This is a genomic window from Pseudomonas sp. S3E12, assembly GCF_001702295.1.
In the GTDB taxonomy this organism is placed as follows: domain Bacteria; phylum Pseudomonadota; class Gammaproteobacteria; order Pseudomonadales; family Pseudomonadaceae; genus Aquipseudomonas; species Aquipseudomonas marginalis.
In genome coordinates, this window is sequence record NZ_MBDT01000037.1 from 56,789 (window position 1) to 97,371 (window position 40,583).

The following is a 40,583-nucleotide window of genomic DNA, read 5'->3' on the forward strand; positions in this document are numbered from 1 at the left end:
GGGCAGAGACAGGTAAAGGATCCAGGGTACGCTCAGCAGTGGGATGACCGCTCGCTTGGCCCGGTGATAGACAAAGCTGCTTTCGCGCCCGGCTCCAAATTTTCGCAAGTCGCGGCGCATCAGGCCGTCGATAAAACCAGTGAACATGGCCAGCAGAAACAGGGGAGTCGCCAAGGCCAAAATGGTCAGGCGCACCACAAAGGTGAGGCTGACATACACCGCTGCCAGCACAAAGTCCTCAATACTCACATACAGTTGATTGATCCAGCCCCAGAAACCCTTGCCTTGGCTCGACACCTGCGCCTGCTGGGCAAAATCCGTAAAACCGGTCTTGACCAGTAACCACTGCTTGAGGAAATCCAGCCACCGGACAATCGTCTGCCCAGGCTGCTGGAGGATCAGTGAGGATTTGAAGTGCTCACTGAGCCAGCCCAGTTCGTGGCTCAACATCGCCTGACTGTGTCGCCAGCCTTGATCACCCCATAACAGCAGCAGACCGGCGAACTCGATTAGGATCGAGAACAGCAATGAGGCGATCAGTAAACCGATAATGCGCAGGACAAGGCCAATCGCCGAAACGATCAGTCCAGGGCGCTGGATCGGTTGCGGTGGACGGGGCTGAGCTGAAGTCATCCTCCTTGACTCCACGAGATGCACTGTAGGGCCGAGAGCGTCATGGGGCCTCCTGAGTAGGAACACTTGCATCCACCGCTGAAGAAGTGCGTGGAGGCGTAACCCGATCTGGATCGAAGCCCAGCGTCGGACCGCCGCCACTTGCACTCCACCAGTGCCCCGCCTGTTCGTTGTAGCTGACGCGCATCCGCTGAGTGAGCTCTTGCAGATCCTTGGGCATGGCATCGTCAGGCGAAGGTTTGGGCAGCGGCATGCGAACTTTCCAGAGCTGCCCACCGGCTTGGAAGGAGAACATTTGCCCCTTGGGCAAACTGACGATGTGGGCCGGTTCGATCAGCGGCACACTGGTGCTGCTGACCCGGTCCTGTGAGGACGAGGTAAAGTCGGTATTGGCCTCAGGATCAGATGTGTCGGTGGCACCCGACACCAGGGTCTTGGTCAGCACATTAACTTTGGGCAACTGTTGGGTGAGTAGTTCAGCCGTAGCGGTTTCACGCACGCGGAGCATCTGCAGGGTGTTGAAATTGCCGATCACTTGGCCGGCCTTGGCCCGGTTACCGATTCGCGCTTCGATGTCGCTGAGGGTCTGGGTGTAGGCCGTCACCTGAATGCCGGCACCGCCACCCTTGTTGATCAGCGGGATGAACTCATCGCCCATCAACTCGTTGAACTCATCAGCGTGGAGATTGATCGGCAGCTTGTCACCGCTGCTGCCGGACTGGGGCAGGCCATGGTCGATGCCGTGTTTATAAATATGTCCTGCTACGGAGACCAGATCGGCAAACATGGAGTTGCCCACAGCGGCAGCGACCTCTGCGTCGGTCAGCGCATCGAGGCCGACATACACGATGCCGCGTTTTCGGATGACTTGCATCCAGTCAAAGATCGGCCGCGGATCGTCCAGATCGGTGTATTTGGGGGCCAGTAATTGGGCGGTCTTACCGGTGGTAAGTTTCTCCAGCAGCGGCAGTAGCGAGGCAACGATTTTGTCGAAGTAAGTACGGTCGTATCGTACCGCAGAACGCAGCCCGTCCATTACTGGATCAAACACCCGCTTCACCGCCAGGTACTGCTCGATGGCCACCACACGCTTCTCGCGTCCGATCATATGCCGGGGAATGTTCTTCTCGGTGAGCTTGCCTTCAAATTGGACGATCATTTCCCATGCTTGCGGATCGGTTCTGGCGAAAAACTGCTGGGCGTATTCGACGAACAGCGCGTCGATGTTGACCACATGTCGCTGGATCTGCAGATAGTCCGGACGTCGGCCCAACTCGATCAGGGCGCGGGCGATGATGTTGACGAAACGCCAGGCGAACTCGCGAAACGCCGCCGAGTTACCTTCGCCACTGAGCTGCCCAGCGATGCGCGACGCCACTTCCGAGATGCGCCCGAAACGTCCCACGGCGTTGTAGCGGGCGGAGATCTCCGGCCAGCCTAGATGAAACACATAAAACTCCTTTTCCCGACCAGCGCGTTTGGCTTCGACGTACATGCGTTTGAGCAAATCGGCATCGCCCTTCGGATCGAAGACAATGACGACCTCATGTTCGATACGATGAATGTCCTGGGTGATGTACACCTCCGCGAGCCGGGTTTTGCCGACACGGGTAGTACCAAGCACCAGCGTGTGACCCACCCGTTCGCCCAGCGGCAGGCTGACCTCTGTTTCATCTGGCTCGACCCCATGCAACAGCGGTGAGCCACCGACTGGGGGTAAAGGGCGCAACGGATTAAAGGCGCTGTCCCAGGCCGTGACACGGGCCAGTGTCGAGAGCGGAAACGGTGCATGTTCTAGGCGACTTTCGAGTCCACGTGCCAGGCGGTAACGGGTCGGTTGGTCGACGTAGTGAGCGACGGCCGGATCCTGGGCCTCGACCAAGCGCTGGGTGTGCAGGCGGGTCCAGCGAAAGCCGCGGCCCATGAACAGACGTTTGCGGCTCACCGGAATCTGCCGGCTGGTCAGCTCGTAGCGGGGCAGCCGGCGGATATTGCGCCGATAGCGCAACACCTCCCAGGCTTGTCGGAGGCGGATCAAACCGAACAGAGCATAGGCCAGGGCCGCAATCAGACCGATCTCGGGTGATAGGGCCACGGCCCAGGGCGAATACACGCATAACACCGCCGCGGCGACGCAGATCGCCACGGTATACAGCTCGACTGCGGGCCGGAGTTTGGACTCCATCGCATGCTCGGCCATGACTCAGACTCATTGTTCCAGTGAGGTGGCTGTGATTAAGACAGGGTAGTGCTCAATTTTCAGGCGAGAGGCGATGTCGTTGCCGTTGACCGGCAGGATGGTGATGCCCGGCGCGGCTGCTCGAATTCGGCCCAGGGCTTCAGTATCGGTCACTTCGACGGCGAGGCCGAACGCCCCCATTTCTTGCAGTTCAGTCGCACGCTGATGCAGCCAAACCAACGATTGGGGATCCTCCCCGACAAGGAAAAACGGCTGCAAGCCCGGCATGTTCAGGGTGCGAGATGTGATCGGGCCAGGGCTCAAGTGAGAGCTGCGCACGGGCAGTATCCAGGTCTCATCGGCAAAAGCAGATAGGTCCGCATGTATGGCCAGAGCAGGCTGAATATTGTTGTTTATTGGCGGCCTGGAAGCTTCAAACTGGGGGCGGGTGAAATCGCCAGGCTGAACTTCTGCAAACGACAGTCCCGGCTGGGCGAGCGCAGCCAAGAGCACGGCGAGGTAATACGCACTGGGAAGTCGCTTCATGGTGGTATGCCCTGTTTGAAGGAAAGCCTGTCGAGTTGGCGGGTAAAGCCGGCGCGGTAACGTGCGGCTGGCGTTCCTCCTGCCGGGCGGTGATACCGGCCAGCAGCTGACACCCAATCACCGGTGACGGCGTGATGCTCTTGCAGCAGCGCGGCAGTTACGGCCAGATTGCGGTAGGGTTCAAGGGCTTCGCAGGGACTGGAGAAATGCTGTCTGTGATAACCCAGGTTGATTTGCCCAAGCCCGGCATCGACCCGCTTGGCGTCATACCGAGCAAGTGCCTGAAGCAAGGCGTGACAGGCGATCTGACGATTGGCGAAACGGTAAGGGGTACCGGCAATATTCAGCGTCCAAGGCCAGGGCAGCAGTCGACCACGGAGGCGGGCGCCACTCTCCTGCAGGGCAATCGCGAACAACACCGTGGAAGGGACGTTGGCGTCATGCGCTGCCAGTTGATAAGCCGGAGGCGGGAGTTCGTCTGCCCGGACGGCGTGCACCGTCAGCAGGAGCGCAATAGCAATCAATCGAGACGTTGCCATTGTCCATTCACCTGCTGAAATATGACGGGTAATGGTCTCGGGGCACCCAGGCTGAACCAGCGACCACGATCATGGTTCAGGGTGATTTGCCGGCGTTGGACCTTGGCCGGATCGATGTCCGCTTGCCGAGCCCAGCGACGGACGCGTTCATCCTCGCCTTGGCTGCCCACCAGATAAATATCAAGCGCCGTATCACTGCTTTGTAGACGCTGCGCTTCGGCGGTGCACGCAGGGCAATGGTCTTCGACAAACAGCGCTCGGCGCGGCTCTACCGATGAGCTGGCAGGGGGCGGGGATGCCATACCCTGAATCGGCAACAGTCTAGGAAACAGCTTGGCCCAAGCTGCGGTGTAGGCGTTTTGGTAAGCCAACTCGCGCTCGGCGCGTTTGGCTTCCAGCGCTACCTGCAATTCGGCATAGCGCTGACGCTCTTGGTCGGTCTCTGCCTCGACGCCGAGTGCAGTCAGCGGATCGAGGTTAGGGCTCCAAAAACCACGCGGGCCGCCTTGGATCTGTTCGAAGCGTATCCATTCCTGCTCCGTCAGACCCCAGCTCGTCGCCTGTTCAGCGTGCGAACGCCCCAGCGGAGCGGACTGTGTGTCCTGGACCCGTGACGGTGTCGTGACGGGGCTGCCCAGCGCAGCGCCCGTGCTCAGCAATGAAACGAAACAGACGACGGGGCTCAGCAGCGCTCTGTTCATGATCGCTTCTCAAGGAAGGTGCACGGTCTGGTCTGGGTGAGCGGTCACCGTGAAGATAGCCGCGTTCGGCTCCAGCACCTTCAGTTGCCATGTGCCGAACTGCTCGCCGTTGTGCAGCAACTGGATATCATTGAGCGAGCGACTGTCAGGAGGTGCGACCGCCAGAAAGCGCTCGCTACCGCGGGACTCGACGCTCAACACTGAAAATGGCGGCAGGAGCGGGGCAGGCTTGGGCTGAGCGGTTTTTTTCGGCTTGGCCGAGGAAGGCGTCGGTGGTGGGAGTGGTGGCTGGCTTTTGAGGTCCAGGAGTTGCTGCTCGACGTGCTCAAGTCTCGCGCGTAGCGCGATCATGTCGGCGTCGGTGGCACGGTCCGCCAGACCGTCGCGTAGCTCCTGAATCTCTTGCGCCCATTGATCCAACATCGGATCGAGGGTATTAGCCTGTTGCTCACCGGTATCGACCATCTGCTTCAGGTCTTTCAGTGCGTACTGCAGCTTCTCCTGTGCATCCAAGAGGGTGCTTGAATCACGTTGCAGGGTATCCAGGGTCTGTAGGCGTTGGGCGTTCGCATTTTCCAGCTCGGTCACGCGTTGATACTGGTTATATAAACCACCACTCAGCCCGGAGACCGCCAGGCAAAGTGAGCCGACAATGAGGGTTTGAAACGTCGTGGCTTTCATGGGCGTGCCTCCGGCTGATGGGCCGCGCTGGGTGCGAGCCGCACGACGGCAGCATCATTTTTTAGCCGTTCGAAGCAGACCGAACGGCTAACCTCATCGATCGTGAGTTGCCAGGCGGGGCCAGCCAGCACTTGTAGCGCGTTGCGTAGTGAGATCGGGCCGAGCCGGTAATTGGCGGCGGGCAGAGGCCGGGTAAACATTATTTTTACTGGTTCGGCAGCAGGGCAGAGCGAATAACCTGAGCGCTGCAGCACGTAGTGCATCGCTTCCTGTACCGAAGGATTCAGGTTGGTCGGAATGCTCACGTCAATGATTTGAGCGAGAAGATCACGTTGCTCTGCCGTGGGCTCGGTGCTGACCAGCGTATAGCGGCCATAGCGGAGCTCTGTCGGGTGACTCCCTTCGGCTGTACTCCTCGAAAGCTGGGCCCGATTGGAACTACCGGCATTCTCTGGACTAGTCGGCAATGGGGTCGGGATCTGCGCCGTGCAGGCGCTCAATAAACCCAGCAGGCAGACAGGCGTGAAAAAACGCTCCATGGAAAAAACCTCATGTCAGATTCAGTGCAGAACCTGACATGAGGTGAAGGAGCGATTCAGTGAGTAAGTTGATTCAAGGCGGGTCGTGTTAACGCTGAACGCGTTGCTATTCAAAAATCGCGAGCCCATCCAAGACGTCGGCGTCGGGGTCGAAGATCAACAATCGCACATCGGCCAGTGCAGCCAGATACAGCAGGTTGACCAGGGCTTCCGGTGTGCCAGCGTCGAGCTGCTCCTGCCTCAGCGATGCGTAAGGACGGCCCTCGATCTTCACCAGGTTCTCGTCGGTCCAGGGCGTGCCGATCAGCTTACACCCGACGCCATTGCAGTCCTTCAGGGCAAAGGGTTCGAACAGCAGTCCGGTTGGGCTAGAGTCGAAATAGCCCGCCCGGTGTTCCAAGTAGCGCAATGCTTCTTCAGTGAGGTGTGCGGTACTGATCTCCCAGGCTCGACTGTAGTGTCCTGTGTCGAAGCTCAAACGATGGACCATGGCTTGGGCTTCTTCCAGGGAGTAAAGGTCACCGACATGATGTCGTTCGTTGAGCATTTCGCCCGTCACGGCATAGATCACTTGCCGCACCAGCCCGGTGGACTGGAAGTGTTCATCCAATTCATCCGGAATGGCCTGACCCTCGCTGGTCAGAGCGAAGTCGTCGTTGAACAGGCATGCGAACAGTTCCAGCGCATCGTCGAGTAGATGAGCTTGTGAGCGGTGTATGGAGCGAAAGCAGGGCGGGCAGTCGTTTGCGTAGGTGATCAGTAGCAGTCGTTCGATAGATAGATTGTCATAGCCGCGGACGAATGGGTTTGAGGTCCCCAGCATGTCTGGGGTTTGGGTAGTGGAGTTCATGAGTATTCTCCAGGATGAAAATGAACAAGGCGCCCGAAGGCGCCTGTAACGGTTAAAGCCAACCGTATTCGGCAAGAGAAAGTGGGCGACCTTCACCCACGATGAAGTGATCCAGTACGTGAACCTCGATCAAGGCCAAGGCCTCCTTCAACCGTGCGGTCAAGACGCGGTCTGCCTGGCTGGGTTCCGTGCAACCCGAGGGGTGGTTGTGGACAAAAATGGCGGCTGCTGCGTTATGTGCGAGGGAGCGCTTGACGACCTGGCGGGGATAAACACTGGCGCCATCGATGCTGCCGTGAAAGAGGATCTCGAACGCCAGAACGCGATGGCGGGCATCGAGAAAAACCACACCGAAGATTTCATGCTCTTGGGGGGCAACATGCAGTTTTAGATATGAAGCCACGGAGTCAGGTGACGTCAGGCCGGGGCCGCGGGTGAACAGCCGACGATCCAGAATATGCAGCGCTTCGTCGATCAGCTGGTTTTCCTGGGCGATACGATCAGCCTCGACATCCGACGTTTCAATCAGGGTGAGTGGGGTGCTCATGGGGTACCTCCGAAGGGAACAATCCGGGGGTACACCCCCGAGGGGAGTGGCGTCCCCGAGGTGGATATAGAGTCACGGGCATTGCCCGATGACGCGCTGTTTACAGCCGAGTGAATCGGTGGCGTTGTCCGTGCAGGTGTGAATCACAACCGTCGCAGGGCAATGGGGAGAAGGTTCTTATTCCGCGACCAGTTTCGAGATCGAAGTCGGCACTGATGGGCATTAGCCGAGCCAGCCCAAGATGGAGGCCAGCAATGCGTTTCGCGATCTCATCTGTCGTGTAGTAGAGCGATAACGTGCTGTAGTCCTCGTAAGCCGCAGCGAACAGGCAATCGTCGCAAAGCCAGAAGGATTCCATATGGGTTCTCCTGTGCTGATTGAAGAAAAGGCGCTCGATTGAGCGCCTTGATGTAAACATCGTGGATTGTTCAGGCGGACTGAACAGTACGTGTAGTGACACGGCGGGCCGTGCGGGGAGTGGGTGCAGATTCAGGCTCAATCCTGGACTTTGTTGGGTTGTCGGTATCCTCAGCTTCGATATCAGCCGACGTTGGGGATGGCTGACTGTTTGGCGCTTGCTCAGCAGGTGCTGTTGCCTCCTGCCTGGCAGGCGCTTTGTACTCGAACGTGCCGTTGACCTTGATCCAGTCGATGTACAGCAGACGACCTTTCAGGCTGGCGCCCGGTTGGCCTTGTTTATCGCCTTTCTCATAGAGAAATGGGTCAATCCACAGGTCGCCGATACGGAACGACAGCAAGACCTTTTTCTCGGCTTTGACGGCGTCCATATAGAGGCGAATCAAACGTTCAGCTTCGCCCCCTGCGACTTTGCAGTCGAAACGGGTGTATTCCACTGCATCGGTGGCACCGTGCAGAGCCGCGATATCGCAGGCCATGAACGGCTGGCCGCGGCGGACTTGTACTTCGCGGACACGGTTGAGGTAGCCGATACCGACGGTGTGTAGGTTGAAGTAAGTGGTCGCTTCTTGGGATTGGTTGGCGTGGGCCATGGTGATTCTCCTGTTTCAAGGGGAAACGGCGACGCACCTTCCCTGACGGGGAAGTGAGTCCCCGTCAGGGTGGGTAAGGTGAAGGGGAGCGATGAACGACACGCCACCGGCAAGCCGAGGACGATCAGAACGGTGCGCCTGGGGAATAGCGATGCAGCAGAAGAGGATCCGCAGTAGTGGTCTGCGGATCTGGGGTAGTGGGCATTCATCACCGCTGAAGCGGTAATCGTGCGAGCCTCCGAATGCTGATCGCACTTGGGTAAACCACCACGAGCGTGGCGTAGCCTTGAAGGTTCAAGCTACCTGGGCTGGGCTGTCAACGACAGCAAACCACGCCCTTTGTATAAGCCTGTCACAGGGGAGGGTCAAGACGCTGCATACGGATTTTTTAAGACCGGAACGCAGTAGCTGTTACTGGTCTGAAAAAAAACGGGCGGCAAGCACAGTCTATCTGGCTAGCGGGCGCCGACTTGGAGTTAGCGGTCAAAGCCATCACTGTTTCGAGGGTGATCTACATCGAGCAAGTCTGCAACTGCGCCGTGCGGGTGGTCGAACAGGCATTGGCGGGCACACACTCCACTTCAACGCGCGGACACTGGGCCGTCGCCAGATACGGAGTTCCGCAAGGCATCCCCCCCGTGGCTCGACATCAACTAACAGGGTCTCCATTCCTAGTCCGCTGTTCATCTCTTTCTCAGGAATTCTTTCAACGCCCGGGTGACGTCGAGCGCGAGTTGATCGGTGATACGCCCGGGAACCTGGTCGAACATGTGCGGCGCCCCGGTGTAGACATGAAGTTCCATGGCTACACCTGCCCGAGACAACCTTATTGCGAAATCGACATCTTCTTCAAGGAACAGGTCCTGTGAACCGACCGAGATGAAGGTAGGGGGCAGGTTGCGCAGGTCGGGTTGCAGGGCGGGTGAAAACAGACCGACACTATCATCGTCCAGGGTGTAGCCACCGCGAAGGCAATCCCAGCAGAACTGATTGGGCGCCGGCAACCAGCTGAACGTGTCAGTGCCCCGGCTCGGGTAGGGCGATTGTCCCGAGCCTGTGCGGTGGTCGAGCATGGGGTAGATCAGCACTTGGCCGGCGAGTGAATATTGGCCCCTGTCGCGGGCCATGATGGACAATGCTGCGGCAAGCCCGCCGCCGGCGCTGTGGCCCATGATCACGACACGCTGGGGGTCGAGGCTCAGGTCGCGATGGTTTGCAAGCAGCCAGGCGAGGGCGGTGTAGCAATCGTCGAGGGGCGCTGGGAAAGGATGTTCGGGCGCCAGTCGATAATCCACCGCAACGATGATCGCACCCGACGCCTCGGCCAACCCGGCCAGGCAGTCGTCTGCCATCTCGGGTTTCCCCAATACGAAACCTCCGCCATGCATGTACAGGATCGCTGGCAAGATCGCGTTTCGCGGGTGTTCTTTCGGTCGGTAGAGACACAGGCGCAGGCGTTCGGCATCGGTGCCTGTGATCCAGCAGACCTCGCACCGCGCGCTGTGCTCGGGTTTGAAGGTTGAATGGACTCGGGCGCGGATGGCCGGCAGCGAGCTCAGCGACCATTGCTCCTCACCCGATGCCACGAGACCCTGGAATGCTGGATCGAGCAGTTCATCTGGCTTCAAAATAGCGCTCCCTTTGCGTCTAGCCGCAGGGCACTTTTGCCAGTGCCCTGGGCTTTGCCATTACAGCCAGGCTTTGATTTGTGCGCAAACGGCCTGGGTCGAAATGCCGTAGCGGTCATGGAGCGTCGGCAATGCGCCCGCGTCAAGGAAGGCATCCGGCAAGGCGATCTGCCTGAATGTCGGCGTCACCCCATTGCGCAGCAGCACCCCGGCAACCGCTTCGCCCAGCCCGCCGATGATGGAGCTGTTTTCTGCGGTCACCACCAGACGTCCGGGCTTTCTGGCTTCGGCGAGCAGGGTGTGTTGATCCAGCGGCTTGATGGTCGGCATATGCAGCACCGCGACATCCACGCCGTCTGCCTGCAGTTGTTTGGCAGCTTCCAATGCACGCATCGTCATTAAGCCGGTGGAAACGATCAGCACGTCATTGCCGGTGCGCAGGGTCTTGGCCTTGCCGATCTCGAAGGTGTAGCCGTACTCGTCCAACACCAAGGGTACGTTGCCGCGCAACAAACGCATGTAGACCGGGCCTTGATGCGCGGCAATAGCCGGCACTGCCTGTTCGATTTCCAGCGCGTCGCAGGGGTCGACGATCATCAGGTTGGGCATGGCGCGGAAGATCGCCAGGTCGTCCGTGGCCTGGTGGCTTGGGCCGTAACCGGTGGTGAGCCCCGGCAAACCGCAGACGATCTTGACGTTGAGGTTTTCCTCGGCAATCGCCATGCAAATGAAGTCATAGGCACGACGGGAGGCGAACACCGCGTAGGTCGTCGCGAACGGCAGGAAGCCTTCCCGGGCCATGCCCGCCGCCGCGCTCATCAGCAATTGCTCGGCCATGCCCATCTGGTAGAAACGCTCCGGATGGGCTTTGGCGAAGATGTGCAAGTCAGTGTACTTGGACAGGTCGGCGGACAGCCCGATTATGTCCGGGCGCTGATCCGCCAATGCGGCCAGTGCATGCCCGAATGGCGCGGATTTCGTGGGCTGGCCTTCAGCGGCAATCGAGGCGATCATCGCTGACGTGGTCAGGCGCTTTTTCGCCGGTTCGCCCATTGAAGTTGGTGTGTTGGCGGCGTTGCTCATGGGTGTTTTCCTTCTTCGAGGTTGTTCAGCGCCAGGTCCCACTCGTGTTCTTCGACGCGGATGAAATGGGTTTTTTCCCGGTTTTCCAGAAACGGTACACCCTTGCCCATGCGGGTATCGCAGATGATCACCCGAGGCTGGCTGGCGGGGTGGTTACGCGCGGCATCGAATGCCGCGACCAGTGCATCCAGATCGTTGCCATCGACGCGCTGGGTAAACCAGCCAAACGCTTGCCAGCGGTCAACGATCGGCTCGAACGAGAGGATTTCGCAGGAATAACCATCGGCCTGCTGATTGTTGACGTCGACGATGGCGATCAGATTGTCGAGTTTCCATTGCGACGCCGACATCACCGCTTCCCAGGTCGAACCTTCGTTCAGTTCACCGTCGGACAGCAGGTTATAGACGAAAGCCGGCGAGCCTTTGCGTTTAAGGCCCAGGCAGGCGCCGACGGCGATGCCCAAACCCTGGCCGAGGGAACCGCCGGTTATTTCCATGCCCGGCGTGTAGGCGGCCATGCCGGACATCGGTAGCCGGCTGTCGTCGGCGCCGTAGGTTTCCAGCTCGTCGAGCGGGATGATTGCGGCTTCGATCAGGGCCGCATACAACGCAATCGCGTAGTGACCGATGGAGAGGTAGAAACGGTCGCGTTCCTCCCACTCAGGATCTTCGGGCCGATAGTTCATGGCGTGGAAATACGCGACGGCGAGCAGATCGGCGGCGCCGAGGGCCTGGCCGACATAGCCTTGGCCCTGGACTTGTCCCATGCGCAGTGCGTGGCGGCGGATGTTATGGGCGCGCTCGGTCAGCGGCGTGGATGAGACGTAGGGAACAGGGGCTGTCATGGTAGAACTCCGATTACTCAACGATTGACCAACGCGGCGGGAATGCGCAATACCAGCAAGGCACCCCCCAGCAACACGCCGGTGATCAGGTACATGCCGATGGCGCTGGAGCCGGTCTGCGTGGTGATCCAGCCGATCAGGTAGGGTGAGCAGAAGCCGGCGAGATTGGCGAAACTGTTGACGGCGGCGATCCCGGCGGCAGCCGACACACCACCGAGCAAGGTGGTGGGCAGCATCCAGAACATTGAGGACGCGGACAGGATGCCGGACGCCGCCAGGCACATGCTCAGGATCGACAGCAAGATGTTGCCACCCAGCAGCGCCGCGAGTGTCAGTCCGATGGCACCGGCGATCATCGGTCCGATCAAGTGCCAGCGCCGCTCGCGATGTTTGTCGCCGCTGCGACCGATCAGCAGCATGGCGGCAATTGCGCAAAGGTAGGGCAGGCTGGTCAGGAAACCGATGTGCAGGGGATCGGAAACCCCAGCGTTGCGCACCAGCGTCGGCAGCCAGAAGGTGATGGCGTACTGGCCCATGACCACGCAGAAATAAATGCCTGCCAGCAGCCACAGACGGCGGTCACGGATGAACTCGCCTACCGAGGCATGGGTGACTTTCTGTTGGTCGTCTTCGGCCAGTTCACGGCTGATCAGCGCTTTCTCATCGTCGTCCAGCCACGTGGCCTGGTGGACGCCATCCTTGAGATAACTCAATACCAGCAACCCGACAATGACGGTGGGAATGGCTTCGAGCACGAACATCCACTGCCAGCCGGCCCAGCCATGCACACCAGCGAAGTGGTTCATGATCCAGCCGGAGAGAGGCCCGCCCACCATGCCCGACAGCGGGATGGCGATGAACCAGAGCACCGTCATGCGGGCACGCCGATAAGACGGGAACCAGTAGGTGAGATACAAAAGCAGCCCGGGCGCGAGGCCCGCTTCGGCGACGCCGAGCAGAAAGCGCAGGGCATAGAACTGCCAGGCGGTTTCGACGAAAGCGAACAGCGCCGAAATAATGCCCCAGGTGATCATGATCCGCGCGATCCACACGCGAGCACCGACCTTATGCAGGATGATGTTGCTGGGCACCTCGCAGAGGAAGTAGCCGATGAAGAACATGCCGGCGCCCAGCCCGTAGACGGTTTCACTGAGTGCCAGATCGTTCATCATCTGCAGCTTGGCGAAACCGACATTGACCCGATCCAGGTAGGCGCACAGATAGCACAGCATCAGGAAAGGCATCAGCCGCCAGGCTGTTTTCCGGTAGGCATTGGAGCGCACGGTCGAAACCGCTTCGAGCGACAAAGTTGTCATGATGGTCTGATCTCTTGTTTTTATTGACCGCCAGGCCCGTAGGCCCGGCTGGCGTCGTCGATCCAGAACCGCACGGGCCGCGCTGGCCCGCCCAGGTGCGTCAGTGAATCAGCATTCCGCCGTTCACATCCAAGGTGGTGCCCGTCAGGTAAGAGGATAAATCGCTGGCCAGGAACAGGGCGGCGTTAGCGACGTCCTGGGCTTCACCGAGGCGGCCTAGCGGAATGCCGTCGATGATCGCGTGCCGTCGCTCATCCTGCATGAGGCCACCGGTGATATCGGTGTGGATCAAGCCTGGAGCAATGGAGTTGACCCGGACCTTGTCCGGGCCCAACTCCCGGGCCATCGCCTTGGCCAGGCCCAGTACGCCGGCCTTGGCGGCGCTGTAATGCGGCCCGCCAAAGATGCCGCCACCCCGTTGGGCGGAGACCGAGGACATGCAAACAATGCTGCCACCCTGCTGCTCGCGCATCAGCGGGATCACCGCCTGCGACATGAGCAGGGTGCCGCGCAGGCTGACGTCCAAGACCTTGTCGTAATCGGAAGGACGGATATCGAGGGTCTTGAGCGGTTGGGTAATGCCGGCGTTGTTGATGAGAATGTCGATTCGGCCGAAATACTCGATGACTTTAGCAACGGCCCGTCGGACCTGGGCTTCATCCGCGACGTTGGCCGCAAGACTCACGTGGCCTTCGCCCAGGGCGTTGGCGGCGTCCCGTGCGGCGGATTCGTCCAGGTCGAGAATCACCACGCGAGCACCGTGCTGCGCGAACGTGGTAGCGGTGGCGCGGCCAATGCCACGGGCGGATGCGGCGCCGGTAATGATGGCGACTTTGCCTTGAAGAAGCATGGAGGATTACCTCGAATTATTTTTATGAGTCGATTAGGAAAAAACCGATGACTCAGCTTCTTCTTTGCTCCTTGGCTGAGCAATGGCCTAAAAATCATTCAGCGCTGAAAAAAATTCAGCACTGGGTCGTTCACGGCTGGCAGCTTTTACGAAAAAGCTCAACAATCATGGGACTTGTTGCGGAGCGAACTGCCATGCGTACTGATGTCGATGCCCCTTTGATCCTCCCACCGCTGAAAGCGATTCAGGCGTTTGAACAAACGGCCAGATTCAATAACGTCGCCCGGGCTGCGGAAGTGCTGGACCTGACGCCTTCTGCGGTCAGTCATCAACTGGCGAAACTTGAAGCCATGATTGGCCGGCAATTATTTGTCCGTGCCGCCCGGGGCGTCACGCTTACGCCGGTGGGGGAGCAGTACCTCAAGGAAGTCTCCAGGGTGCTCCACAGCCTGGCCGTTGCCACCGAGCGCGCAGCCAGCGACGTGAGCCTGGACTGCCTGCGGCTGCATTCGGCACCGAGCTTCGGATTGTTGTGGCTGATGCCAAGGCTGGAAGCTTTTCGCACGTGCAACCCTGATATCCAGATCAATCTGTCGTGTTCCTACGAGTCGCTGCATTTCAGCCGGGACAAGATTGACGTGGACATTCGTCACGGCACCGCAAACTGGCCGAGTTACGAAGTCCGCACCGTCCAGAACGAAACCTTCGCCGTACTCGCATCGCCGAAATTGCTCGCGCAATGCCCGATCCGCCGTGCGTCCGATCTGCTGGATTGCGACCTGGTGCTTTCCGAAGCCACGCTGCTCAAATGGCCGCAATGGTTCGCCCAGCATGGCCTGGCGCGTCCGGAGAAGCCTTACGCATTGAGTTTCGACCGCTCGTACATGTCGCTGGAAGCGGCCAGCCATGGGTTGGGGTTTGCCTTGGAAAGTACCTTGCTCGCCAAGAAGTATCTGGCTTCCGGCAGCTTGATCGAAGTGGCCCCAGAAGCACTTAGCGCGCCAGTGGCTGCGCACCATCTGGTGTTTCCGAAAGCGCACTCCAGCTTCCCGCGGGTGCGGCGTTTCCTGGAGTGGATGGAGAGTGAATTGGGCCAGGGTTTTGCGTATTGAGCGGGAGGAGGCAAGCTTTACAACCTTGTTTTTATATTTATGGACCGCTTTAGTTCCTTTGAAGGGTCCGAAAAGGATCTAGCACCGGAACTGGAAAGAAGAGTAAGCCTGGCGGAGCGCCAGGCAAAGAATAGAAGATGCCACTTTTGGCGGCAGACGCAGTCGACAAGCTCCTCGCAAAACTTGGTTTGACTGCGCCATGATTCACCAACCGACCCTTGTCGTGGCCTGGGTCGGAACATGCTGGCACGCATCCGCGCACAAACGGTGCCCAGTGTTTCCCCGGTGGGCTCCGGGACTGAATGCGATCGCCGTAGCGGATGACCGCTGCTGCCTGGCAGAGGCAACAGTGGTCATCCGCCACATTGATACGGTCAAGCACAAAACGGGAATGAAATTCCGCAGAAGAGAAGGCTCCGAACTCAGGGAGTCCGACCGAGCTACCCGGAGCGAATCGGTCTTGGGTCGCCGTAAGCGATGATCCTGAGGCACTACAGCAGAGCGGGTGTGACGAAGTCAAGCCAGTGGACGAAGCGGTTATTTGCTACTGAGATGAGCGGCCAGCTGTTTGACGGTCGTCAGGATAAAGGCACGGTCGCTTTCTTGCAGGCCGCTCAGCAGGCCCGCGATCATCTGGCCCTGGTCGTTGGGGCGATTGCTCGACTCCGTCAGCAGTTCATCCATTCGGCAGTCGAAAATATCTGCTAACTGCATCAGCTTGACCACGGAGAGCTCCACCACACCCCGCTCAAGGCGCGAAATGGCTTCGCTGCCGATTCCCAGGCGTTCTGCCACCTCTTCCTGGGTCAGATTACGCTGGGTGCGGTGTTTCGCGATCATGCGTCCGATTTGGGCTTGGGTTGGATGTTTATGTGCCAAGTGATGAGTTCTCCAATTCAACCCGAATGGTTGAGCAAAGACCCATTGACATGAACATCCTTAACGGTTGAGTATCGACTTTTAGGGTTGTTATATTGACTGAAATACCTGTTTGTCGCGACGTGACATGTGTTCCTCCAGGAATCAGATCCCGTAGTGACCAGTGAGACTGAGCGGTCTGATAGGACCAAATGGAGGCAAGGTTGAGCATGGATGAGCAGCGAGAGCACGACATGGACCTGATCTGGGATCGAACACTGGAGCTGTTCATCAAGGTCCATGACTGCCCTGATAACCCTGAACACCGCGACAGCCTTGTTCATTGGCTTAACGAAGATCCTGCTCACCTGAAAGCGTTCAACGAGCTGGGGCAGATATGGATAGCGACAGGCATCGCCTTGGCCCGTGAAATCGGACGACCGCTAAGCGACTTGGAGAAGGAGCAGGCGCCGTTGATGATGCACTGACCCGCATATCACCCCCAAATCTCATATGAACGCCAATGGCGCCTCATGGACGACGCGTATCTTTGCTGATCGGCACAGTACCTTTGCAGTCCGGGTACTGGGAGCATGACCAGAACGGCCCTGTTTTTCCCTTACGCCTGAGCATTGAGGCATTGCAATTAGGGCAAGCCGGCCCGGCTTCGACCGGTACCGATAAAGTGAGCGCTCCGCAGTTTGCGATCAGATGCGTAACCCAGTGCGCCTGATTGGCAACGAATGCATCCAAGGTCAGACGTCCCGCTTCGATTTCATCCAGAGCTTGCTCCCAGATCGCTGTCATACCCGGATCGGCGACTGCAGCGGGTACTGCTTCGATCAGGGTATGGGCCGCTGCGGAGGCCGTTAAGGCACGTTTTTTCTTCAACAAATAACCGCGATCAATCAACCCCTTGATGATGCCGGCTCGCGTGGCTTCGGTGCCGATACCGGTGGTGTCCCGAAGTTTCTGTTTCAGACGCGGGTCGTTGACCAGCTTGGCCACATTTTTCATCGCCCTGATCAGATCACCCTCGGTGAGCGGTTTGGGAGCGGCGGTGCGCATGGACTTTAGCTCGACGTCGTCCACTGTGCACTGGCTACCCTGTTGTAGGGCGGGCAACACCTGGGTCTTTTGACCGGGTTCATCGTCTTCGGGGTTGTCGGAGAGTAAGCCTTTCCAGCCCAAAACCAGGATCTGTTTGCCAACAGCGGTTAACCGTTCTTCGCCACACTCCAGTTCGACCTGGGTTCGATCAAACTCGTGATGCGGCAGAAATTGCGCGAGGTAGTGGCTACGAATCAGCTCGTAGACTTGGCGCTCTTGTTCGGACATCCGCGTGAGATTCGCCGGCTCGGTGGTGGGGATAATGGCGTGGTGCGCAGTGACCTTGCCATCGTTCCATGCTCGTGAGCGCAATGATCGATCGACGCTTCCGAGCGCTGGGCGCAATGCGGGATCCATTCTGAGCAGGGCATCGAATACCGCGGCGACCTCGTTGAACATGCTCTCTGGTAAATAGCGGCAATCGCTGCGCGGATAGCTGGTGGCTTTGTGGGTTTCATACAAGGCTTGAGCGATGTTCAGCGTTTCCTGAGCGCCGAGTCCCAACTTGCGTGAACAGACTTCTTGCAGTGTGCTCAGGTCGAAGGGCAGGGGCGGCGGTTCTCGGAAATGCTCAGTATGTAACGAGATTACCGTGGCGGACTTCTCGTCGGTGATTGTTTGGACCGCTTGATGGGCAAGCACTTGTTGTAGGCAACGCCCCGGCTCGTCCTGTCCTGAGCATGGCGGTAACCACGACGCGATGAGTCGCTGGCCCATCGACGATAGCTGAACTTCAACGTTCCAGTAAGGCATCGGGACGAAGCCGGCAATCGCACGATCCCGATCGACCACCAGACGTAAGGTGGGTGTCTGGACGCGTCCCACTGACAAAACGCCGTCGTAGCCTGCCCGCCGACCAAGAAGGGTAAACAAACGACTGAGGTTCATGCCGATCAGCCAGTCGGCACGGCTACGGGCGAGGGCCGAGTGATAGAGCGGGACGGTCTCTTGACCAGACTTCAGCAAGGTCAGTGCCCTGAGAATCGATGCTTCGTTGAGTGCGGACAGCCAGAGGCGCTGAACAGTGCCTTGGTACCGGCAGAGCTCCAATAATTCGCGGGCAATCATCTCACCTTCGCGGTCGGCGTCGGTTGCGATGACAACGGTGGTGGCTTCGCTGAGCAGGCGTTTGATGATTTTGAACTGCGCGGCGGTCTTGGGTTTGACCTCCACTTGCCACTGCGCCGGAATGATCGGTAGATGATCCAACGACCAGTTCTTGTATTGAGTGCCGTAGGCTTCAGGCGGGGCCGTCTCCAGTAGGTGGCCGATACACCATGTGACAGTTGTCTCGGGGCCGATCAGGCAACCATCGCCACGCTGAGTGGCTCCGAGAACCTTGGCGATGTCACGACCCTGGGAAGGTTTTTCGCAGAGGAAGAGGCGCATATAACTACTCCGGATTGAGTTCGGAGCAGCGTTGTTCGAAGTAGCAGGGGCGAGATATGAGAAACCCGAATGGCAGGTTCCTCATATTAGTCGGTGAGGGCGGCTTTGAGTGGGCTGAAACTGCTACCTTTGGAGCGTTTGTAAATTGGTGGGGGACTTCATGAGCAGCGAGCAATGACAGGCCTGGAACTTCGCGCAAAGGCGCAATTTTCATGCCTGAAGTCGTTCAGGCCTTAGGTGATTGCCCTCTGTGTTTCTTGGGTTTCGACGTCGGCGAGCTGGCCTGCTCAGTATTTTGAGCGGCCGTCGGTTCACTGGAGCGTTCCCGCATCACCACGCTGTGCACCCGGTGAGGCAGGATGCCGACTCGACGGGCCTCGATCTTGAAGGTCACCCGCGCATTGTCTTCGCTGTCCTCCCACTCATCGCGCACCGTACGACCTTCGACCAGTACGCGCATGCCTTTCTGGTACAGCGTGCTCCAGTGTTCAGCCTCACGGTGCCAGAGCTCAACCGGCGCCCAATAGCCGCCCCGATCTTCATAGCTGCCCTCGCGTGGGATGGGGTTGTCGAAGTACACATTCAGCCGTAGCAAACGCCGTGGCTCGTCATTGCCTGAGGCGAACTCCTGGAACTCTGGCGCACTGCCGATATTGCCTTCGCCGACGAAAAAAGTACTCATCGTGTTTTCTCCACTGCGGGTGTGAACTGGCGCAGCAACTGTTCGGCACTGGCCATTTTGATCGCGCAGGTCGTAGCCTGGCGGTAGAGCGAATGCACCACACTCATCTGAAGGTTTAGTGCGATACGCGCGCATTCGAAACGGTGCAATTCCTTTCGTACGATCTGCGGCAATGCTTTGTTGGAGACCTGACGTTCCCAAACCGCCACACCCATGCGAGAAAAATCACGGGTACGCCAACGCAAAAAGGTGCTGCCCGCACTGGTCTTCTGCAGCACCAATCGTATCTTCAATAGCGAGTACGGCGGCTCCCCGGCTTGCTGCACGACAGCCTCCATCAGGCGACATAACTGCGCCTCGATTTTCCTCGCCACCTGCGCCAGGTGCTCCAACTCCCCCTTACCCTTAAAAGGTTTTAAAAGGCCTTTTAGGGAGGCAGCGTGTTCGAGCTGCCGATAGGCATCCGGTGTCAACGCTTCGAAGGGCATTGGTTGAATCGGTATCATGGGATTCACGCGTCAGCCTCTGGCTCATTCACGGTCACAGACGGACCATCCACGTCCTCTGCCAACGCGTCAGCGTCATCCACTGCTACAGTACCGCGGCGAATGATCGGCGGCGCAAACTGAGAACGGCGATGACCCTCAAGGATGTCCATCGGGGGTAATCCATACTTCTCCACGGCCGCCAGGGCGCGAGCATTATTTGCGGCCATATCATCGCGTGTAACGCCAGCATGTCGATAACGTTGCGCCTGGCCGAACAGGCTGCGTAACAGGTGGGCGCCGTCGTCGATCCACGCTTCCATGTCTCTTCGGCCGATTAAGGCGGTGTGATGGGCCAATAGGGTATGGCGTACCAGCGTGTCGTAATCGGTCAGCAGGTAGACGGCTAGAAAACCCAGCTGACTACCGATGTACAATGGCAAAGTAACGGGGTGGATGTTGAGGTTGTCCCCCATGTCGATCTGTGTCGGCAGGTCCTGTCTTATTCGGTCTAACTGTTGAGTCAGTTCCAGCATCCCAGCCTTTGCCTGCATCAATTTTTCTTCGAGCTGCACGATGGCCCAATCTGCATAGGGATCGTCCTGAGCCGCAGTTTGTTTGATCAGGTTGGTGACACTGATGTAACCGGCCATACCCATGATCGAGTGGACGCCTTCGCGTGCGGCTCGACCTTGCCAGATACGGGCTGCATGGTGGGTATGCAGGGTCAGGGTGATGCTGCTGCGCAATGAACCTAGATTGAGTTGATAGTGATCGGCCATGGTGTTGTCCTCGCATTGGCTTGGACGGGACGTTGCGTCAGATGAGGGTCAAGGACAGCCAAAAAGCTGAACGCGGTCTATTCGGTTTGGTGAGAGAGGGCAAATGCCTGACGTCTATGTTTATTGGAACTACGCCCAGGCGTTTCCCTAAACGCTCCATGGTTCGGTCCGATATTTTCGTAGATTGGAACTCTATGGATTTGATGCCACTGGCATCAAATCTACTGACGTCCACTGCCTCCACGCAGTTGGCGCAGCTCATTTAGGCACGCTTGGGCGAGGGCTGATGCAGGTTCGCCCTTTTTTCGAGATGGCCGCGAGGGGGCGGTTGGGGGCGGTTCTGTGATGGGTGATGGTTCGGCCTGACTTGCCCAAGGACGAAAGTCGCCCTTCAGCGCACGTTGGGCCAAGCCCATCAGATAGGCAACTGGCTTGCGTATACCACCGGCCGCACAGCGTGCCCCCGCTTCGTTAAGCACCGCCTGCTGATCCGCTGGGTTGAGCTTGTTCAGCGCCACGGCGATGGCCTGACGTTCGCTAGGGTTCAGACGCAGCGAAGTGGGCCAGTGCAGGTTATCCACAGTAGAGGTCGCGCGCGGTACTGTACATTTACTTTCTTTTAATACAGTACAGGCAGCGTTCGGATTCCGAACGGTGCTGGAAACGTTAGGGTTCGAGCCTGATTCGGAATCCGAACAAGGGCATGCACGATTCCGAACGCGGTGATCTTCCATCTGTTCGGAATCGTGGAATGCATCACCGGGTGGCTGACCCAAGCCTTGCTGCGTCCACTGTTCGCCCCAGCTGTCGAGCCGCGTCGGTAAACGACCCTGATCGATATTTATATCCTGTCGGACCTCCTCCACAATGTGCTGAGCGACAATCCGCACCGCCTTCGTCGCATGACCGAGAGCATGTTCGACCAGTTCTAGATAATCCTGATCCAGCTCCATGGCTTCGGCGGGGGTTAACGGCTCATCGTGTAGAACGTACAAAGAACCTTGTAGCTGCCCGCTGATTTGATCGCGACCGCGGCTAACCAAACTGAGCCAACGAGTGAGCCTGAGCATCGTCAATACGCGTGCAATGGTTTCACGCGAGGCTGACGCACCGTAGGGCACGCTCGAGAGGTAAGGCTGCAAATCCTCATAGCGTGGCGTGACCACGCCCTGGCCTTGCAGCATGAGCCGAAATACCTGCCAAGCATTTCGCTCCAATGGCGTCAGCCGATTATCCAACAGCAGCCGACGTGGCACGACTTCGTGTGATTGGCCACTAAACAGAAAACCAGCCTTTAGAGCCTGGTTGGTGGGCTGTTCAGTGGTAGGGCGTGCGGGCCAGCGCTCATGCAGTTGCTGGGTACATTGTTGCAGGACACGTTGCCAGCGACTGGAAGGAATAGCATTCATGTTTTCTTGCTGTACTGGTCGATCTGCTGCCATACGATGTTCAAGCTGATCTGCTGCTCTTCAGCAAGCATCATCATGGCGTCGAGTCTATCCTCGGTCCCATCTTCTGTTCGTATTTGACACCAACGCTGCCACAACGAATGTTCCTGCGCTTCGCTCAAATGCTGAGGACGACCTTTACGGGCTTCTAACTTGAGCAGACGCCGACGCATGGCTGTTTCCGAATGCGCCAAGCCAAAACACTGGTACATAATGGTGCTGCTGGCGCCGAGTTTGAGCGCTCGGTTGATCAACCGTTCGTTCTGTTCGTCGCGTTCAGCTTGTTCAATCAAACGATGCAGCACTGGCGAGTCAATCTTGACCTCAAGCCAAGGGACTGTGGCATGGGCCAGGCGCGATAACGTGGTCGGTGGTAAGGATTGCAGCACGAAGATGTCATCCTCACTCAGTCCAAGTGCCTTGCAGCGTTGCAGGTTGCCCAGGCGCAGTTCGTGCAGTACCTGGGTTAGCATGGCTTGATTGAGCATATTGAAGGACAAGTTCATCTCAGCTCCTCCGGTGAGTTTTTGTCTTCAGAGATGAGGGTTAAGTCGATTAGACGCCGGGCCAGGCGGATCAGGCGAAACAGTTTGATTAACAGACTGTCAGGCAGTCGCTCCAGACCCACGTCCGTGACTGGTCGATCTGGCAGATAGAGTTGATAGACCCCTAACAACAGTTGTCCGAACAGTGCGGAAGGTATTTGCTTGCGGTCCTCCCAGTTCACCTCGTCTTGAGCCCTTAACAGGGCCAGGAGCATTAGGTGAACGCCGGTCGAGCGAGGCGCTGAAAGATCAAGTCGCTCAATGTCTAGGGTGAAGCCCAAGCCAAGCTTTTGATCAATGATGCTCTCGGCATCTCCGGCATAGGCCGCCATTTCCCGAGCCAGTCCGGCAATGGTTAAACGCAGTTGTTCGGGCGTATCCAGCGTTGGTGCGATGGTCCAGAGGTCGTCGATTGGGCAGGTTTCGACTGGGGACGTCGTTTCGGTGGCTATCTCGCGATCGATTTGCTCACGAATCTGTTGAACGCGTGATCGAGGACTGGCCGCTGGTAAAGTATTTGTTTCGGGTGCGCTGAGCTGTTCTTCTGAAATTGGCTCTATCTTGCTCTTGGCATCAGTTGATTCGGGGGGAGTGTCGGAGGAGGGCAACTCTGCCGCAGTTTCATGCACGCTTGGCCGATGGCTGCTTTCTGAGGGCGTGGTGGTGACAGCCGCAGGCGTGGAGACGACCCTTTGGGTATCGCTCAGCTCCAGGGCCAGCATACGGTAGGACTGTCCGAGCAAGTGGCTCATGCGTTCGAGCAATTCGTCCTGGATCTGCTCAAGATCAAAGGATTCAGGATCGCCATCGAAGTAGCCCATGGTCTCCAGCCAGAACTCTGCAAATGCGACTGTGGCGGTTGGATAACGGTTCCAGGTTCGCTCAGCCTGACTACGTAGACCGATCAGACGTTCTATCTGTGGCTTACCCAAGCCGGCATACAGAGTTTGTGGAATGGCAGGTAATAAGTGTTCGAGGGTGTCCAGCATGCGGCTGATATGCGATTGCGAAATCGGATAGCCTCCAGCAGCAAGACGTCGAGCCAGCTCCCGTTGTGAGAGCTGTGGGCCATCAGACTCCAGCATGGTTTTGAGTTTGGCTACCGCCAGAGCCCGTTCGATAAACGTGAGCTGGCCGTGCAGATCGCTTTCCGCCAGATGGCCGAGTAGGGCGTTGGTTTCATTGCTCCAAGGTCGGAACAGGCAGTGAATCCGAAAGAAACGCTCGTCGCGAGTTTCCTGCCACAGCTCGCCGAGAATCGCCAGGCGCGTATTACCGCCGTTGCGGATGATGAAAGAGGTTTCACCCGGGCGGCGGGTAATCGGTGGCGGTTGATCCAGCCCGCGTTCACGGATCGAGGCTTTGATATCTTCATACAGCGGATTACGGATGAAGCGGGGATTGTGTTCGTAGGGGCGTAACTCTTCCAGAGTGACCAGCATGGGAGTGTCGATGACTGGATCGGACAGTCGCTCCAGTCCAGGACCTTGAGTGAAGTGGTCCTGGTGCAGCTTGTCGATGATTTCCTCCTGACTGAGCTTCTTCATCGCAACCGCCTCGGTTAACGTCGGCTACGTAAATGGTCACCGACCTCGAATTTCACGATTTCGGCAGTCCCTGAACCTTCGAAATGTTGGGAGAGTTCTGCGAGGAACCACACCATGGCCGAGCGCCCCCCTTGCAAACGAAAAACCACCGTGCAGTACTCTTCGCAAGCCGCGTCGCGTGGTCGAATGGAAGGCTGAACAACGATAGGAAACTGATCCAACATTAGAAAACTCCTTACCAAGCCCTGTTGGCTTCAAGGTCGATCAAACAAAAAAATCGGTGAAATGCTGATTAGGCGATTTGTTTTATCAAGGCTCCGCACACCTCATTACCGAAGAGATCGCTTCACGCCATTCAGGGAATAATTCGATGGCCAGCGCCTGCATGATTTCTAGCGCAGATTGCGAGCGTCGGCGTTTACTCGACGGGCGTGTATCTATTCGGTGGACCGGTAAGCCGAGGGATGCGGCATTGATATATGCCACCCGGTCCGGGATCACGGTGTCTAGCACCGAGATATTGGTAGCCTCTGCGAAAGTCTCGCGCAGGCTTCGGATGATCATCCGGGTGTCCACTCGATTGACGTTCACCTGGTTCAGTAAGAGCCGTAAGGGCGGCGGGTCGATGCCTAGGTGGCGAAACGGTTCGAGCTCACTCAGTAGCTTCAAGGTGCCACGGCGCATTTCTCGGGCAGCGAGCATTTCTGGCGTGATGGGAGAGAGGGCGAGATCGGAGGCCAGGATGGCCATTTCCAGCAGTACACTGCGTGCTCCCTGAGTATCAATCAAAAGCAGGTCATAATTGAGATGCAAATCGTTGAGTAAATTGTGCAGGCGTAGCCGCCCATCAGGTGCATGCAGCAACAAGGTGCTCAGTCGACCTTGATCGTCGTTGGAGAAAATCAGGTCGAGACCGACGACTGCAGTCCTAGAAATTATTCGCTCAGGTATTGTTAGATTGAGTGCAATGAGCTCGTACGCACCTGCCTGCGCTTTCTGGCTCAATGAATAATAACTGGAGAGGGTGGGTTGGCTATCCAGATCCAAGAGCAGAACACGCAGACCAGCATCGGCCAACAGGCCACCGAGGTTCGCCGCTACTGTAGTTTTGCCTACGCCACCCTTGGTGGACACCACCGAGACCACGTGCATCACCTCACTCCTGTCGCGAAAGGCGTTCTGCAATCCAGTGCTCGATTTCCAGTGAGTCCCAGCCAACTGCGCGCAGTCCGATACGCTTCGCCCGCGGAAACTTGCCTTCCTTCATCAGGTTGTAAATGTGCGCACGTTTGAAGCCGGTTTTTTGCTCCACCTCATCACGTCGCATGATGTGGCGTTGGGGTTGAAGTGCTTCGACTGCGGGTACCGATGGGTTGGACATGCTAGTCACTCCTGGCGCCAGTTGGCGCGTGGTGGGAAGTGACATGGATTGAATCGCACCACGGCGGATGAGTCATTGCATTGCAATCAGGCCTGTTGCACTGCAGTTGGCCGGATCAGCTATTTTTTTTGAGGCTACGATTGGCCACGGCAAACTTTTCATCCAGCGTGCGCTTGCTGAGGCCGGGCACATCTTTGTGACGAGCGACAATGGCATCAACGATGGCTGCTTGATTCTTGAATACCGAAAGAGGTTTTCCGGCGGGCGAATGGTCCAAGAGAAGACTGACCAATGCCCCAATGATGTTGTGATAGGTCAGTTCGCTGCGCTCGCTGAGTTGGCCATTCGTTTTGGCCAAGGCTTTGAGATCATCTCTCTCAAGTCCAATCGACTGGAGCTCTTCCAAGATTTCTTGAATGCGCTGCTGTTGCGCTTTGAACGCTCTCGATAACTCATCTCGATCTGCTTTCAACGAGAGAAAGGTTCCGAGGCTCACCTTTGCAGGTGCATCCTCACCGGACTCGAATAAAAAACTGGGCTTATGGTCGGGGTAATGAATTTCCATCCAGCGGCGTAAGTCTGAGTGGCGGATGGTCAGCTGATAGGGCTCTACATAGCTTCCCAAAGGAACAGAAATCCCGAGGCAGCCGTACGGCAGTTCACCATTGCGTATGGCGTCTAAAATCCTTTCGAAAGCGATGTGAAGATTGGGCCATTGGGGGAATAGGACTGCAAGGTTCTCGGGACGAGACCAATCCTGCTGGACAATTTGGGCTTCGTAGCGAGTGAGATTGCACCAGCGTAACGCTGCGTCGATAGGGCGATAGAAGCTTTTGCTATGCGGATTGAAAATAAAAATGCTCATCTACGGCAGGCCTCCGTTCCTTACAGGTAGGTTGCTCACCGATTATCTACAAAACAAAACTAGTTATTTTCCGGTTGACCAACTCGGTGAGGTTATTCCATTTCTTGGACTACTCGAAAGCGATCCCAACGCGGCAATCGCTTTAGGAAGTCTTTAATGTTCTTATGAGGAAGAGTCAATGCCGAATTAAATTCGGGTTGGACAATTCCCTTCTGGCACCTCGTCCCAGAATACTCAGCTGTAATGCTCAAATTGATCTAGCCTCCTCGGTTGGCGCATTCATTAAGGTGCTTTCTAGTGGATCAGTTGAATGAGGTCTTTGTCAACTACTGTAAGGTGAAAATATGCCAAGTGCGTTATAGATAAATGTTATTGAATCTAATTTTTTCTTTTAAGTGAGAGGGTGTGGTTTGTAAAGAATGCTGTAAAAATCCAGGGGTTGCCGTCTTTTTTCCAATATAAAAAATTTCGCTAATAGCATTTTTGATTCACAAGAAGAACTATAAAGTTTCAAATGAGGCAAGTAGGGGGCTTTTATGATATGAGTTTTTGGATATAAAGCTTTAAATTAATCAGCTGAAAAAGCTTGTTTTAAGATGTGCTTGTATACTGCAATAAACTATTGTTACTAAAAGCTTTTTGGAGTTATTTGGGGTTAAGTTACAAACTGTCGGAGTCCCCAAAAACATTTTGACTGGGCTCTAGATCGGTAGTTTCAGTTTCAAAAATCTTAATATGCCCCCAATTTTGCCCAACTCAGACGCCGCACATGAGCGATCACGAATGGTGGTTCCTGACGCGGACTTCGGTGGCCGTGGCTGGTATTCAGTGTGCTCTCGCGTACCGAATGACCAGCCGGAACCTGGCAAACTCGTGATCGTTCGGAAGCGGATATGAGCAATGAGTCGATATCCTTAAGCGGAGTTGTTGTGTCTGGCTATCAGCACCTATCCCGAAATTGACTGGCGAGATGCTCGTGCTCTGTGTGATGTTGTTAGGGCACTGGTTGGTAGGCATCGATCCGCGTGTGCGTCATCGGCAACTGGGGCGTGATGTCAGGTAAGAAGCAGTTGTTCAGAATTGAAAGTGGTACGCAACGTTGAGCATCGTGTTTCTGTTCGTGGGTCTCGATAGTCCGGTTGGAACCAGAGCCTCGCGCTTCAATTGGCCGTCGAGTCGGCCCGCAACGGAGGAGGCTCAGGTCGCGATGTAGAGGGGTGCCTTACCGTCGCTGTCCCGTCGGCCCCGGTCGCTGATCAGTCGTTCGGCAAGTGCAAATGTACTTCCATGGCGTCATGAAGGAGTCGGACGACCTCGATCAGGTCGTCGTTTACCACACGATAGAACACAATATGGCGCGGGCTTTTGACCGTTCCATGGGGCTGTTTGGCCTTCTGGCGAGAAAAAATGAGATGATAGCTGCGAAGGCCCGGTGCAAGCTCCTCACGGTCTTGGCTGCCAATCCGATAAGGCGTGCTGGCAAGCGCTTGCAGCGCCGCGAGGACCAGCGCCTGGTAGCGCTGGCGTGCTTGATCGCCGAACTGCGTCTGGGAGAACCTGAGGATGTCAACAATGTCGACGCGCGCCGCATTGGAAATCCGATACTGAGGCATGCTTAGTGTTTATCTCTCGCGGGGAGGGTCGCCTCCAGGCTTAAACCCTCGAGGTAGTGCTCCAGATTCCCTTCGTTCACCTGAGTAAAGTGCCCGTGCTTAAGATCCATGATGCCGATCGAGGTCGCCTGACGCAGTGCCTCAATTTTGGCGTTGTCTTCGGCGACGCGCTGTTCCAATAAACGCAAACCTTCCCGCATGACTTCGCTGGCATTCTGATAGCGGCCAGACTGAAGAAGGTCATGGATAACCTGTTCTTGATGAGGGGTGAGCACAACGTTTCGCGTGGCCATAATGAGCTCCAGCTTTCGGTAAGAGATTTCTTCCGCTCAGTGGCATATTATGCCATTTTGCTTGCGAACACATGGTTCGAGGTTTGGATCTGACGAAATTCGTCGTACGGGGTCGTTCTTTGCTCCATGCGCACAACGTCAAAAAAAGACTGGCGCAGGGGGGTAGTAGACATCTTGATTAGTGCGGACTTGGGCGTTCAGTTTGGCCAAGCCTTGCTTGATGGGGCGGGCAGGCTCCCCGAACATTTGCAGTTGCAGTGCCGCGGGGGAGGGCGGACGTCCCAAGGCTCGCGCGATGTAAGTGTACGAACTGGCTTTGTGTGGGGGACAGCGACCAGAAGCAAACCTTAGTAAAAGTATAGAAAATCAGAGGCGATTCATGCGTTGTCGCAGCGACGAAGCTCTGTTGATGATGACAGCTTGTGAGGTCGCCTGGCTGTCCCCATCTTGAGTGCAACACAATCACAGGCGTGGAATCTAGCGTTGAAGCTCAACGATGTAATTAAAGTGATCATCCGGGTGTCGATCCTAATGGCGTTCACCTGGTTCAGTAGCAGCCGCAAGGATGGTGGTGGAATTCCCAGGTGGCGGAACGGTTCGAGTTCGCTGAGCAGCTTCAAGGTGCCACGGCGTAGTTCGCGTGCGGCGAGCATTTGCGGTGTAATCGGAGAGAGGGCGAGATCGGATGGCCAGGATGGCCATTTCCAGCAGCACGCTACGTGCTTGGGTGTTGATCAACAACAGATAGTAACGGGGGCGGAAATGGTTGAGCAAGGCGCGTAGCCGCAGTCGCCCATCAGGGGCGTGCAGCAACAAGGTGCTCAGTCGACCTTGATTGTCGTTGGAGATGATCAGATTGAGACCGGCGACCTCCGTGGTGGAAATTATCTGGGCAGGATCTGTTTGGTTGAGCGCGATGAATTCATACGCACCGGCGATGGCCTTGTGGCTCAAGGCGTAACAGTTGGAGAGAGTGGGTTGGCTATCCAGATCGAGCAGTAGAACTCGTAAGCCCGCATCCGCCAGTAGACCGCCGAGATTGCTCGCCAGGGCAAGGTCTAACCTATGTCGGGTAGATTGATTATCAGGAATGCGTTAAGTGCCTGAAGCTTGCCTGCTGCGTTTGCGGGCAAGGACCAGCGCGTGTGCAGGATATTGGGGCAGGCAATTAGGCTTACTGTGAGTTCCTGTACCAGAAGCAGATCTGCATGTCGATGCTCGCTTGCTTGCGGATGGGCTCGTTGCAACTCCGCTGGGCGAGTGAGGTAAGGGACAATTAGGCGGTCTGTTGGTGTCCGCGCAGTTCGCCCAAGTTAAGTGGGGACGGCTGAACCTTCCGACTAGTGTTATCGCCTAAACGCAGGCGCGATCTCGACAAGGCCTAGCCCGTAACTGCTGAATCTATCGAAACGTTTTCTGTAGCAGCGAGACGATCAGCGCTAGAGCACCCAAGACCATGATTACCGAGAAATACTCCATGCTCGCCACCAATGTTGCCTGCTGAAGCAGCCTTTGTGCAAGCGTGGAAACTGCAAGCATCCCTGCATGACTTTCCCCAACCTGCGACGTAACTAGTTGACTTAGGTACCGGATCTGTTCGCGGTACAGCGGATCGTCTGAGCTAAAGTGTCCGTTGAGATTGTTGTACTGAGTCGTCGTGCGCCATTGCAGGAACAACGTCGCAATAGTAGTACCAATGGCCATCGCTATCTGTCCCATCATACTTTTGATCTGGTACGCATGTGCAAACAGCGTATCATTGTCATTAATGTCGCGGAAGGTATGCATAGCGGCGGTCGCTAGTATAAGCATTACGAAGCAGCCGTTGAGTAGCAGGGCGGGCAGGATGTTGGACCAGATGCTGGCCTCGGGAGTAAGCGATGAAAACAACCAGCTAAATCCTACAAGAGCCATAAAGCCTGCCAGAAAGAATTTCTTCGGTGCCGGCGACTTGGGAATTACGATCGACATCACGGCCCAGGTCGCCAACGCCCCAGCCAGCCCATAGGACTGGATTACGCCGATGCTGTCCCACGAGTAGCCCAATGCGGTCTGCAGAAAATACGGAAGGATATAGTTGTTACTGCCCAAAACCAAATAAGTGAAGCAGAACAAAGCGATTCCTACCAAGTAGCGAGAGTGCATCAACTCCCGGACTTTCAGAAAGGGTTCTTTCTTGCGGTGCTCGGTATGAAAGAAGGTATAGACGCCCAGTGCGGCCAGCAAAGCGAACGCACAAAGAATAAACGTCTCATTGTAAAAATCATAATACGAGCGCTGCAGGATGTATAGCAGGAAGAAACTGCTGACCGCTAAAAGCAGCACATTTCCCGGACTTGATGGCGTTCGCTCGTTCTCAGGCGCAACAGCGTTAGAAAGGAAACGAGTACATAGAAGTGCGGCGACTACAGCGCCGAGGATGAGTAGCCAGAAGATTGCGTGCCAGGTATCTGCGACCACCACAAGCGAAGAGATGAACGGCGCAGACGCCGTCCCTCCGGCCAGTCCGGTAGCGAATACCTTGATGCCCGTAAAACGCTCTCGCCCGGGCGGCAGCATATTGACCATCAAACGGGCCGAAGTCATGAAAGAAGCTCCTCCCAGGGCCATGATCACCCGCCCGGCGGTGAAGCTTGTCAGATCATTGCCGACACCGCAGACGAACGCGCCCAAAATATAAATGCTGATGGAACCGAGCATGAAGTTGCGCCAGCCTAGCCGCTCAACTAGCCACCGCTGTTTGGAAATCACAATGACGGCAATGCAGGCATACAGCGCCGCCACGAGGGTGAACTCCTCGGGGCTCGCGTCGATTTCTCCGCGGATAGGGGCAGAGGTAAAGGCAATCATGCCTGCCTGCAGGTACTCTAAAGCGCAGAGCAACCCGACCGCCATCAGCAGGGCAGCGTGTTTTCGGTACATGGTCGTCCCCGTCAGAAATTCAGGTGTTTGGCGTCGAGTTCACCGTCTGAGTTGGCTCCAATGACCTGTTTGACAACATCATTAGCGTCCATCAACTCGTGGTTGAAGATGTCCGTGCTATAGGCTGAACTCACTGGGGGCAAGGTATTGTTGAGGGCCGGACCTTTGGTATCAGTGGTGTCCACCGAGACGCGCATGGATAAGCCCAGTTGCAAGGGGCTACGGGCCACCTCATCTGGTGTAAGGGCAATTCTCACAGGTACCCGCTGGGTGACCTTGATCCAGTTACCTGTGGCGTTTTGCGCTGGTATCAGTGAGAACGCGCTGCCAGTGCCGGCGTCGATTCCGACGATCGTTCCGTGGAAAACCACACCGCGGCTGTAGGCATCCGCGCTTAACAGAACGGGCTGGCCGATGCGCAGGTCCTCTAGCTGCGATTCTTTGAAATTAGCATTAACCCAGATCTGATCCATGGGTATAACCGACATCAGGGCGACGCCTGGGCTGATTCGCTGGCCCACCTGCACGCTGCGTTTGGTCACCAGCCCTGAAATGGGCGAGTAGATCTGCGTGCGGTGCAGTGCGATATAGGCGTCTCTCAGATTGTTCGCAGCGATCAGAACATCCGGATGGGTTCGCAGTGTTGTGTTGTCTACCATCGCCAGACGCTCAGCCAAAGCGTGGCGAGTGCCGTCCAGTGCGGCAGCCGCGTTTTTGAGCACCTCCTCGGCGTGGCTGATCTCCTCACGCGACACTGCACCGCTGGATGCAAGCTGATTACGCCGCCGAACATCATCCTGGGCCTTACGCACGTCGTTCTGACGTTGGCTGACTTCAGATCGCAGTTGTTGTACCTGATAATACTGTGTACGTGCCAGCCGAACCGCTCGGGCCAGGTTCGACTTGGCGCGTTCGTATTCGATCTCGGCATCCACTGGATTGAGCGTTACCAGTGCTGAATTGGTCTCCACGTGATCGGTGTTGTCGGCACCAATCACGGTGACGGTTCCGCTGACCTGGGATGTCACTTGCACAATATTGCCGTCAACATAAGCATCGTCGGTGGTTTCGGTGCCAGGTTTCATCAGATACAAGATACCCATTGCGGCCAGCATTAAAGCGATAGTCAGTAACAGAAGCATCCGTCGCCACGGTGATGGTGTGTGAGCAGTGCCATTGGTTGCAGAGGAGGTCTTGGAAATCATGATTTATCTGCTGGGGAGGTTTGGGAAGCGGTGGTTGGCAATTCGGGCAGGTAGCCACCACCGAGCGCTCGGCTCAGGTTGGCCTGCAAGGAAAACGCTCGGGATTGCAGATCCACCTGCTGACGCCTCTGTTCAAGTGTCGAGTTTTGTGTGCTCAACACCTGGAGGTACGTCGCAAGCCCGGCGGCGTAGCGTCTATTGACCAAGTCGGCAGCCGCCTGCGCTGTCGCCACGGCCTCGCTCTGTTGCGCAAGACGCTCCTTCAGCCAGCGCAGAGAGGAAAGCTGGTCGGCGATGTCCCGCAGTGCATCCACTACCGTCCGGTTGTACTGCTCCACGGCAAGATCATAGGCCGCATCTTGAGCATCAAGGTTACCCCGCAGTTGACCACCCTCAAAGATTGGGAGGCTAAAAGCAGGGGTAGCGCCAAGAATGCGACTGCTGTGATCATCGAAAGTATCAAATGCCAGGCTTTGCATACCGATGAACGCTGTTAAATTCACGTTCGGATAGAAGCGTGCTTTGGCTACATTCATCTCATGGCCCGAGGCTTCCACTCTCCAGCGCTGCGCCACGACGTCAGGCCTATGGCCGATCAGTTCAGCAGGAATGAGGGTCGGGATCATCACCTCGTCGCTTAACAGCATATGTGGTCGGCTGATATTGCGGCCCCTGTCCGGCCCTTTGCCTAATAGTGAGGCCAGCTTGTTCTTATCGAGGTCTATTTGTTCCTTGAGAGCCGCGATATTCGCTCTGCTCGTCGGAAGTGAAGCCTGCGATTGTTTGATATCGATTTCCGTCCCCAACTCGGCGGCAAAGCGTTTTCGGGTCAGCTCTTCAATTTGCTCCTGCTGATTAAGCAGCGTCTGCGCCAGATCGATCTGATCGTATGTGTTCTGTAAGGAGATGTAGGCCTGAACAATTGAAGAGGAGAGGATTAGCGCAGCGGCCTGCTCGTCCAGCTCCAGTGCTCGCCGGCGCCCGATGGCTGCCTCAACCGCAGAACGGTTTTTGCCCCAGAAGTCTAGCTCGTAACCGACGTTAAATGTGCTCTGATGTACATTTTGCCAAGTGCCTTTGACGGGCGCGGGGGTTGTGCCGTTGGAGCTGAATCGTTCACGCGTGACGCTCGTGTCAGTAGTTATGTTTGGCAGCAATTGAGCGCCTTCTATCGCCTCCAACGCACTGGCTTGGTGGACCCTGGCGGCAGCGGAGCGGAGTGTGGGACTGTCCGCGATCGCCTCTTTGACTAATGAATCAAGCTGCGGATCCTGATAACGCTGCCACCAGTCTTGGGTAGGCCAAGCGGCAGGCGAAATCTTCATCTGAGCGCTGCTAAGCGCTGCGCTGATCCCGCTTATCTTCATGGGCTCGGATTCGGGCTTAAGATCGCTGAAAGAGCAACCGGACAGAATCAGCACCAACATTAGCGGCAAACCTCGCTCTAGCGTTGAGCGCGAAGTGACATGCAATGCAAGCGACGTAGGTTTGCTTCTCATGAAAGGCATTCTCGATATCAAGAGGCAAAAAAGCACGAGAGTACGACTGTAGTAATTTGAAAACAGATAAGTGCCGTTGTTGACCCGGTTACAAAATTGCTCGGTGGTCTCGTTTAGCTTCTTATCTTGGTTTGGGACCATAGCGTTCTCAATCTTATCGGGGTTTCTAAGGATCACTTTTTAATGGTGCAGCCATTGGCGTGTTTAGACTGCTCCTACCCTCATGTTGCTTGAGGATATTAGTAACTGCAATATGCTTCTCGGTCAACGCATCTGACGCAGCCGTGGTGACGTTTTCTAACGGATCATAATAGGAGGTTTATTTGCCAAGACCCTCCTTCTGATCCCGGCTTGCTTGGTTCTGCCATGCGTAATAGCGCAACGATGGGCACTCTCTGAGATGGTTATTCTGAGTATGAATAGGCACTATCGTTATACGTTATGAGGGGTTCCAGGCGTTGCTGGTAGTGTTCCTGCTCGAGTTGGAAGATGTCTAAGCGCTTCGCTCGGTGCTGAAAACCCTCAGCAAACTGGATCGCTACCGCTCGTTGTTTCAAAATATTAACCAAATATGCGTTGCGTGGAGGTATTGAATGATAGGGTAAATCTTCGGTCCATACAAAGTTATAGAAAAGTTTTATAAGGTTACTGGGGTGGATAGTTCCGGCGGCTGCCAAGTACGGGTTAACAAACCTTGATTTCCGGGTTCTTGATGTTCTGGCTCGAAGTGTAGTGTTCACTGCGTCAGGGTATCAGGGTGTGCCGCTGTTTGCATATTATTCCTTTGAGGATATCCACTATCCTCGACAGGCTTTAGGAAGTTGGCTGCGTAATACGTCGACGTGATATGTGTGACTGACGATTGGTCGTAATGAAGCTTTCGGAACAAGGGTTAGAAATACCTGTGCTTGTCCAAAAAACTTTGTCGAACACTGGGAAGCAGGCCTAAGCAAGATGGATATCGAGTTCAAAAATATCGTCGAACTGCTCGCTCGATAACTGGCGATTTAGTCCAAGTGAATTAAACCATGTTCGTCAGTGGGTAGTTGTAGCTGCCCGATAATGGAGCCATGAATCCATGAGGGCCGCAGTATTACGCTCATTCAGCGCGCACTCGTGCGCCACGTCAGTATTATGATACTATATTGATCGGTCTCGGATCTGTAGAGTTAAGCTCTGACAACGCGCATACAGCTAATGAAGTCGCTAGTGTGTTGTCTCTGAAATAAATTTCTAGCTTGAGCTATGCTTCTGTAGTCTATCAGTGCTCGGAGTGATCACACGAACTTTCAGGATATCGCGCTTAGTGAAGACGAACAAATTGAACTGAGTCGGTGAATAAGATCAGCCACGATCAGTCAGAGCGACGGTCGTGGGGCTCGGGTGATTTTGCGAGCCGTTCGTGGTCGTTCTCGTAACGAGATTGCCCAGTTGACCGGTCTCTTCTTTTTTTCAGTCACCCGCTAGTGCAAGCGTTTTGAAGAGCTGCGCCTACACGACCCGGACGAGGTCGCAAGCCATCCCTGCCGGCCGAAGCGTTGAAACGGACCCTTGAGCAAGTTACTCAGCCGCGTATCGGTCAGCCTCGCTGGAGCTGTCGAAGCATGGCGCGAGTCGCCGGCATCTCTCCGGCCAGCGTCCAGCGTATATGGGCCGCCAACGACATAAAACCGCACCTGACACGCACCTTCAACTGTCCAACTATCCGAACTTCGAAGAGAAATTTTGGGACGTCATTGAGCTGTAGCTGGATCCGCCGGATAAGGCACTGGTGCTCTGTTGCGATGAAAAAGGCAGGTTCAGGCCCTTGAGCGCACCCAGCCTGGACTTCCTTTGGAAATTGGGCATATCCGCACGCAATCGTACGATTATGTCCGCCATGGCACCGTTACCTTGTTCGCCACGCTGGATTATCTTCAGAGGCATTTGATCAGCAGCATTGAGCGCCAATATCGGCTCAGGAGTGGCATGAGTTTCCCAAGAAGATCAATCGAGAAACGCCCAAGCATCTTCAACTGCATTTGATCGTCGACAACTATGCCACGCACAAACATCCAAAAGTCAGGGCTTAGCTTGAGAAGCACAAACGCTTCCAGATGCATTTCACCCCGACCTTCAGTTTGTGGATGAACATGGTTGAACGCTTCTTTTGCGATATCACGGTGTACCTGCGTGACGGCAGTTTCAGTTCGGTTCGCGAACTGGAAAGCTCAATAACCACGTTCTTGGCACTGCGAAATGCGCAGCCGACTCGCTACGTCTGTAACGCTAAGGGGGAAGATATTTTGAACAAGGTACAGCGAGCCCGTGAGGCAATGGTCTCACAGGCATGAGGAACGTTATTTGTGAGACGGCACACTAGTTCTGAATTATCTTGGCAGTTAGCTGCGATACCCTGCGATTTCTAGTCCACTGAATCAGAAGAATTGGTGGTGTCGGCGCTGGCGATTGTTGTACTTCCACTTCAGCGGCTTCGGGGCCTTGTTGTGCTGACAGATGTAGCGCATGAGCTTCTTGTCCAGGTCCTTGAGCGAGGTGAAAATGCCGCGGCTGATGACGTCGCGCTTGATGCGCGAGAACCAGTTCTCGACCTGGTTGAGCCACGACGAGTAGGTGGGCGTGTAGTGAATCCGCACGTTCGCGTGTTTGGCCAAGAAGGCCTAGACCAGCTCGGTCTTGTGGCTGCTGACGTTATCGCAGATGACGTGGATCTCGCGGCCCTGCGGCTGAGTGCCGACAACGTCGCCGATGAAGCTGACGAACTGCTCGCTGGTGTGGCGCGTAGCGGTCATGCCCAGGACTTCGCCGGTGGCGGTGTTCAGGGCGGCGAACAGGCTGAGGTGCCGTTGCGCTTGTACTCAAACCCGTGGCTCTCGGCACGGCCCGGCGCCAGCGGCAGCATGCGGTCCTTGCCATCGAGCGCCTGGATCACTGTCTTCTCGTCCACGCATAATACCGCGGCTTGCGACGGCGGGTTCAGGTACAGGCCGATCACGTCCGCGGCCTTGGTCTCGAAGTCGGGGTCGTTGGAGACGAGATGGCGTTCCCGCCGATGCGGCTGCAGTCCGTGCTTGCGCCAGATGCGCTGCACGGCAGAGAACGACACGTCTCGGCAGCTAGCTTGCCGCTGCTCCAATGCGTGGAGCCATCTTTCGGCTTGTGTTTGAGCTTCTTTTTGAGCACCCGGGCTTCCAGCTTGGCGACTGGCCGAGCTGGAAGCGCGTCCCGGGTGCAGCGACACCAGTCCGGCCAGACCTTGATGTTCAAACGCCTTGGTCCATCGCGTGACGAAGGCGTCGTTGCAGGCCAGCTTGGCGCGGATGTCCACCCGACGTTAGGCGTCTGCCCACAGCAGCACGCAACGCGCACGCCGCTGCAACGCCACTACGCCACTGCGTTTGCGAATCACCGCTTCCAGTTCGCCGCGCTCGTCGGCCGTCAACTTCTTCCTGTGCATGCTTTCCAAGATAGAGCATACACAGCCGATTTCAATGATTCGGTGGACTAGATAAGGCAGCGTTACCACTTTTGATTGTACCAGGCGTTGCGCATGAGACACGGTATCAGGTGCTCGATGACGGACAGTTATGATTGCTACCAAAACGCCTTGGCAGATCGGGTCAATGGATATCGAAGACAGGGCTTTTGCTCCAGCGACCGCAGGATTTAACGCAGGCGAGAAGATGCTGAGTGAGTCGGTATCGACCTACCAAGGCGAGCACCCGCCCCTGTCTTTGAAATACAAAACACCCGATGCGATGCAGGGCTTTGGGGTGAAACAGGGGTAAACCTATTTTAGGACTAGACTTGGGGCGAAATCCCCAACCTATTGCATCATCAGGCTACCAGGCTTAGCGGTGGCCGTGATCCATGCGATGCGCCTCTAGAGTCTGAAATTCAATCACTGAAAAGATCAAACATCAGTTGCCGGAACCATTTGCTGGTCGGATCGCGGTGGTATTTCGTATGCCAAAACATATTGATCGCGATTTCCGGGAGCGGTACCGGCAACGGCAAGGTGGTCAAACTGAACGGTCCGGTGCAACTGCGGGCGAATCGCTCCGGCACGGTCGCGATAAGGTCAGTGGCTTGCAAGATATGCCCTACTGCAACAAAATGCGGAACCTCCAAGCTTATCTGACGCTGCAAGCCAGCCCGTTGCATGTGCAGGTCTATCTCACCATGCCCGGTACTGGCCGCAACGATTCTCACATGCCCATATTCACAGAAACTTTCCTCCGTCATGGGCTTCTGTGTCAGTGGATGACCCTGGCGGCACAAGCATACGTACCGATGTTGGAATAGACGCCTTTGATAAAAGCCTGCCTGTAAATCCGGTAGCAATCCGACAGCCAGATCCACCTCTCCGTTAGCAAGCGCTTCGGCGAGTCCAGCATTGCTTCGCAAAGTACTGACCGAAATCCCAGGCGCCTGCTTGAGCAGTGCATCAATGAGTCGCGGAATAAAATAAATCTCGCCAATGTCTGTCATCGCCAAGACAAATCGTTTTTGGCTGGTTGTAGGATCGAACTCATCCTGGAGGTTGATGGCGTCGTGCAGAATGTTGATCGCCTGAGACACAGGTTCTGCCATCTGCAACGCATAAGGCGTGGGTTGCATCCCCTGAGATGTCCGCACAAACAGTTCGTCATTAAATGAGGTACGCAGACGCTTGAGTGCATTACTCACGGCGGGTTGAGTCAGCCCTAACGTTTCAGCTGCGCCGGAAACACTATGGTCGATCAAAAGCTGATGAAAGATCACCAGCAAGTTCAAGTCGAGTTCGCGTAGGTGCATTACAGGCATCTCGGCAAGAGTGACGAATGCAACAAGTATACCCATATTCAGTCCGGTGATAGATTTTATGGGGCTCGCGCTATTTCTGTATACCCACCTTAGGGCTATTCCAAAAAAAGCGTGAGGTTTCCCATTAATCGCCCTAAATCGGTTTTGCAAGTCGCTATTGTTGGCGGTGGTATCGCAGGTGTGGCCCTCGCATTGGAGCTGTGTCGCCATCAACATCTGGACGTTACATTATTTGAGGCGGTACAAGCGTTTGGTGAAGTCGGCTCGGGTGTTTCGTTTGGTGCGAATGCTGTAAGAGGGATAAAAGCGCTGGGCATCGGCGAACCCTACGAGCAAATCGCCACCGGACGGCGCAACCCTGGCAGAGCATTTGTTTTGAATGGCGTCGGGGTGTCGACGGCAGCTACCGAGGCGCCAATTTTGCTGAGGGTGTGGGTCAGTCTTCGGTACACCGTGCAGATTGTTGCCGCTGACCGAAAACTGACCCAGTGGGGATGCAGACAAAAACTTGGACTGGTTATGCCGCTAAGCCCAGGCTTTCACGATACTCAATGGGACTGAGCGCGCCGAGGGAAATCTTTATACGTTTTTCGTTGTACCAGCGAATGTATGAATCCAAGGCCTGAATGAACTGCTCGATGCTCGTTGACTGCCAGTTGCGAGGATAGAACAGTTACGTTTTCAGTCGGCCGAAGAAACCTTCACAAGCCGCGTTGTCTGGTGAGCAGCCTTTGCGCGACATCGAACGAATCAGCTTCGCATCAGCGATGCGCGATAACCAGCCGGGCCAGCGGTAGTGAGCGCCACGATCGGAGTGAACAACAGGCCGTTTATCGTTACTGGCCACCGTTTCGATAGCTGCATCCAGCATCGTGTTCACAAGCTCGGCGTCGGGACGCGTGCCGATCGACCAACTGATTACCTTCCCATCGAAGCAGTCGATCATGGGGGACAGGTACACCTTGCCTGCCGGGATCTGGAACTCCGAGATGTCGGTCAGCCATTTCTCATTCGGAGCTAGGGCCGTGAAGTCGCGGTTGAGGAGGTTTTCCGGCGCCGGACTGATCTCCCCGAGGTAGGAACCGTATCGACGCCGTTTCGGCTTGGCGACGACTAGGCACTCCTGCTTCATCAAGCGCTGCACCACCTTCTCTGAAAGGCGCACACGCTGCCTGCTCAACGAAGCTCGCATCCGACGGAAGCCATAGCAACGATGATTGCGCTCGAATATGTCCGCCATGGCACGACGCACTTCGGTGTACTTTTCCGCGATCTGCATTCGGGCTCGATGATAGAAATAGGAGCTTCGGGCCAAGCCCAACGCGTCAAGCAGCTCTAGCAAGGAGTACCTATGCCTAAGGTCATCAGCCAGCAATGTCTTCTCCCGATTGGTCAGGACTTGCCGGTTGATGCCCGTCTCTTTTTTTATGAGTTCATTCGCCCTCATCAACAGGTCATGTTCAAGCTGCAAACGGCGAACATCGAGCTGGAGAGATTCGAGTTGCCGCTGCAACTCCTCTCGTTCCGGTGACGATGAGGGTTCAAGTCGACACTTCATGGATGGGGATACCTCTGGGCCGAGTAGCTGGTTTTTCCAGTTGTACAAGGTCGGCCTGCACACGCCCAGCTTTTGAGCCAGGGCTTTCGCACTTTCTTTTCGCGTGCACAGCGCGATGACCGCTGCCTGCTTCACCGCTGGCGGCCGGGCTAACCCGTCTGATCGACTGACAACACGCTTATGCAACTCGGGGTGCATTTCGTAAATCCAGGCACGCAAAGAATCCCGCGCGGGGTAGCCCAACGCCTTGATGGTAGCGGCGATGTTGCGACCGTATTCGAGATAGTGCTCGACAGCCTTTTCCCTTTGGGCAGGTGAGTACTTCGACTTCGAGTTCTCGTAGCCACGCGGCAGGTCGAGGCATCGCATACTCTGCGTGCCAGCTCTTCAAAGAGTTCTTCGTCGGGTAGCCCAACTGACGAATAGTTGCCCCGGTTCGCTTGCCCAGTTTGATGTAGAGCTTGACCGCTCGGATACGGTCTTCGTATGAATACATGAACTACCTCCAGGTAGTCCAAGATTTCCGCCGCATCCCC

Annotated in this window: 38 protein-coding genes and 6 pseudogenes (1 of these 44 cut by a window edge); 5 read left to right on the top strand and 39 right to left on the bottom strand. The window is 56.3% G+C overall.

All coding sequences use genetic code 11. From position 1 onward, the window contains the following. From BB029_RS31010 to BB029_RS31085, 16 genes are all read right to left on the bottom strand, one after another. Window positions 1-633, bottom strand: the 5' portion of a protein-coding gene (locus BB029_RS31010) for a TIGR03747 family integrating conjugative element membrane protein (RefSeq protein WP_065942191.1). Its footprint begins 96 nt before the window's first position; only the first 633 of its 729 coding nucleotides appear in the window; the start codon lies at window positions 631-633; its stop codon lies beyond the left edge, outside the window. Window positions 634-673: 40 nt separating this feature from the next. Next, window positions 674-2,833 carry a type IV conjugative transfer system coupling protein TraD gene (gene traD, locus BB029_RS31015; protein ID WP_065942192.1) on the bottom strand — a complete coding sequence of 720 codons (2,160 nt, stop codon included), beginning with the start codon at window positions 2,831-2,833 and terminating at the stop codon, window positions 674-676. A 9-nt stretch (window positions 2,834-2,842) separates the two neighbouring features. Continuing rightward, a complete protein-coding gene (locus tag BB029_RS31020; protein ID WP_065942193.1) occupies window positions 2,843-3,358 on the bottom strand; it encodes an integrating conjugative element protein in 516 nt (171 codons plus the stop codon). Next, on the bottom strand, window positions 3,355-3,897 hold the full coding sequence (locus BB029_RS31025; protein ID WP_065942194.1) for a lytic transglycosylase: 543 nt from the start codon (window positions 3,895-3,897) through the stop codon (window positions 3,355-3,357). Before BB029_RS31025 ends, BB029_RS31020 begins: the two co-directional genes overlap by 4 nt. Continuing rightward, window positions 3,879-4,598 (bottom strand): TIGR03759 family integrating conjugative element protein, encoded by a 720-nt coding sequence (locus BB029_RS31030; protein WP_065942195.1) that lies wholly within the window; start codon window positions 4,596-4,598, stop codon window positions 3,879-3,881. Before BB029_RS31030 ends, BB029_RS31025 begins: the two co-directional genes overlap by 19 nt. Window positions 4,599-4,607: 9 nt before the next feature. Beyond that, the gene (locus tag BB029_RS31035; protein ID WP_065942196.1) at window positions 4,608-5,279 is read right to left on the bottom strand and encodes a chemotaxis protein; all 672 of its coding nucleotides are present in this window, start codon (window positions 5,277-5,279) and stop codon (window positions 4,608-4,610) included. Next, window positions 5,276-5,818, bottom strand: coding sequence for a PilL N-terminal domain-containing protein (locus BB029_RS31040; protein ID WP_065942197.1), 543 nt, complete (start codon window positions 5,816-5,818; stop codon window positions 5,276-5,278). The genes BB029_RS31035 and BB029_RS31040 overlap by 4 nt, the downstream gene beginning before the upstream one ends. Before the next feature lie 106 nt (window positions 5,819-5,924). Next, window positions 5,925-6,668 (bottom strand): ABC transporter substrate-binding protein, encoded by a 744-nt coding sequence (locus BB029_RS31045; RefSeq protein ID WP_065942198.1) that lies wholly within the window; start codon window positions 6,666-6,668, stop codon window positions 5,925-5,927. A 52-nt stretch (window positions 6,669-6,720) separates the two neighbouring features. Beyond that, a complete protein-coding gene (locus tag BB029_RS31050; protein ID WP_065942199.1) occupies window positions 6,721-7,215 on the bottom strand; it encodes a JAB domain-containing protein in 495 nt (164 codons plus the stop codon). A gap of 100 nt (window positions 7,216-7,315) precedes the next feature. After that, entirely contained in the window at window positions 7,316-7,573 is a 258-nt protein-coding gene (locus BB029_RS34000) for a hypothetical protein (RefSeq protein WP_065942200.1), read from the bottom strand. Between the two features lie 70 nt (window positions 7,574-7,643). Continuing rightward, window positions 7,644-8,225, bottom strand: coding sequence for an STY4534 family ICE replication protein (locus BB029_RS31060; RefSeq protein WP_065942201.1), 582 nt, complete (start codon window positions 8,223-8,225; stop codon window positions 7,644-7,646). A gap of 683 nt (window positions 8,226-8,908) precedes the next feature. Beyond that, window positions 8,909-9,853: an alpha/beta hydrolase gene (locus BB029_RS31065; RefSeq protein WP_065942202.1), complete on the bottom strand. Its 945-nt coding sequence runs from the start codon at window positions 9,851-9,853 to the stop codon at window positions 8,909-8,911. A 60-nt stretch (window positions 9,854-9,913) separates the two neighbouring features. Next, window positions 9,914-10,936, bottom strand: coding sequence for a transketolase family protein (locus tag BB029_RS31070; RefSeq protein ID WP_065942203.1), 1,023 nt, complete (start codon window positions 10,934-10,936; stop codon window positions 9,914-9,916). Then, window positions 10,933-11,781: a transketolase gene (locus BB029_RS31075; protein ID WP_065942204.1), complete on the bottom strand. Its 849-nt coding sequence runs from the start codon at window positions 11,779-11,781 to the stop codon at window positions 10,933-10,935. The genes BB029_RS31070 and BB029_RS31075 overlap by 4 nt, the downstream gene beginning before the upstream one ends. A 17-nt stretch (window positions 11,782-11,798) precedes the next feature. After that, entirely contained in the window at window positions 11,799-13,097 is a 1,299-nt protein-coding gene (locus BB029_RS31080) for an MFS transporter (RefSeq protein ID WP_065942205.1), read from the bottom strand. 100 nt (window positions 13,098-13,197) lie between these two features. Continuing rightward, a complete protein-coding gene (locus tag BB029_RS31085) occupies window positions 13,198-13,947 on the bottom strand; it encodes an SDR family NAD(P)-dependent oxidoreductase (protein ID WP_065942206.1) in 750 nt (249 codons plus the stop codon). A gap of 194 nt (window positions 13,948-14,141) precedes the next feature. On the opposite strand from BB029_RS31085, the gene BB029_RS31090 reads away from it, so the two are divergent. Further along, window positions 14,142-15,059 (top strand): LysR substrate-binding domain-containing protein, encoded by a 918-nt coding sequence (locus tag BB029_RS31090; protein WP_065942207.1) that lies wholly within the window; start codon window positions 14,142-14,144, stop codon window positions 15,057-15,059. A 537-nt stretch (window positions 15,060-15,596) separates the two neighbouring features. On the opposite strand, the gene BB029_RS31095 is transcribed toward BB029_RS31090, so the two are convergent. Then, window positions 15,597-15,938 (bottom strand): helix-turn-helix domain-containing protein, encoded by a 342-nt coding sequence (locus BB029_RS31095; protein ID WP_065942208.1) that lies wholly within the window; start codon window positions 15,936-15,938, stop codon window positions 15,597-15,599. Window positions 15,939-16,147: 209 nt separating this feature from the next. On the opposite strand from BB029_RS31095, the gene BB029_RS31100 reads away from it, so the two are divergent. Then, on the top strand, window positions 16,148-16,405 hold the full coding sequence (locus BB029_RS31100; RefSeq protein ID WP_065942209.1) for a hypothetical protein: 258 nt from the start codon (window positions 16,148-16,150) through the stop codon (window positions 16,403-16,405). 43 nt (window positions 16,406-16,448) lie between these two features. On the opposite strand, the gene BB029_RS31105 is transcribed toward BB029_RS31100, so the two are convergent. The 17 genes and pseudogenes from BB029_RS31105 to BB029_RS31185 all read right to left on the bottom strand — a co-directional run bounded on the left by BB029_RS31105 (window position 16,449) and on the right by BB029_RS31185 (window position 33,611). Then, window positions 16,449-18,416 (bottom strand): DNA topoisomerase III, encoded by a 1,968-nt coding sequence (locus BB029_RS31105; RefSeq protein ID WP_065942210.1) that lies wholly within the window; start codon window positions 18,414-18,416, stop codon window positions 16,449-16,451. Window positions 18,417-18,642: 226 nt separating this feature from the next. Beyond that, window positions 18,643-19,098, bottom strand: a complete 456-nt coding sequence (locus BB029_RS31110; protein WP_065942211.1) for a single-stranded DNA-binding protein — start codon at window positions 19,096-19,098, stop codon at window positions 18,643-18,645. After that, window positions 19,095-19,613: a DUF3158 family protein gene (locus BB029_RS31115; protein ID WP_065942212.1), complete on the bottom strand. Its 519-nt coding sequence runs from the start codon at window positions 19,611-19,613 to the stop codon at window positions 19,095-19,097. The genes BB029_RS31110 and BB029_RS31115 overlap by 4 nt, the downstream gene beginning before the upstream one ends. Further along, window positions 19,610-20,365, bottom strand: a complete 756-nt coding sequence (locus BB029_RS31120; protein WP_065942213.1) for a PFL_4669 family integrating conjugative element protein — start codon at window positions 20,363-20,365, stop codon at window positions 19,610-19,612. Before BB029_RS31120 ends, BB029_RS31115 begins: the two co-directional genes overlap by 4 nt. 221 nt (window positions 20,366-20,586) lie before the next feature. Beyond that, complete coding sequence (locus BB029_RS32660; RefSeq protein WP_083236525.1) at window positions 20,587-21,774, bottom strand: STY4528 family pathogenicity island replication protein; 1,188 nt, start codon at window positions 21,772-21,774, stop codon at window positions 20,587-20,589. After that, window positions 21,771-22,319: a DUF2857 domain-containing protein gene (locus BB029_RS31125; RefSeq protein ID WP_065942214.1), complete on the bottom strand. Its 549-nt coding sequence runs from the start codon at window positions 22,317-22,319 to the stop codon at window positions 21,771-21,773. Before BB029_RS31125 ends, BB029_RS32660 begins: the two co-directional genes overlap by 4 nt. After that, window positions 22,316-23,905, bottom strand: coding sequence for a ParB family protein (locus BB029_RS31130; protein ID WP_065942215.1), 1,590 nt, complete (start codon window positions 23,903-23,905; stop codon window positions 22,316-22,318). Before BB029_RS31130 ends, BB029_RS31125 begins: the two co-directional genes overlap by 4 nt. Before the next feature lie 14 nt (window positions 23,906-23,919). Next, window positions 23,920-24,129, bottom strand: coding sequence for a hypothetical protein (locus BB029_RS34440; RefSeq protein WP_065942216.1), 210 nt, complete (start codon window positions 24,127-24,129; stop codon window positions 23,920-23,922). 85 nt (window positions 24,130-24,214) lie between these two features. Next, entirely contained in the window at window positions 24,215-25,057 is an 843-nt protein-coding gene (locus BB029_RS31140) for a ParA family protein (protein ID WP_065942217.1), read from the bottom strand. 4 nt (window positions 25,058-25,061) lie between these two features. Continuing rightward, window positions 25,062-25,286 (bottom strand): AlpA family transcriptional regulator, encoded by a 225-nt coding sequence (locus BB029_RS31145; protein ID WP_065942218.1) that lies wholly within the window; start codon window positions 25,284-25,286, stop codon window positions 25,062-25,064. A 115-nt stretch (window positions 25,287-25,401) separates the two neighbouring features. Further along, window positions 25,402-26,151: a hypothetical protein gene (locus BB029_RS31150; RefSeq protein WP_065942219.1), complete on the bottom strand. Its 750-nt coding sequence runs from the start codon at window positions 26,149-26,151 to the stop codon at window positions 25,402-25,404. A 1,256-nt stretch (window positions 26,152-27,407) separates the two neighbouring features. Continuing rightward, entirely contained in the window at window positions 27,408-27,764 is a 357-nt protein-coding gene (locus BB029_RS31155) for a type II toxin-antitoxin system RelE/ParE family toxin (protein WP_065942220.1), read from the bottom strand. A gap of 2 nt (window positions 27,765-27,766) precedes the next feature. Beyond that, window positions 27,767-28,057 carry a type II toxin-antitoxin system ParD family antitoxin gene (locus BB029_RS31160; protein WP_065942221.1) on the bottom strand — a complete coding sequence of 97 codons (291 nt, stop codon included), beginning with the start codon at window positions 28,055-28,057 and terminating at the stop codon, window positions 27,767-27,769. Between the two features lie 509 nt (window positions 28,058-28,566). After that, window positions 28,567-29,149, bottom strand: a pseudogene (locus tag BB029_RS32665) (ParA family protein); the annotation flags it as partial. A 309-nt stretch (window positions 29,150-29,458) separates the two neighbouring features. Continuing rightward, window positions 29,459-30,979 carry an MFS transporter gene (locus BB029_RS31175; RefSeq protein WP_065942224.1) on the bottom strand — a complete coding sequence of 507 codons (1,521 nt, stop codon included), beginning with the start codon at window positions 30,977-30,979 and terminating at the stop codon, window positions 29,459-29,461. An 11-nt stretch (window positions 30,980-30,990) separates the two neighbouring features. Further along, window positions 30,991-32,184, bottom strand: coding sequence for an efflux RND transporter periplasmic adaptor subunit (locus BB029_RS31180; RefSeq protein WP_065942225.1), 1,194 nt, complete (start codon window positions 32,182-32,184; stop codon window positions 30,991-30,993). Further along, window positions 32,181-33,611 (bottom strand): efflux transporter outer membrane subunit, encoded by a 1,431-nt coding sequence (locus tag BB029_RS31185; RefSeq protein ID WP_083236526.1) that lies wholly within the window; start codon window positions 33,609-33,611, stop codon window positions 32,181-32,183. Before BB029_RS31185 ends, BB029_RS31180 begins: the two co-directional genes overlap by 4 nt. A 1,410-nt stretch (window positions 33,612-35,021) precedes the next feature. Between BB029_RS31185 and BB029_RS31190 the strand changes: the two are divergent. After that, window positions 35,022-36,016: pseudogene (locus BB029_RS31190) on the top strand (IS630 family transposase). A gap of 84 nt (window positions 36,017-36,100) precedes the next feature. On the opposite strand, the pseudogene BB029_RS34005 reads toward BB029_RS31190, so the two are convergent. From BB029_RS34005 to BB029_RS34010, 3 genes and pseudogenes are all read right to left on the bottom strand, one after another. Then, window positions 36,101-36,475: pseudogene (locus BB029_RS34005) on the bottom strand (transposase). A 26-nt stretch (window positions 36,476-36,501) separates the two neighbouring features. After that, window positions 36,502-37,011 (bottom strand): hypothetical protein, encoded by a 510-nt coding sequence (locus BB029_RS33595; RefSeq protein ID WP_218188818.1) that lies wholly within the window; start codon window positions 37,009-37,011, stop codon window positions 36,502-36,504. A 6-nt stretch (window positions 37,012-37,017) separates the two neighbouring features. Then, window positions 37,018-37,140 (bottom strand): hypothetical protein, encoded by a 123-nt coding sequence (locus BB029_RS34010; RefSeq protein WP_256558476.1) that lies wholly within the window; start codon window positions 37,138-37,140, stop codon window positions 37,018-37,020. Between the two features lie 75 nt (window positions 37,141-37,215). Here BB029_RS34010 and BB029_RS33525 point away from each other — a divergent pair. Then, window positions 37,216-37,471, top strand: a pseudogene (locus tag BB029_RS33525) (integrase core domain-containing protein); the annotation flags it as partial. A gap of 109 nt (window positions 37,472-37,580) precedes the next feature. Here BB029_RS33525 and BB029_RS31205 read toward each other — a convergent pair. Beyond that, the gene (locus BB029_RS31205; RefSeq protein WP_065942233.1) at window positions 37,581-38,480 is read right to left on the bottom strand and encodes a LysR family transcriptional regulator; all 900 of its coding nucleotides are present in this window, start codon (window positions 38,478-38,480) and stop codon (window positions 37,581-37,583) included. A 132-nt stretch (window positions 38,481-38,612) separates the two neighbouring features. Here BB029_RS31205 and BB029_RS32670 point away from each other — a divergent pair. Beyond that, window positions 38,613-38,950, top strand: a pseudogene (locus BB029_RS32670) (FAD-dependent oxidoreductase); the annotation flags it as partial. 56 nt (window positions 38,951-39,006) lie between these two features. Here the strand turns inward: BB029_RS32670 and BB029_RS31210 are convergent. Continuing rightward, window positions 39,007-40,543 (bottom strand): annotated as a pseudogene (locus BB029_RS31210) (IS3 family transposase). Window positions 40,544-40,583: the final 40 nt, after the last annotated feature.

Excerpts from the sequence above, each read along its gene's own strand:
- traD (WP_065942192.1), bottom strand. The coding sequence starts at position 2,833 with ATGGCCGAGCATGCGATGGAGTCCAAACTCCGGCCCGCAGTCGAGCTG.
- BB029_RS31020 (WP_065942193.1), bottom strand. The coding sequence starts at position 3,358 with ATGAAGCGACTTCCCAGTGCGTATTACCTCGCCGTGCTCTTGGCTGCG.
- BB029_RS31025 (WP_065942194.1), bottom strand. The coding sequence starts at position 3,897 with ATGGCAACGTCTCGATTGATTGCTATTGCGCTCCTGCTGACGGTGCAC.
- BB029_RS31030 (WP_065942195.1), bottom strand. The coding sequence starts at position 4,598 with ATGAACAGAGCGCTGCTGAGCCCCGTCGTCTGTTTCGTTTCATTGCTG.
- BB029_RS31035 (WP_065942196.1), bottom strand. The coding sequence starts at position 5,279 with ATGAAAGCCACGACGTTTCAAACCCTCATTGTCGGCTCACTTTGCCTG.
- BB029_RS31040 (WP_065942197.1), bottom strand. The coding sequence starts at position 5,818 with ATGGAGCGTTTTTTCACGCCTGTCTGCCTGCTGGGTTTATTGAGCGCC.
- BB029_RS31045 (WP_065942198.1), bottom strand. The coding sequence starts at position 6,668 with ATGAACTCCACTACCCAAACCCCAGACATGCTGGGGACCTCAAACCCA.
- BB029_RS31050 (WP_065942199.1), bottom strand. The coding sequence starts at position 7,215 with ATGAGCACCCCACTCACCCTGATTGAAACGTCGGATGTCGAGGCTGAT.
- BB029_RS34000 (WP_065942200.1), bottom strand. The coding sequence starts at position 7,573 with ATGGAATCCTTCTGGCTTTGCGACGATTGCCTGTTCGCTGCGGCTTAC.
- BB029_RS31060 (WP_065942201.1), bottom strand. The coding sequence starts at position 8,225 with ATGGCCCACGCCAACCAATCCCAAGAAGCGACCACTTACTTCAACCTA.
- BB029_RS31070 (WP_065942203.1), bottom strand. The coding sequence starts at position 10,936 with ATGAGCAACGCCGCCAACACACCAACTTCAATGGGCGAACCGGCGAAA.
- BB029_RS31075 (WP_065942204.1), bottom strand. The coding sequence starts at position 11,781 with ATGACAGCCCCTGTTCCCTACGTCTCATCCACGCCGCTGACCGAGCGC.
- BB029_RS31080 (WP_065942205.1), bottom strand. The coding sequence starts at position 13,097 with ATGACAACTTTGTCGCTCGAAGCGGTTTCGACCGTGCGCTCCAATGCC.
- BB029_RS31085 (WP_065942206.1), bottom strand. The coding sequence starts at position 13,947 with ATGCTTCTTCAAGGCAAAGTCGCCATCATTACCGGCGCCGCATCCGCC.
- BB029_RS31090 (WP_065942207.1), top strand. The coding sequence starts at position 14,142 with ATGCGTACTGATGTCGATGCCCCTTTGATCCTCCCACCGCTGAAAGCG.
- BB029_RS31100 (WP_065942209.1), top strand. The coding sequence starts at position 16,148 with ATGGATGAGCAGCGAGAGCACGACATGGACCTGATCTGGGATCGAACA.
- BB029_RS31105 (WP_065942210.1), bottom strand. The coding sequence starts at position 18,416 with ATGCGCCTCTTCCTCTGCGAAAAACCTTCCCAGGGTCGTGACATCGCC.
- BB029_RS31110 (WP_065942211.1), bottom strand. The coding sequence starts at position 19,098 with ATGAGTACTTTTTTCGTCGGCGAAGGCAATATCGGCAGTGCGCCAGAG.
- BB029_RS31120 (WP_065942213.1), bottom strand. The coding sequence starts at position 20,365 with ATGGCCGATCACTATCAACTCAATCTAGGTTCATTGCGCAGCAGCATC.
- BB029_RS32660 (WP_083236525.1), bottom strand. The coding sequence starts at position 21,774 with ATGAATGCTATTCCTTCCAGTCGCTGGCAACGTGTCCTGCAACAATGT.
- BB029_RS31125 (WP_065942214.1), bottom strand. The coding sequence starts at position 22,319 with ATGAACTTGTCCTTCAATATGCTCAATCAAGCCATGCTAACCCAGGTA.
- BB029_RS31130 (WP_065942215.1), bottom strand. The coding sequence starts at position 23,905 with ATGAAGAAGCTCAGTCAGGAGGAAATCATCGACAAGCTGCACCAGGAC.
- BB029_RS34440 (WP_065942216.1), bottom strand. The coding sequence starts at position 24,129 with ATGTTGGATCAGTTTCCTATCGTTGTTCAGCCTTCCATTCGACCACGC.
- BB029_RS31140 (WP_065942217.1), bottom strand. The coding sequence starts at position 25,057 with ATGCACGTGGTCTCGGTGGTGTCCACCAAGGGTGGCGTAGGCAAAACT.
- BB029_RS31145 (WP_065942218.1), bottom strand. The coding sequence starts at position 25,286 with ATGTCCAACCCATCGGTACCCGCAGTCGAAGCACTTCAACCCCAACGC.
- BB029_RS31150 (WP_065942219.1), bottom strand. The coding sequence starts at position 26,151 with ATGAGCATTTTTATTTTCAATCCGCATAGCAAAAGCTTCTATCGCCCT.
- BB029_RS31155 (WP_065942220.1), bottom strand. The coding sequence starts at position 27,764 with ATGCCTCAGTATCGGATTTCCAATGCGGCGCGCGTCGACATTGTTGAC.
- BB029_RS31160 (WP_065942221.1), bottom strand. The coding sequence starts at position 28,057 with ATGGCCACGCGAAACGTTGTGCTCACCCCTCATCAAGAACAGGTTATC.
- BB029_RS31175 (WP_065942224.1), bottom strand. The coding sequence starts at position 30,979 with ATGTACCGAAAACACGCTGCCCTGCTGATGGCGGTCGGGTTGCTCTGC.
- BB029_RS31180 (WP_065942225.1), bottom strand. The coding sequence starts at position 32,184 with ATGATTTCCAAGACCTCCTCTGCAACCAATGGCACTGCTCACACACCA.
- BB029_RS31185 (WP_083236526.1), bottom strand. The coding sequence starts at position 33,611 with ATGTTGGTGCTGATTCTGTCCGGTTGCTCTTTCAGCGATCTTAAGCCC.
- BB029_RS34010 (WP_256558476.1), bottom strand. The coding sequence starts at position 37,140 with ATGCACAGGAAGAAGTTGACGGCCGACGAGCGCGGCGAACTGGAAGCG.
- BB029_RS31205 (WP_065942233.1), bottom strand. The coding sequence starts at position 38,480 with ATGCACCTACGCGAACTCGACTTGAACTTGCTGGTGATCTTTCATCAG.